Annotated in this window: 52 protein-coding genes and 3 tRNA genes (1 of these 55 only partly in view); 41 read left to right on the top strand and 14 right to left on the bottom strand. The window is 71.7% G+C overall.

Annotated elements, in window-relative coordinates; translation table 11 throughout:
* The 6 genes from ETD83_RS02175 to ETD83_RS02150 form a co-directional block, all read left to right on the top strand.
* Positions 1-800, top strand: the 3' portion of a protein-coding gene (locus ETD83_RS02175; RefSeq protein WP_138643337.1) for an acyl-ACP desaturase. It extends 151 nt beyond the left edge of the window; the window shows 800 of its 951 coding nt (coding positions 152-951); the start codon falls outside the window, past its left edge; its stop codon occupies positions 798-800.
* A 77-nt stretch (positions 801-877) separates the two neighbouring features.
* Entirely contained in the window at positions 878-1,753 is an 876-nt protein-coding gene (locus ETD83_RS02170) for a serine/threonine-protein kinase (RefSeq protein WP_138643336.1), read from the top strand.
* A 41-nt stretch (positions 1,754-1,794) separates the two neighbouring features.
* Positions 1,795-3,753, top strand: coding sequence for a serine/threonine-protein kinase (locus ETD83_RS02165; RefSeq protein ID WP_171063977.1), 1,959 nt, complete (start codon positions 1,795-1,797; stop codon positions 3,751-3,753).
* A gap of 95 nt (positions 3,754-3,848) precedes the next feature.
* Positions 3,849-5,171, top strand: a complete 1,323-nt coding sequence (locus tag ETD83_RS02160; RefSeq protein WP_138643334.1) for a protein kinase domain-containing protein — start codon at positions 3,849-3,851, stop codon at positions 5,169-5,171.
* Between the two features lie 159 nt (positions 5,172-5,330).
* Positions 5,331-6,110: an electron transfer flavoprotein subunit beta/FixA family protein gene (locus ETD83_RS02155; RefSeq protein ID WP_138643333.1), complete on the top strand. Its 780-nt coding sequence runs from the start codon at positions 5,331-5,333 to the stop codon at positions 6,108-6,110.
* 23 nt (positions 6,111-6,133) lie between these two features.
* On the top strand, positions 6,134-7,084 hold the full coding sequence (locus ETD83_RS02150; protein WP_138643332.1) for an electron transfer flavoprotein subunit alpha/FixB family protein: 951 nt from the start codon (positions 6,134-6,136) through the stop codon (positions 7,082-7,084).
* 49 nt (positions 7,085-7,133) lie between these two features.
* Here ETD83_RS02150 and ETD83_RS43465 read toward each other — a convergent pair whose 3' ends face one another.
* From ETD83_RS43465 to ETD83_RS02130, 3 genes are all read right to left on the bottom strand, one after another.
* Positions 7,134-8,948: a serine/threonine-protein kinase gene (locus ETD83_RS43465; RefSeq protein WP_205717446.1), complete on the bottom strand. Its 1,815-nt coding sequence runs from the start codon at positions 8,946-8,948 to the stop codon at positions 7,134-7,136.
* 68 nt (positions 8,949-9,016) lie between these two features.
* Positions 9,017-10,234 (bottom strand): MFS transporter, encoded by a 1,218-nt coding sequence (locus ETD83_RS02135; protein WP_138643331.1) that lies wholly within the window; start codon positions 10,232-10,234, stop codon positions 9,017-9,019.
* Positions 10,235-10,328: 94 nt separating this feature from the next.
* Positions 10,329-10,862: a TetR/AcrR family transcriptional regulator gene (locus tag ETD83_RS02130; protein WP_138643330.1), complete on the bottom strand. Its 534-nt coding sequence runs from the start codon at positions 10,860-10,862 to the stop codon at positions 10,329-10,331.
* 136 nt (positions 10,863-10,998) lie between these two features.
* On the opposite strand from ETD83_RS02130, the gene ETD83_RS02125 reads away from it, so the two are divergent.
* Positions 10,999-12,174 carry a cysteine desulfurase family protein gene (locus ETD83_RS02125; protein ID WP_138643350.1) on the top strand — a complete coding sequence of 392 codons (1,176 nt, stop codon included), beginning with the start codon at positions 10,999-11,001 and terminating at the stop codon, positions 12,172-12,174.
* Positions 12,175-12,379: 205 nt separating this feature from the next.
* Here ETD83_RS02125 and ETD83_RS02120 read toward each other — a convergent pair whose 3' ends face one another.
* Positions 12,380-13,459 (bottom strand): DUF695 domain-containing protein, encoded by a 1,080-nt coding sequence (locus tag ETD83_RS02120; protein ID WP_230420626.1) that lies wholly within the window; start codon positions 13,457-13,459, stop codon positions 12,380-12,382.
* Between the two features lie 229 nt (positions 13,460-13,688).
* Here ETD83_RS02120 and mnmA point away from each other — a divergent pair, with 229 nt between their 5' ends.
* The 4 genes from mnmA (at position 13,689) to ETD83_RS44165 (ending at position 20,543) form a co-directional block, all read left to right on the top strand.
* Positions 13,689-14,765: a tRNA 2-thiouridine(34) synthase MnmA gene (gene mnmA / locus ETD83_RS02115; RefSeq protein WP_138643328.1), complete on the top strand. Its 1,077-nt coding sequence runs from the start codon at positions 13,689-13,691 to the stop codon at positions 14,763-14,765.
* A gap of 45 nt (positions 14,766-14,810) precedes the next feature.
* Positions 14,811-15,827 carry a methionine synthase gene (locus tag ETD83_RS02110; protein ID WP_138643327.1) on the top strand — a complete coding sequence of 339 codons (1,017 nt, stop codon included), beginning with the start codon at positions 14,811-14,813 and terminating at the stop codon, positions 15,825-15,827.
* Positions 15,828-15,879: 52 nt separating this feature from the next.
* Positions 15,880-18,048 carry an NAD-dependent DNA ligase LigA gene (ligA, locus tag ETD83_RS02105; RefSeq protein WP_138643326.1) on the top strand — a complete coding sequence of 723 codons (2,169 nt, stop codon included), beginning with the start codon at positions 15,880-15,882 and terminating at the stop codon, positions 18,046-18,048.
* A gap of 257 nt (positions 18,049-18,305) precedes the next feature.
* On the top strand, positions 18,306-20,543 hold the full coding sequence (locus ETD83_RS44165) for a putative bifunctional diguanylate cyclase/phosphodiesterase (RefSeq protein WP_230420625.1): 2,238 nt from the start codon (positions 18,306-18,308) through the stop codon (positions 20,541-20,543).
* A 5-nt stretch (positions 20,544-20,548) separates the two neighbouring features.
* On the opposite strand, the gene ETD83_RS02090 is transcribed toward ETD83_RS44165, so the two are convergent.
* Complete coding sequence (locus ETD83_RS02090; RefSeq protein WP_138643325.1) at positions 20,549-20,797, bottom strand: DUF6458 family protein; 249 nt, start codon at positions 20,795-20,797, stop codon at positions 20,549-20,551.
* Positions 20,798-20,961: 164 nt separating this feature from the next.
* Between ETD83_RS02090 and gatC the strand changes: the two genes are divergently transcribed.
* The 3 genes from gatC to gatB are packed head-to-tail and all read left to right on the top strand — an operon-like array spanning position 20,962 to position 24,257.
* Positions 20,962-21,261, top strand: a complete 300-nt coding sequence (gatC, locus tag ETD83_RS02085) for an Asp-tRNA(Asn)/Glu-tRNA(Gln) amidotransferase subunit GatC (RefSeq protein WP_138643324.1) — start codon at positions 20,962-20,964, stop codon at positions 21,259-21,261.
* A gap of 3 nt (positions 21,262-21,264) precedes the next feature.
* Complete coding sequence (gene gatA, locus ETD83_RS02080; RefSeq protein WP_138643323.1) at positions 21,265-22,758, top strand: Asp-tRNA(Asn)/Glu-tRNA(Gln) amidotransferase subunit GatA; 1,494 nt, start codon at positions 21,265-21,267, stop codon at positions 22,756-22,758.
* Between the two features lie 14 nt (positions 22,759-22,772).
* Complete coding sequence (gatB, locus tag ETD83_RS02075) at positions 22,773-24,257, top strand: Asp-tRNA(Asn)/Glu-tRNA(Gln) amidotransferase subunit GatB (protein WP_138643349.1); 1,485 nt, start codon at positions 22,773-22,775, stop codon at positions 24,255-24,257.
* A gap of 24 nt (positions 24,258-24,281) precedes the next feature.
* Here gatB and ETD83_RS02070 read toward each other — a convergent pair whose 3' ends face one another.
* Positions 24,282-25,370 (bottom strand): PQQ-dependent sugar dehydrogenase, encoded by a 1,089-nt coding sequence (locus ETD83_RS02070; protein ID WP_138643322.1) that lies wholly within the window; start codon positions 25,368-25,370, stop codon positions 24,282-24,284.
* A 436-nt stretch (positions 25,371-25,806) separates the two neighbouring features.
* On the opposite strand from ETD83_RS02070, the gene ETD83_RS02065 reads away from it, so the two are divergent.
* From ETD83_RS02065 to ilvC, 4 genes are all read left to right on the top strand, one after another.
* On the top strand, positions 25,807-28,647 hold the full coding sequence (locus tag ETD83_RS02065; RefSeq protein WP_138643321.1) for a putative bifunctional diguanylate cyclase/phosphodiesterase: 2,841 nt from the start codon (positions 25,807-25,809) through the stop codon (positions 28,645-28,647).
* A gap of 231 nt (positions 28,648-28,878) precedes the next feature.
* On the top strand, positions 28,879-30,645 hold the full coding sequence (locus tag ETD83_RS02060) for an acetolactate synthase large subunit (RefSeq protein WP_268920399.1): 1,767 nt from the start codon (positions 28,879-28,881) through the stop codon (positions 30,643-30,645).
* A 5-nt stretch (positions 30,646-30,650) separates the two neighbouring features.
* Positions 30,651-31,175, top strand: coding sequence for an acetolactate synthase small subunit (ilvN, locus tag ETD83_RS02055; RefSeq protein WP_131964292.1), 525 nt, complete (start codon positions 30,651-30,653; stop codon positions 31,173-31,175).
* A gap of 73 nt (positions 31,176-31,248) precedes the next feature.
* The gene (gene ilvC, locus ETD83_RS02050) at positions 31,249-32,232 is read left to right on the top strand and encodes a ketol-acid reductoisomerase (protein ID WP_138643348.1); all 984 of its coding nucleotides are present in this window, start codon (positions 31,249-31,251) and stop codon (positions 32,230-32,232) included.
* Positions 32,233-32,340: 108 nt separating this feature from the next.
* Here the strand turns inward: ilvC and ETD83_RS02045 are convergent, their stop codons facing one another.
* Complete coding sequence (locus ETD83_RS02045) at positions 32,341-33,135, bottom strand: hypothetical protein (protein WP_138643319.1); 795 nt, start codon at positions 33,133-33,135, stop codon at positions 32,341-32,343.
* A 154-nt stretch (positions 33,136-33,289) separates the two neighbouring features.
* Between ETD83_RS02045 and ETD83_RS02040 the strand changes: the two genes are divergently transcribed.
* The 11 genes from ETD83_RS02040 to ETD83_RS01990 all read left to right on the top strand — a co-directional run bounded on the left by ETD83_RS02040 (position 33,290) and on the right by ETD83_RS01990 (position 45,905).
* Complete coding sequence (locus ETD83_RS02040; protein ID WP_138643318.1) at positions 33,290-33,916, top strand: PadR family transcriptional regulator; 627 nt, start codon at positions 33,290-33,292, stop codon at positions 33,914-33,916.
* The gene (locus ETD83_RS02035) at positions 33,913-34,593 is read left to right on the top strand and encodes an ABC transporter ATP-binding protein (RefSeq protein WP_138643317.1); all 681 of its coding nucleotides are present in this window, start codon (positions 33,913-33,915) and stop codon (positions 34,591-34,593) included. Before ETD83_RS02040 ends, ETD83_RS02035 begins: the two co-directional genes overlap by 4 nt.
* 62 nt (positions 34,594-34,655) lie before the next feature.
* Positions 34,656-35,600, top strand: coding sequence for an ABC transporter permease family protein (locus ETD83_RS02030; protein WP_138643316.1), 945 nt, complete (start codon positions 34,656-34,658; stop codon positions 35,598-35,600).
* Between the two features lie 67 nt (positions 35,601-35,667).
* Complete coding sequence (locus ETD83_RS02025) at positions 35,668-37,200, top strand: DUF2079 domain-containing protein (RefSeq protein ID WP_138643315.1); 1,533 nt, start codon at positions 35,668-35,670, stop codon at positions 37,198-37,200.
* Positions 37,201-37,554: 354 nt separating this feature from the next.
* The gene (locus ETD83_RS02020; protein ID WP_230420624.1) at positions 37,555-38,193 is read left to right on the top strand and encodes a thymidylate synthase family protein; all 639 of its coding nucleotides are present in this window, start codon (positions 37,555-37,557) and stop codon (positions 38,191-38,193) included.
* A 241-nt stretch (positions 38,194-38,434) separates the two neighbouring features.
* Positions 38,435-40,024, top strand: coding sequence for a phosphoglycerate dehydrogenase (gene serA / locus ETD83_RS02015; RefSeq protein ID WP_138643313.1), 1,590 nt, complete (start codon positions 38,435-38,437; stop codon positions 40,022-40,024).
* A 592-nt stretch (positions 40,025-40,616) separates the two neighbouring features.
* Positions 40,617-41,315, top strand: a complete 699-nt coding sequence (locus tag ETD83_RS02010; protein WP_138643312.1) for a (2Fe-2S)-binding protein — start codon at positions 40,617-40,619, stop codon at positions 41,313-41,315.
* A 38-nt stretch (positions 41,316-41,353) separates the two neighbouring features.
* Complete coding sequence (locus ETD83_RS02005) at positions 41,354-42,409, top strand: 3-isopropylmalate dehydrogenase (protein WP_138643311.1); 1,056 nt, start codon at positions 41,354-41,356, stop codon at positions 42,407-42,409.
* Between the two features lie 228 nt (positions 42,410-42,637).
* Positions 42,638-43,741: a branched-chain amino acid aminotransferase gene (locus ETD83_RS02000; RefSeq protein ID WP_138643310.1), complete on the top strand. Its 1,104-nt coding sequence runs from the start codon at positions 42,638-42,640 to the stop codon at positions 43,739-43,741.
* Between the two features lie 260 nt (positions 43,742-44,001).
* Entirely contained in the window at positions 44,002-45,579 is a 1,578-nt protein-coding gene (cimA, locus tag ETD83_RS01995; RefSeq protein ID WP_138643309.1) for a citramalate synthase, read from the top strand.
* Between the two features lie 38 nt (positions 45,580-45,617).
* Positions 45,618-45,905, top strand: a complete 288-nt coding sequence (locus ETD83_RS01990; RefSeq protein ID WP_138643308.1) for a GNAT family N-acetyltransferase — start codon at positions 45,618-45,620, stop codon at positions 45,903-45,905.
* Between the two features lie 75 nt (positions 45,906-45,980).
* Here ETD83_RS01990 and ETD83_RS01985 read toward each other — a convergent pair whose 3' ends face one another.
* Positions 45,981-46,280 carry a hypothetical protein gene (locus tag ETD83_RS01985; RefSeq protein WP_138643307.1) on the bottom strand — a complete coding sequence of 100 codons (300 nt, stop codon included), beginning with the start codon at positions 46,278-46,280 and terminating at the stop codon, positions 45,981-45,983.
* Positions 46,281-46,375: 95 nt separating this feature from the next.
* On the opposite strand from ETD83_RS01985, the gene ETD83_RS42215 reads away from it, so the two are divergent.
* The 5 genes from ETD83_RS42215 to ETD83_RS01965 all read left to right on the top strand — a co-directional run bounded on the left by ETD83_RS42215 (position 46,376) and on the right by ETD83_RS01965 (position 50,024).
* Positions 46,376-46,543: a hypothetical protein gene (locus ETD83_RS42215; protein WP_171063976.1), complete on the top strand. Its 168-nt coding sequence runs from the start codon at positions 46,376-46,378 to the stop codon at positions 46,541-46,543.
* Between the two features lie 163 nt (positions 46,544-46,706).
* A complete protein-coding gene (locus tag ETD83_RS01980; protein WP_138643306.1) occupies positions 46,707-47,078 on the top strand; it encodes a tetratricopeptide repeat protein in 372 nt (123 codons plus the stop codon).
* An 83-nt stretch (positions 47,079-47,161) separates the two neighbouring features.
* Positions 47,162-48,523 (top strand): cellulose binding domain-containing protein, encoded by a 1,362-nt coding sequence (locus ETD83_RS01975; RefSeq protein WP_138643305.1) that lies wholly within the window; start codon positions 47,162-47,164, stop codon positions 48,521-48,523.
* A gap of 68 nt (positions 48,524-48,591) precedes the next feature.
* Positions 48,592-49,359 carry a fumarylacetoacetate hydrolase family protein gene (locus tag ETD83_RS01970; protein ID WP_138643304.1) on the top strand — a complete coding sequence of 256 codons (768 nt, stop codon included), beginning with the start codon at positions 48,592-48,594 and terminating at the stop codon, positions 49,357-49,359.
* Between the two features lie 11 nt (positions 49,360-49,370).
* On the top strand, positions 49,371-50,024 hold the full coding sequence (locus ETD83_RS01965) for a DUF2461 domain-containing protein (RefSeq protein ID WP_138643303.1): 654 nt from the start codon (positions 49,371-49,373) through the stop codon (positions 50,022-50,024).
* 75 nt (positions 50,025-50,099) lie between these two features.
* Here ETD83_RS01965 and ETD83_RS01960 read toward each other — a convergent pair whose 3' ends face one another.
* On the bottom strand, positions 50,100-50,699 hold the full coding sequence (locus ETD83_RS01960) for a PadR family transcriptional regulator (protein WP_171063975.1): 600 nt from the start codon (positions 50,697-50,699) through the stop codon (positions 50,100-50,102).
* 64 nt (positions 50,700-50,763) lie between these two features.
* Here ETD83_RS01960 and ETD83_RS01955 point away from each other — a divergent pair, with 64 nt between their 5' ends.
* The 4 genes from ETD83_RS01955 (at position 50,764) to ETD83_RS01940 (ending at position 51,869) form a co-directional block, all read left to right on the top strand.
* Positions 50,764-51,198, top strand: coding sequence for a VOC family protein (locus ETD83_RS01955; RefSeq protein WP_138643301.1), 435 nt, complete (start codon positions 50,764-50,766; stop codon positions 51,196-51,198).
* Between the two features lie 141 nt (positions 51,199-51,339).
* A tRNA-Gln gene (locus ETD83_RS01950) sits at positions 51,340-51,411 on the top strand.
* Between the two features lie 25 nt (positions 51,412-51,436).
* Positions 51,437-51,509, top strand: a tRNA-Glu gene (locus ETD83_RS01945).
* Between the two features lie 287 nt (positions 51,510-51,796).
* Positions 51,797-51,869, top strand: a tRNA-Glu gene (locus ETD83_RS01940).
* Between the two features lie 236 nt (positions 51,870-52,105).
* On the opposite strand, the gene ETD83_RS01935 is transcribed toward ETD83_RS01940, so the two are convergent.
* Together ETD83_RS01935 and ETD83_RS01930 are read right to left on the bottom strand one after the other, a co-directional pair.
* Positions 52,106-52,672, bottom strand: a complete 567-nt coding sequence (locus ETD83_RS01935) for a hypothetical protein (protein WP_205717444.1) — start codon at positions 52,670-52,672, stop codon at positions 52,106-52,108.
* A 73-nt stretch (positions 52,673-52,745) separates the two neighbouring features.
* Positions 52,746-53,156 (bottom strand): VOC family protein, encoded by a 411-nt coding sequence (locus ETD83_RS01930; RefSeq protein ID WP_138643300.1) that lies wholly within the window; start codon positions 53,154-53,156, stop codon positions 52,746-52,748.
* Between the two features lie 98 nt (positions 53,157-53,254).
* On the opposite strand from ETD83_RS01930, the gene ETD83_RS01925 reads away from it, so the two are divergent.
* Entirely contained in the window at positions 53,255-53,629 is a 375-nt protein-coding gene (locus ETD83_RS01925) for a VOC family protein (RefSeq protein ID WP_138643299.1), read from the top strand.
* A 15-nt stretch (positions 53,630-53,644) separates the two neighbouring features.
* Here ETD83_RS01925 and ETD83_RS01920 read toward each other — a convergent pair whose 3' ends face one another.
* Together ETD83_RS01920 and ETD83_RS01915 are read right to left on the bottom strand one after the other, a co-directional pair.
* Complete coding sequence (locus tag ETD83_RS01920) at positions 53,645-53,836, bottom strand: DUF397 domain-containing protein (protein ID WP_138643298.1); 192 nt, start codon at positions 53,834-53,836, stop codon at positions 53,645-53,647.
* Positions 53,837-53,943: 107 nt separating this feature from the next.
* Positions 53,944-54,132 (bottom strand): DUF397 domain-containing protein, encoded by a 189-nt coding sequence (locus ETD83_RS01915; protein WP_138643297.1) that lies wholly within the window; start codon positions 54,130-54,132, stop codon positions 53,944-53,946.
* Positions 54,133-54,239: 107 nt separating this feature from the next.
* Here ETD83_RS01915 and ETD83_RS01910 point away from each other — a divergent pair, with 107 nt between their 5' ends.
* Positions 54,240-54,560: an ATP-binding protein gene (locus ETD83_RS01910; protein ID WP_138643296.1), complete on the top strand. Its 321-nt coding sequence runs from the start codon at positions 54,240-54,242 to the stop codon at positions 54,558-54,560.
* Between the two features lie 78 nt (positions 54,561-54,638).
* Positions 54,639-55,439, top strand: a complete 801-nt coding sequence (locus tag ETD83_RS01905; RefSeq protein WP_171063974.1) for a DUF4062 domain-containing protein — start codon at positions 54,639-54,641, stop codon at positions 55,437-55,439.
* A 124-nt stretch (positions 55,440-55,563) separates the two neighbouring features.
* Here ETD83_RS01905 and ETD83_RS01900 read toward each other — a convergent pair whose 3' ends face one another.
* Positions 55,564-56,430 (bottom strand): macro domain-containing protein, encoded by an 867-nt coding sequence (locus ETD83_RS01900; RefSeq protein ID WP_138643294.1) that lies wholly within the window; start codon positions 56,428-56,430, stop codon positions 55,564-55,566.
* Positions 56,431-56,595: the final 165 nt, after the last annotated feature.

Here is a 56,595-nt window from a genome sequence, read left to right as displayed (position 1 = left end):
GCCCCCTGGGCGGCGAGCCGTGGTCGCTCGAACAGTCGAAGCTGAGCGCCGAGGCGCGCGAGTCGCTCATCGTCAACCTGCTCACCGAGGACAACCTGCCCGGCTACCACAACGCCATCTCCACCGCGTTCGGCCGCGACGGCGCCTGGGGCACGTGGGTCAACCGGTGGACGGCCGAGGAGAACCGGCACGGCATCGTCATCCGCGACTACCTGACCGCCACCCGCGCGGTCGACCCGGTCGCCCTGGAACGCGCCCGCATGCACCACATGGAGGCCGGCTACGACGCCGACCACGGCGACTCGTTCCTGCACGGCGCGGCGTACGTGTCGTTCCAGGAGCTCGCCACCCGCGTCTCGCACCGCAACACGGGCCGGGCGTCCGGCGACCCGCTGTGCGAGCAGATGCTGACCCGCGTCGCCGCGGACGAGAACCTCCACATGATCTTCTACCGGAACCTGATGGACGCCGCGCTGGAGGCGGCGCCGAACGAGACGATGCGGGCGATCACCGACGTCGTCAAGGGGTTCCAGATGCCCGGCCACAGCATCGACGGATTCCTGCGCAAGTCGGTCCTGATCGCCAACGCGGGCATCTACGACCTGCGCCTGCACCACGACGACGTCCTCATCCCGGTGCTGCGCAAGTGGAACATCTTCGACCGCACCGACCTGACCGGCGAGGGCGAGAAGGCCCGCGAGGAACTGGGCGAGTTCCTGGAGCAGCTCGACGCGGCGGCGACCAAGTTCGAGACCCGCCGCGAGGAGCGCCGCGCCCGCCAGGCCGCCCGCCGCTCCTGACCCCTTCCGGACCACCGGCTGGATCGTTGGTCCGATTTGTCCGGAACGTCGTGACGGTTCGCGGCGTCAAAGGGGGCATGGGGAAGCATCGACGGCTGGGCGGCTATCGGTTGCTGGACGAGATCGGCCGGGGGAGTACGGCGGTGGTCCACCTCGCCATGGACCCCCGCGGCCGCGAGGTCGCGGTGAAGGAGCTGAGCCCGGAGGTGGCGGGGGAGCCGGAGGCGATCAGCCGGCTGGCCCGCGAGATGTCCGCGCAGGCGCGGGTGCGCAGCGAGTACGTCGCGCGGCTGCTGGACGGGGAGATCACGGCGGAGCGGCCGTACGTGGTCATGCAGTACGTGCCCGGCTGCCCGCTGAACGACCTGATCTCCGCGTACGGGCCGCTGCGCCGCGACCGGCTCGCCCGGTTCGCGCGGCGGCTGGCGCTCGCGCTCGGGGACGTCCACGACGCGGGCGTCCTGCACCGGGACGTGGCGCCCGGCAACGTGATCGTGATGGGCGACCGGCCGACGCTGATCGACTTCGGCATCGCGCACGAGTCGGGCGCCGAGCAGATCACCAGGCGCGGGATGGTCGTGGGGACGCCCGCCTACCTGGCGCCGGAGCTCATCGAGGGGGAGCGCGCCACCACCGCGTCCGACGTGTTCTCGTGGGCGGCGACGGTCGCGTGCGCGGCGACGGGGCGCCCGCCGTTCGGGCGCGGCTCGCTACACGGCGTCTGCTTCCGGATCCTGCGCGGCCAGGCCGACCTCGACGGCGTGCCGGACGAGCTGGCCGGGCTGCTGCGGATGGCGTTCCAGCGCGACCCGTCCAAGCGCCCGTCGGCGCGCTGGCTCGCGGGCGCGCTCGCGGAGCGCGACGGCCTCGCCCGGCCGGCCCAAAGCCCGGCGGGAGGGCGTCCTACCGCCGGTAACAGGCGTCACGGCGTGTCCGCGGCCACCAGCGGATGAGAACTTCGGGCACGATCGACGGGGGTAGGGTTTCGGAAACGATGAAGGGAGCAGTCACGTCCGGGGACCGAATCGGCCACTACAGCGTTCTCCAGACCCTCGGGGAAGGGGGGATGGGCGTCGTCTACCTCGGCGCCGACCCCGAGGGGCGGAATGTGGCCATCAAGGTGCTGCGGCCCGCGGTCGCGGGGGACGCCACGGCGCGTCGCCGGCTCGCCCGCGAGGTCGACTCGATGCGCCGGGTGCACAGCCCCCACGTCGCGGAGATCCTCGACGCCGACGTGACCGCCGACCAGCCCTACATCGTCACCCAGTACGTGCCTGGGCGGACGCTCGAAGAGATCGTCGAGGAGTCCGGGCCGATCTACGGGCCCGCGCTGCAGCGGCTCGCCGTGGGGCTGGGGGCGGCGCTGTCGGCGATCCACGGCGCCGGGATCGTCCACCGGGACATGAAGCCCGGCAACGTGATGCTCGTGGACAGCGAGCCCGTCGTGATCGACTTCGGGATCGCGCAGGGCGCCGACGCGACCCGGCTGACCGCGACCGGGATGGTCATCGGCACGCCCGGCTACCTGGCGCCGGAGATCATCGAGGGTGAGGACGCGGGCCCGCCGTCGGACGTGCACGCCTGGGCCGGGACGGTCGCCTACGCCGCGACCGGCCGCCCGCCCTTCGGCTCGGGCACCTTCGAGTCGATCTTCTACAAGATCATGCAGGGCACGCCCGACCTCGACGGCGTGCCGGACGCGATGCTGCCCGTGCTCCGCTCGGCCATGGCGCGGCACCCCGCCGAACGTCCCACCGCGGTCAACCTGGTGCAGCTCACCCGGCGGATCCACCTCGAAGCCACCATCACCGACCAGACCCGCGTCGACCGGCACTACCCGTCGCCGAGCGCGTCGCAGGGGCCCGGCACGTCGCAAGGGCCCGGCACGTCGCAGCCGACGCCGAGCGCGTCGCAGCCGGCGGAGGAGACCGCGGCCGACCACTCCCGGCAGTTCTCCATGCCGGTGTCGGCTCCGCCGCCGCACGAGGTGCGGCCGGCGCGTCCGACCACGCCCGGCTCGACCGCGATCCCGGTCCCCGGGCCCCCACCGACGCCCGCTCCCGCCCCGGCGCAGCCGAGGGACTTCGTCGGGCAGCTGCCGCCCGCCGCGCCGCCGCCCGTCCCGCCGCCGGGGCCCGCGCCCTACAAGGCGGGCGAGCAGTTCCAGCAGCGCGGCTACGCCCCGCCCGGCCCGTACGACCAGGGCGGATACCCGCCGCAGTACCCGCCGCCGAACCAGCCGCCGCCGGGTGCGCTGCAGCGCCGCCCCGGCCCGCACGACCCGCAGACGCAGGACGCGCAGCGCCGTGTCGACGAGCGGGCCCGCGCCGAGCGCGACCGCCGCAAACCCTACGGCTGGTACCGGTTCCTCAGCTTCCTCGTCCTGGTGGCGCTGCTCGGCTTCGCCGACATCGCGCCGCTGCTCGCCGTCGGCGCCACCGTCGCGGGCGCGCTCGTCCTGCGGATGGCCGACAAGGCCGCCAAGGGCATGGAGGGACGGCAGACGCGGCGCGGGCCGCGCTCCGGCGACGCGGTCGCCGCGGCGTTCAGGACGCCGCTGCACCTGCCCGGCGCGCTGATGTCCACGGTGCTGTGGACGTCCCTCAGCCTTTTCGCCGGGCTGATCATCCTCGGCGTGCTGATCTTCGCCAAGTCCGACATGACCGCCTCGAACGCCATCGCGTACTCCGCCATGGCGGTGATCGGGCTGCTCTGCCTCGCGCCGGGCAGCGGCGCGCCCCGGCGCCAGCTGGCCCGGGTCTGGGGCGCGGTGTTCCCGCGCACCGAGGCCGCCCTGGCCGGTGCGCTGATCATCGGGATCTTCGCGGTGGTGCTGGTCGTCCTGTCCCAGGAGCAGCCGCCCGACACCACCCCGCTGGACGGCATGGGCCAAGACCTGGAGGGCCTGCGCGCCGACGTCCGCGACCTCGTGTATGGCCTCCCCGGGATGTGACAAGGCTGTTCCGTGGGTGTGGGGGGACCCGTCCCCCCACGGGAGATCGAACGCGTCTTGGCGGGACGCCTCCGGTCGGTAGGGTGGCGTCCCATATGAGCGGCGAGATCGGCCACCAGGAGCACATCGGTCCGTACCGGCTGCTGTCCCGGCTGGGCGGCGGCGCCGGAACGGGCGCCGGCGGCGCCGCCCACCGCGCGGCGGGGGCCGACGGCCGGGACGTGGCGATCAGGCTGCTCCCGCCGGGCGCCGCACCCGACATCACCCGTATGCGCGAGGTGCTCAGCCCCTACGTCGTGGACGTCCTGGACGGCGATCCCACCGCGTCCCAGCCGTACGTGGTGTCCCGGTTCGTCCCCGGACGGCCGCTGGCGGAGACGGTCGCCGAGCAGGGCCCGATGTCCGGCGACGCGCTGCACCGCATGGCGTTCGGGCTGGCCAAGGCGCTCGCCGCCATCCACCGGACCGGTCTCGCGCACGGCGACCTCGGCCCCGAGACCGTCCTCGTCGTGGACGGCGCACCGGTCGTCGTCGACTTCGCGCTGACGGAGAGCACGAGCGCCGGAGGAGACGTCCGGGCTTGGGCCGCGACCGTGACGTTCGCGGCCACCGGAACCCCGGAGGCGCCCGCCGACGACCTGCCCCCCGGCCTGCGCCCGCTGGTCATCGCGGCAGCCGACCCCGACCCGGGCGCGCGTCCGTCGGCGGCCGAGCTGGCGGCGGCGACGTCCCGGCTGACCATGCCCACGGCGCCCGCACCGAGGCGTCCCGAACCACCGGCACCGGCCTCCACGCCGCCGCCCGCACCCGCGCCCGCATCACCGGTGGCATCGCGGGCGGTCCCGGCCGCCTCCGCGACGGCGGCGGACGCGCACGAGCTGGCCGTGGCGCGGGGATGGGCGCGGCTGCTCGCGGCCATGGTCGTGGTGATCGCGGTCGGCATCGTGATCATGGCGCCGATCGCGGGGCTCGTCCTGTCGCTGGGCGCGGTGACGCTGCTGCGGGTCGCGGGGACGACGGCGCGCGGCTGGGCGCGGGCCCTCGGGCGGACGCTGCTGACCGTCCCGTACGCGGCGGCGTTCACGGTCGCCGTGCCGCTCGGCCTCGTCGCGGTGTCGGCGGTCGGCGGGGAGATCGACTCGCTCAGCGCCTGCGCGTTCGGGGCCGGGACGGGAGCGGCGGTGCTGTGGACGGCGCCGGGCGTCAGCGGCCCCCGGCGCCAGCTGGAGCGGCTGTTCCTGTCCGTCGCGCGGCGGCCGAGGCGCATCGCGGCCGCCGGGATCGTGCTCGGCGTGCTGGCGCTGGCGGCGGTGTTCGGCGCGCTGACGCTGACGCCCAGCTTCTCGCCGATGTACGGGCTGCAGAGCTCGCTGGAGGGGACGATGGACCGGCTGCAGACCGCCGTCAACCGCTTCTGAGTGAATTGTGCCCACGGGCTACCCACGAGTAACATTAGGGGCGCATGGCCGAATCCGGGACCCGGGTCCGAAGCTCGTTCGGGTGTTTGGCAGGCTGTGACATCGAGTCCGCCGCTGAGTTCAGCGGCCTACTGAGTGCAGGGAGGTCGGCCACCGGCCATGAACATCGTCGTCCTGGTGAAGCAGGTTCCCGATACGGAGAGCCCGCGCAAGCTGAAGTCCGATGACAGCACGCTGGACCGCGCCGCGGCGGACGGCGTGATCAACGAACTCGACGAGTACGCGATCGAGGAGGCGCTGCGCGTCAAGGAGGCCCAGGGCGGCGAGGTGACCGTTCTGTCCATGGGCCCCGACAAGGCGTCGGAGTCCATCCGCAAGTCCCTGGCGATGGGCGCCGACAAGGCCGTGCACCTGCTCGACGACGGCCTCGCCGGCTCCGACGCGCTGCAGACGTCCTACGCGATCGAGCAGGCGCTCGGCCGCACCGGGTTCGACCTGGTGATCCTCGGGTCGGAGTCCACCGACGCGCGGACCGGGCTGCTCGCCGCGATGCTCGCCGAGCGGCTCGGCGTCCCGCAGCTGTCGCTCGCGAACAAGGTCGAGATCGACGGGACGTCCATCAAGGTGCAGCGGCAGACCGACTACGGCTTCGACCGGGTCGAGGCCACCCTGCCCGCGGTCGTCAGCGTCGTCGAGAAGATCAACGAGCCGCGCTACCCGTCGTTCAAGGGGATCATGGCGGCCAAGAAGAAGCCGGTGGAGACGCTCGGCCTGGCCGACGCCGGCATCGACGCAGGCCGGGTCGGCCTGGCGAACGCGGCCACCGAGGTGGTCGACTTCGCCGAGGCGCCGCCGCGCGCGAAGGGTCAGATCGTCACCGACGAGGGCGACGGCGGCGCGAAGATCGCCGAGTTCCTCGCGTCGAAGAAGTTCGTCTGACCGGGGAAGGGGATTAGCGAACAATGGCGGAGATTCTCGTCCTCGTCGACCATGTCGACGGTGAGGTCAAGAAGGTCACGCTCGAACTGCTGACGCTGGCGAACAGGCTCGGCGAGGCCGCCGCGGTGTGGGTCGGCCCCGGCTACGAGAGCGCGAAGGACAAGCTCGGCGAGTACGGCGCAGGCAAGGTCTACGTGGCCGCCGACGAGGAGCTGACCTCCTACGTCGTCGCGCCGAAGGCGACGCTGCTGGCCCAGCTCGTGAGCGAGAGGTCCCCGGCGGCGGTGTTCGTCGCCGCGACCGCCGAGGGCAAGGAGATCGCCGGCCGCCTCGCGGTGAAGACCGGCTCCGGCGTGCTCACCGACGTCGTGGACGTCACCGACGGCTTCGTCGCCGAGCACTCCATCTTCGGCGGCGGCATCATCTCGCACGCCCGGGTGAAGACCGGCACGCCGATCATCGCCGTCCGGCCGAACTCGGTCGCGCCCGAGGCCGGCGCGGCCACCCCGGCCGAGGAGCAGGTCACGGTCGCGCTGTCGGACGCCGACAAGGCCGCGAAGGTCGTGGAGAAGGTCGTCCAGGAGAAGGGCGAGCGCCCGGACCTGACCGAGGCCGCGATCGTCGTGTCCGGCGGGCGCGGCGTCGGCGGCGCCGAGAACTTCTCGATCATCGAGGGCCTGGCCGACTCGCTCGGCGGCGCCGTCGGCGCGTCCCGCGCCGCGACCGACGCCGGCTGGTACCCGCACTCGTTCCAGGTCGGCCAGACCGGCAAGACCGTGTCGCCGCAGCTCTACATCGCGGTCGGCATCTCCGGCGCCATCCAGCACCGGGCCGGCATGCAGACCTCGAAGACCATCGTCGCCATCAACAAGGACCCCGAGGCGCCGATCTTCGAGCTGGTCGACTTCGGGATCGTGGGCGACCTGTTCCAGGTCGCGCCGCAGCTCACCGAGGAGATCACGAAGCGGAAGTGATCGCGCGCGAACGCCCCGGCGACAGACCCGTCGCCGGGGCGTCCCGCGTCTAGGAACGTTTCGGCGACGGCACGCGGACGGCCGCCAGCAGCGCGGGTTTCAGCAGTCCGTCGACCTCGCCGTACGGGACGACCGTGTCCTGCGTCCCGCACGCCATGGTGTAGCCCAGCAGCCCGGCGTGGAACGCGACCCGGACGCCCTTCGGGGTGAGCGCCATCGCGACGTCGCCGGTGTTCACGAACTTGGACGGGGTGTCGGCCCCGCCCGGCGGAGCGGCCTGGTCCGCGCCGCCGCCGCAGTAGTCGCCGCCGGGCATGTGCGCCTCGATCCTCGCGTCGAACGGCGCGAGCGCCTGCGGGGTCGCGGCGCGGAACAGGCCGGGCGGCCGGTAGAGCGTGCCGGTCCGCAGGTCGACGACCGCCGCGGACGGGGTGTCCCAGCCCGACCCGCGCTGGCCCTGCAGCGTGACGGTGTACCAGACCGACAGCAGCCGGTCGGTGCGCATCAGGATCTGCGGCCTCACCACGTCGGTGTAGGCGCCGCTGCCGACGTCCTTCAGGCCGTTCCTGGTCTTGGTCCAGCGCTGTTCGAGCGGCGCCCGCAGCGCCTGGTTGATCTTCTGGTTGAGCGCGGCGGCGCCGCCCGTGACCCGGACGATCTGCCCCTGCGCCTGGAACGTCATCCCGCCGCCCATGTCCTGGCGGGGCTCGCTGAGCGCGGCGAGCCGCGCCACGATCGGCTTCGGCGCCTCGTCCGCGGTCGCGACGTAGACCGCCGCGCCGCCGCCCGCGGCGACGGCGGCGGCCCCGCCCGCGACGGCGGCCGTCCCCTTGGCGCCGAGCGCGCCGAGCACGCCCTTGCCCGTCGCCGCGCCCGCCGTCCCGGCGCCTCCCGCGCCCGCACCTCCCGCGCCCGCTCCGGCGGCCCCGGCCCCGGCTCCGGCGGCGCCCGCGGTGCCCGCCGCGCCCGAGGCCGCGCCGCCGGACGCGATGCCGAGCGCGGTGAGCGGGAACAGCATGGACAGCGCGGCCGCCGCCCCCGCGAGCGTGCGGACGCCCCGCGCCTCCCAGCGCGCCCCGTACGCGCCCGACGCGACCGACTCCAGCTCCGCGACGAACCCGGTGGCGCCGAGCGGACGGTCCCACGGGTTCTTCGCCAGGCCGCGCTCGATCAGCGGGCGGAGCGGCTCGGGGACGTCCTCGACCGGGATCGGCGCCGTCAGGTGGCGGCCCATCAGCCCCGCCCGGTCCTCGGCCGTGTACGGCCGGCGGCCCGTCACGCACTCGAAGAACACGCACGCCGCCGCGTACACGTCGGTGGCGGGGGAGGCGGGCTCGTCCCGCCACTGTTCCGGCGCCATGTAGACGGGGGTGCCCGACCGTCCGGACTCGCCCGCGTCCACGGCGATGCCGAAGTCGATGAGCTTGCTCAGCCCGTCGCCGCGCACGATGACGTTCGCGGGCTTGTAGTCGCGGTGGACGATCCCGACGTCATGCGCCGCCGCCAGCCCCAGCAGCGAGCCCTTCAGCACGGTCAGCGCGGCCTCGGGCTCCAGCGGCCCCCGCTCGGCGAGCACCGCCTTGAGGGACGCGCCGTCCACCGCCTCCATGACGATGGCGGCACCGTCCGGCGCCTCGACCAGCCCGAACAGCTGGGTGACGAACGGGTTGCGCAGCCGCCGCAGCAGCCCGGCCTCGGCGCGGAACCGCGTGCGGAACCCCTCGTCCCCGGCGAGGGACTCCGCGAGGTACTTGATCGCCGCCGGGAGGCCGGTCGCGTCGTGCCGCGCGAGCACGACGCGACCCTGCCCGCCCTCGCCGAGCACCCGCAGCTCCGTGTATCCCGGCACCCGCCACCCGCTCATCCGCCGCCCCCATCACCAGGAAAGAACACCGATGGGGTTATATCGGATCACGTAGCGGAGCAGAAGGCTCAGGCCGCGACGGGCTCCGGCCGCGCGGCACCGGGCTGGCCCGCGTCCGGCGGGACATCGACCTGCGCGGCGACGTCGCCACCGGTACGAAGCGGGACGAACCTGGCACCGGCGGCGATGAGCAGCGCCAGCACGACCACCGTGCCGACGCCCACGCGCAGGGACGTGGCGTCCGACAGGAACCCGACCACGACCGGGCCGAGCAGCAGCCCGCCGTAGCCCATCGCCCCGACCTGCGCGACGGCCGCCGCCGGACGGTCCGGAGCCGCGCTCCCGGCCAGCGAGATCGTCGTCGGGACGACCGTGCAGACCACCAGCCCCGTCACGAAGAACCCGGCGATGGCCACCGAAGGCACGGGCGCGAGCACCACGACGGTCATGCCGACAGCGGTGCCGAGACCCGCGCCGACCAGCAGCCGGCGGGTGCCGAGCCGCATCCGGACGCGGTCGCCGACGAGCCGTCCGAGCAGCATCGCCAGCTCGAACATCGGGTACCCGGCCGCGGCCACGGCCTCGGTGGCGCCCATCTCGTCGTGCAGGAGCAGCCCGCTCCAGTCGGCGATCGAGCCCTCCGTCATGAACGCGATGAACGCGAGGACGCCGATCAGGTACACGGCGGGCGGCATGCGGCGCGCCCTGCGTCCCGTCCCGGACGCGGCCTGGACCGGCGGGTCGGGCAGGTACGTGCGGCCGAGCGCGAGCCCGGCGGGCAGCGCCAGCAGCGCGATGGCCAGGACGGTCGCGGTGAACCCGAACCCGGCCGCCGCGGTGACGACGCCGAACAGCCCGCCGCTCATCGCGCCGACGCACCACCCGGCGTGCATGCCGCTCATGACGGACCGCCCGTACGCCCGCTCGACCACGCTGCCCTGCGCGTTCATCGCGATGTCGGTGATCCCGAACGTCATGCCGAACAGCACCACGGCGGCGAGCAGCACGCCGTACGTGGGCGCGAGCGCGACGGCCGCGTACGACAGCGCCGTCAGCGGCAGCGCGACCCGCAGGGCGGCGCGGCTCCCGGCGCGGGCCATCACGCCGCGCAGCGCCTGCATCGCCGCGATCGCGCCGAGCCCCCAGACGAGGACGACGATGCCGATCTCGGCCTCGTTCGCCCCGAACTCGGCGGCCAGCGCGGGCATGCGCGCCACCCACACCCCGGTCAGCAGGCCGGCCAGCGCGAAGGTCAGGAACGTTCCCGAACGGGCACGAAACAGCATGGTTCACCTCTTTCTGGCGATCGTGGAACGCTCCAGGCCCGATTCGGGCGCGTTCAGTCAGTTCGGTCGGGTGGACGGGCGGCGCCGTCCGGCGTCATCGCTCCAGCAGGCCCAGGAGCCGCCGCCGCAGCGCTTCGAGCTGCTCCGGGCCGTACAGCCCGGGATCGCGGCTCACCACTTCCCAGAGGCCCTCGGCCGCCAGCCGGACGACCATCGCGATGCCCGGATCGGGGTCGTCCGCGGGGGCGCGGCCGTGCCAGCGCCGCATCGCCTCGTTCAGCGGCTCGGCCTGCTCCGGGTCGGCCGCGGCGGCCGTGATGGCCGACCAGCGCCGGTACGCGCGGGCCTCCCCGGTCAGGATCTCGAACGTCGCCTCGACGTAGGCCCGGGTGTAGGCGCCCGGCACGCCGTCCCCGTAGGAGTCGAGATAGGAGGCGATCAGGTCGTCGAACTCGTCGATGACCCGCGCCACCATCGCCCGGACGAGGGCCTCCTTGGTGGGGAAGTGGTAGAGCAGCCCTCCCTTGCTGACGCCGGCGCGGTCCGCGACCGCGGTGAGCGTCAGCGCCTGCGTCCCCTGCTCGGAGAGGACGGCTTCGGCGGCGTCGAGGAGGGCTTCCTTCATCATGGCGATCTCACTGTACCGGCTGGACGGTACAGACCGATAACCCGGCCGTCCCAGCCCGTATTCCCGGTTACGGCCACCCGTGTCACCAGGGCTCCCGGAGGGGAACATCCCCGGCGCGGATACTGTTGTCCGCGTGGTGACCTACCTCGACCATGCGGCGACCACCCCGATGCTGCCCGAGGCCATCGAGGCGATGACGGCGGAGCTGCGCGAGATCGGAAACCCGTCCTCGCTGCACGCGGCCGGCCGGCGCGCCCGCCGGGTCGTCGAGGAGTCCCGCGAGATCATCGCGGAGGCGTTCGACGCCCGTCCGAGCGAGGTCGTGTTCACCTCCGGCGGCACCGAGGCCGACAACCTCGCCGTCAAGGGCCTCTACTGGGCGCGCCGCGCCGCCGACCCGGCCCGCACCCGCGTGCTGGCGAGCGCCGTCGAGCACCACGCCGTCCTGGACGCGGTGCAGTGGCTCGCCGACCACGAGGGCGCCCGCGTCGACTGGATCCCCGTGGACGCCGCCGGACGCGTCCGTCCGGAGGCCCTCCACGAGGCGCTGGGCGCCGGCGACGACGTGGTGCTCGCGAGCGTGATGTGGGCCAACAACGAGGTCGGCACCGTCCAGCCGGTCGCCGAGCTGGCCGCCGCCGCCCGCGAGCAGGGCGTCCCCCTGCACACCGACGCCGTCCAGGCCGCCGGGACGCTGCCCGTCTCGTTCGCGGCGAGCGGCGCCCAGGCGCTCACGGTCACCGGGCACAAGCTCGGCGGCCCCATCGGCGTCGGCGCGCTGCTGCTCGCCAAGCCGAAGCCGCCCGTCCTCGTCGACCCCGTCCCGCTGCTGCACGGCGGCGGCCAGGAGCGCGACGTCCGGTCCGGGACGCTCGACACGCCCGCCATCGCCGGGTTCGCCGCCGCCGTCCAGGTCGCGGTGGCGCGCCGGGACGCCGAGGCCCGCCGGCTCACCGAGCTGCGCGACCAGCTGATCGACGCCGTCCGCGCCGTCGTGCCGGACGCGGTCCTGAACGGCGACCCCGCCGCCCGCCTCCCCGGCAACGCGCACTTCTCCTTCCCCGGCTGCGAGGGCGACGCGCTGCTCATGCTGCTGGACGCGCGCGGCATCGCCTGCTCCACCGGCTCCGCCTGCTCCGCCGGCGTCTCCCAGCCCAGCCACGTCCTCACCGCGATGGGCTCCGCCGCCGAGCACGCCCGCGGCTCGCTGCGCTTCACCCTCGGCCACACCTCCACTGAGGCCGACGTCAAGGCCCTCGCCGACGCCATAGGCCCAGCCACAGCCCGCGCCCGCCAAGCCGGCCTCAGCTAGACCCGCCCTCAGCCCCGGCAGTTTGAACCTGAGCCGGGGTCACGGGTCGTGTGGCCGGAGGCGCCCAGCGCCGGAGGTCGCACGACCCGACGACGCAGGCGACCGCAGCGACGCCACACGCATCCGTAACGGGCACGACAGACCGTAACGGTGGCGTGAGGATCGCCTGCGTCGTTGACGGGGGTTCTAGGGGTCGCCCCCTGGGCTAACGGGGCTGGTACGGCGTCAGGGCCTTCCAGCCCGGGTCGCTGGTGGAGGCGACCTTCGCCTTGCCCTCGGACCATCCGGCGGCGAGCTGGTCGAGCTCGGAGATGACGCCGGAGTCGGGGTCGGCGTAGAGGTGGAAGACACGGAGGCCGTCGCCGGTCTCGCGGACGGCGAGGACGGCGCGGTCGCCGAGCTTGGCGAGCTTCTTCTCGAACGCGCGCAGCGCGCCTGAGGACGGCTCGACGGGCAGCCGGTCGGGGTTGCTGTTGGCGTACGGGACGGAGATCGCCACGTGCAGGTCGCAGAGCGGGTAGTCCTGCCGGTGCAGCGGGAACCGGGCGCCGAGGCGGGCGGGATGGCCGCGCGGGGTGCGGCCCTCGCCGGTGAGCCAGGCGGGCTCGGCGAACGGCTCGGAGATCTGCTCGATGACCGAGGGCAGCATCGACGGCGGCAGCGCGTCGATCGGCGCCTCCGTCGCGATGGAGATCTCGCCGACCCAGCGGGCGACGTCGTCCTCGCCGAGCGCCCAGTGCAGGACGTTCGTCGCCACCTGGATCTGCTGCTCCGCCGCGACGAACAGGAAGTCGGGGTGGTAGGCGGTGAGGTGCACGCGGGCGCGGCCGGAGTCGGCGCGCATGCCGAGCCGGACGTACTCCAGGTCGAACTCGTGGTCACCGAGGACGAGGTCCTGGCCGAGCATCTCCGGGTCGGGCTGCCGCGCCGGGTGGAAGGTCCAGCCGCCCGCCGCCGCGCCGGCCGGCGCGGACCGCGCCCACCGCTCGGTGACGCCGCGCAGCTCCGGGTTCCCGCCGCCGGTGACGGTGAGGGACGGGGCCCGGTCCTCCGCGCCGCCGATCTCCCACAGCAGCCCTGGGTGGATCTTGTGGATGCGCCGGGACAGCTCCTCGATCGCGTCCGCCGACAGCCCCTCGCCGGGCGTCTCGGCCTCGGGCTGGTCGGGCCCGGCGGCCAGGGACGCCTCGATCGTCGGGCGGGCCTGCGCCCACCACTCCCAGAACTCGCTGATCGCGGGCGGCGTCACGGCGGACGCGTCGCGCGGACGACGGAAGATTCCCAACTGTCGTCTCTTCCTTGTCGTGGTCAAGTGGCCGAACCGCCTCATGACCTGGGCCCGATGAGGTCGCTGGAGGATGTGTCCCCGGGATGGCGCGGGGCTCGGCCGGTGTTCCGCCGAGGCCATGCCCGTCCCGTAAACCCTACGTGAGCCGCCGCGCTTCCCGTCGGCGGCCGCCGGGTCCGAAATCGATGACGGTGGAGGGGCCCGCGGCGCGTACCCTCGAAGGGTTATGGCTCTTCGCGTACTGGCCGCCATGTCCGGCGGCGTCGACTCCGCCGTGGCCGCCGCCCGCGCCGCCGAGGCCGGGCACGACGTCACCGGCGTGCACATGGCCCTGTCCAGCAACCCGCAGTCGTACCGGTCGGGCGCCCGCGGCTGCTGCACCCTTGAGGACTCCAGGGACGCCCGCCGCGCCGCCGACGTGATCGGCATCCCCTTCTACGTGTGGGACCTCGCCGAGCGCTTCCACCGCGACGTCGTGGAGGACTTCGTCAGCGAGTACGCGGCGGGGCGCACCCCGAACCCCTGCCTGCGCTGCAACGAGAAGATCAAGTTCGCGGCGCTGCTGGATCGTGCCATGGCGCTGGGCTTCGACGCCGTCTGCACCGGCCACTACGCCCGGCTTGACGACGGCGTCCTGCGCCGCGGCGTCGACGCCGGCAAGGACCAGTCGTACGTCCTGGCCGTGTGCACGCCCGAGCAGCTCGCGCACGCGCTGTTCCCCCTGGGTGACACGGCCAAGGCCGACATCCGGCTGGAGGCGGAGCGGCGCGGCCTCCAGGTGGCCGACAAGCCCGACAGCCACGACATCTGCTTCATCGCCGACGGGGACACGCGCGGCTTCCTGGCCGAGCGGCTCGGCGCGGCGCCCGGCCCGATCGTCGACGCCGACGGCAACGAGGTCGGACGGCACGACGGCGCCTACGCGTACACGATCGGGCAGCGCAAGGGGCTGCGGATCGGCACGCCCGCGCCCGACGGGCGCCCGCGCTACGTCCTGGACATCTCCCCGGTGACGAACACGGTCACCGTGGGGCCGCGCGACTCGCTGGACGTCCACGAGATCACCGGCGAGCGCCCGGTGTGGCTGAGCGAGGCGCCGGACGGGCCGTTCGGCTGCCACGTCCAGCTCCGCGCGCACGGCGAGGTCTACGGCTGCACGGCCGAGCGGGACGGCGACACCCTGCGCATCCGCCTGTCCAGCCCGGCCCGCGGCGTCGCGTCGGGGCAGGCCGCCGTCCTGTACGACGGCGACCGCGTGCTCGCGTCCGCGACGATCGCCGACACCGCCCGCGTCCCCGCCTAGGCGCGGGCGGACGGACGTGATCGCCGCGCCGATAGGGTCTCACCTGTGACGACGAGCTATCCGTGGCAGGCGGGGACGGCGACAGGGATCGGGTCGTACCCGGGCGACGATCCGGCGGAGGCGCTGCGGGTCGTGCTCGGTGAGCTGCCCGAGCTGCCGCATCTGCCGGAGCTGCCCGCGCGCGGTCCGGGCGCCGACCTGACGGGACGGACGGCGGGGCTGCTGGTCGACATGCCGATCCACCTGGAGCCGTCCGGCTGGCGGTTCTCCGACCGTCCGGGCCGCGACACCTCCAGGTCCCGCGACCATCTGGCCCGTGACCTGGACGTCCTGGAGGAGGTCGCGGGCGGGCACGACGGCCCGTTCAAGATCCAGGTGTGCGGGCCGTGGACGCTGGCCGCGACGATCGAGCTGAGGCACGGCGACCGGGCGCTCAAGGACGCGGGCGCCGTCCGCGACCTGGCCGCCTCGCTCGCCGAGGGTGTCGCCGCGCATGTCGCGGACGTCCGGCGCCGCCTGCCCGCCGCGGAGATCGTCCTCCAGCTGGACGAGCCGGGCCTGCCCGCCGCGCTCGCCGGGACGGTCCCGACCGCCAGCGGCTTCTCGCGCCTCCGGGCGATCGAGGAGCCCGTCGCGCAGGACACGCTCCGCACGGTGATCGACGCGGCGTCCGAAGACGGGGCGGCGTTCACGGTCGTCCACTGCTGCGCGCGGAACGTCCCGTACGCGCTGCTCCGCGGCGCGGGCGCGAAGGCGATCGCGGTCGATCTGAGCCTCGTCCCGGGAAGCGACGACGATGCCGTGGGCGAGACGATCGACGCGGGGACGGGCCTTCTCCTCGGCGCGGTGCGCGCGACCGACACCGTACTGCCGTCCCTCCAGGCGACCGCCGAGCCGGTGAAGGGGCTGTGGCGGCGGCTCGGCTTCCCGCCCGCGCACCTGGCGCGGCAGGTCGTGATCACCCCGGCGTGCGGGATGGCGGGCGCCTCGCCGCGCTACGTCCGCGAGGCGCTCAGGCGCTGCCGCGACACCGCCCGGATGATCTACGAAGCCGCTGACTGACCAGGGGCGCGGCGGGGCTCGTATTGTCGGTGGCGTTGGCGACAATAGGGGCATGACCATGAGCGATACGGTTCCGAGCGAGGCACGGCAGCGGCATCTGGAGCTGAGCCAGGAGATCGACGAGGCCAACTACCGCTACTACGTCCTCGACCAGCCGACGCTCACCGACGCCGAGTACGACGCCCGGATGCGCGAGATCCGCGCCCTGGAGGAGCGTCATCCGGAACTGGTCACGCCCGCCTCGCCGACGCAGCGGGTCGGCGCGCCGATCGTCACCGACTTCGCGACCGTCCGGCATCTGGAGCGGATGCAGAGCCTCGACAACGCGATGAACGACGAGGAACTGCAGGCGTGGGACGAGCGCGTCGTGCGCGAGGTCGGCGACGTCGCCGGCTACCTGTGCGAGCTGAAGATCGACGGGCTGGCCATCGCGCTGACCTACGAGAAGGGGCGGCTCGTCCGCGGCGTCACGCGCGGCGACGGGCGCACCGGCGAGGACGTCACCAACAACGTCCGCACCATCGCCGACATCCCGTCCCGGCTGGCGGGCGACGGCTGGCCGGACGTCCTGGAGGTCCGCGGCGAGGTCTTCCTCCCGGTCGACGGCTTCGAGCAGGTGAACGCCGCCCAGGTGGAGGCCGGCAAGGACCCGTTCGCCAACCCGCGCAACGCGGCCGCCGGGTCGCTGCGGCAGAAGGACCCGCGGGTCACGGCGCACCGGCCGCTCGGCATGCTCGTGCACGGGTTCGGCGCCTGGCGGGGCGGCGCGCAGCCGGAGAGCCAGTCCGGCGCGTACGAGCTGATGCGCGGCTGGGGGCTGCCGGTCAGCGACCGGTACCGGGTCCTCGGCGGGATGGACGCCGTCCGCGAGTACATCGCCGGGTACGGCGAGAACCGGCACGGCACCGCCTACGAGATCGACGGGGTCGTCGTCAAGGTCGACCAGTTCTCCCTGCAGCGGCGGCTCGGGTCGACGAGCCGCGCGCCGCGCTGGGCGATCGCGTGGAAGTACCCCCCGGAGGAGGTCAACACCAGGCTGCTCGACATCAAGGTCGGCGTCGGGCGGACGGGCCGCGTCACCCCGTACGGCGTGATGGAGCCGGTGAAGGTCGCCGGGTCGACCGTCGAGCGCGCCACGCTGCACAACGCGAGCGAGGTGCGGCGCAAGGGCGTGCTGATCGGCGACACCGTCGTGCTGCGCAAGGCCGGCGAGGTGATCCCCGAGATCCTCGCGCCGGTGACCGCGCTGCGGGACGGGTCGGAGCGCGAGTTCCAGATGCCCGCGCACTGCCCCGAGTGCGGAACCGAGCTGGCCTACGAGAAGGAGGGCGACGCCGACATCCGCTGCCCGAACGCCCGGTACTGCCCCGCGCAGCTGCGCGAGCGGCTGTTCTTCGTGGCGAGCCGCAACGCGCTCGACATCGAGGCGCTCGGCTATGTCGGGGCGACGGCGCTGACGCAGCCGCTGGAGCCCGCCGAGCCCCCGGTCAAGAACGAGGGCGACCTGTTCCACCTGACCGTGGAGCAGCTGCTGCCGATCAGGAGCCTCGTCCTCGACCAGCGGACGGGCACGTCCAAGATCGACCCGAAGACCGGCGAGCCGAAGGTCGTGTCGTTCTTCGCGAACAAGGAGGGCGAGCCGAAGAAGACGGTCGAGATCCTCTTCGACGAGCTGGCGAAGGCGAAGCGGCAGCCGCTGTGGCGGGTGCTGGTGGCGCTGTCGATCCGGCACGTGGGGCCGGCGGCGGCGCAGGACCTCGCCCGCGAGATGCGCTCGATGGACGCCATCGCGAACGCGTCCGAGGAGGAGCTCGCGGCGGTGGACGGCGTCGGGCCGACGATCGCCGCGGCGATCAGGGCGTGGTTCGAGGTCGACTGGCACCGCGAGATCGTCGAGAAGTGGCGGGACGCGGGCGTCCGGATGGAGGACGAGGGCGCGGCGGGCCCGCGTCCGCTGGCCGGCGTGACCGTGGTGATCACCGGGTCGCTGGAGGGGTTCAGCCGGGACTCGGCCACCGAGGCGGTGCAGCGGCTCGGCGGCAAGGTGTCCGGGTCGGTGTCCAAGAAAACAGACTTCGTCGTCGCAGGTGACAGTCCGGGGTCGAAATACGACAAAGCCGTCAAGTTGGGCGTATCGGTCTTGGGGGAAGAAGGGTTCCGTGTTCTCCTCGCCGATGGGCCGGATGCGGCCAAGACCGTAACCGTCAGCGCCGACGGATAACGCCGCGTGGTCAAGACCTCGCCACCAGCTTTGCGTTACTCAGGGGTACACTTCAACTACCCAACGGTGAGCGGCGGGCAGGGATCAGGCATAACGGAACGTACCCAAACGGTTTCGCGAAGTTGAGCAAAGGCCGTACCCTCCCTCTCATCACGACCTACACCTGAATCTCCGGACGTAACACCCGGGGGGCGTCCCCCGAGGTCGGGGACGTCCGGTGCCGGGGGCCGACCCCCCGACCTCCCCCCGAGGATGTGATGAAGGACCCGAACAACACGCGGAACACGGCGCCACGCCGTGGCTCCCCGTTGTGGATCTACTTCGTCGTCGTCATCCTGCTCGGCGTCGCCGCGGGCGCCGCCGCGTTCTCCGGGCTGACCGGCGACGACCTGGACGCGCTCGCCGGCACGCCCGTGTTCTGGATCCTCGGCTGCTTCATCATCTTCGGCGAGCTCCGGCCGATCATCACGCCCGGCTCCACCGAGAACAACGGCGCGACGACGTCCACCACCTTCTCGTTCGCGGCGCTGCTGTACGCCGGGCTGCCGATCGCCGCCGCGCTGCAGGCCGCCGCCGTCATCACCTGCGGGATCTTCCGCGGCCGCACCCCGCACCGCATCGCCTTCAACGTCTCCCAGTACACCCTCAGCCTCGCCGCCGCCCAGCTCGTCCTCGCCCTGTTCGGCGACCTCGCCACCCCCACGGACCTGTGGGTCCCGGGCGGCGCCGACCTGCCCGCGATCGCGCTCGCCGGCGCCGTCTACTTCATCTGCAACGACACGCTCGTCGGTTCCGCCGTCGCGCTGCACGAGCGGGTCTCCCTGGTCAAGGCGCTCCGCTGGGACCTCGGCTACCAGGTCCTCGTCCACCTGGCGTTGCTCGGCCTGGCTCCGCTCATGGTCATCGCCATGGACCGGTCCGCCGCCTTCGTGCCGCTGATCGTCCTGCCGTTCATCGCCGTGTACATGAACGCGTCGGTGTCCGTGCGGCGCGAGCACCAGGCCCTGCACGACGGGCTGACCGGGCTCCCGAACCGCAAGCTGCTGATCGTCCGGACGGAGGAGGCCCTTGCCGAAGCGCGGGGCGCGGAGAAACGCAGCGCGGACAGAACGGCCGCGGAGAAAGCGGCCGCGGCGAAACGGGACAGCGCGGAGCAACGGGACAGCAAGGAGAAACGGGACGGCGCGGAGAGAGCCGACGCGGAAGCCCGCGCCGCCGGGATGCTCGGCCCGCGCGCCGCCGCCCTCGGCCCGCGCCGCCGCAAGGCCGCCGACCCGCCGCGGCACCGCGCCGGGCTGTTCCTCCTCGACCTCGACCGGTTCAAGGAGGTCAACGACACCCTCGGGCACCCCACCGGCGACCGCCTCCTGCAGCTCGTCGCGCACCGCCTCACGCACAGCGTCCGCCCCGGCGACCTCGTGGCGCGGCTCGGCGGCGACGAGTTCGCGGTGCTGCTGCCGTCCGTCCGGGACGAGGCCGCCGCCCGCGAGGTCGCCGCCCGGCTCCGCGCCGCGCTCAGCGAGCCCGTCCGGCTGGACGGCATGTCGTTCGACCTGGAGGGCAGCGTCGGCATCGCGCTGTTCCCCGACCACGCGCCCGACTTCGAGCTGCTCCTGCAGCGCGCCGACGTCGCCATGTACAACGCCAAGGAGGCCCGCTCCGGCGTCGAGATCTACTCCCCCCGCAAGGACCGCAACTCCCCGGCCCGGCTCAGCATGCTCGGCGACCTGCGCCGCGCCATCGACCGCTCCGAGCTGGAGCTGTTCTACCAGCCCAAGGTGTCCCTGCGGGACGGCCAGCTCGTCGGCATGGAGGCGCTGCTGCGCTGGCGCCACCCCGACAAGGGCATCCTCGAACCCGTGGCGTTCCTGTCGGTCGCCGAGCAGACGTACCTGATGCGCTCGATCACCCACCACGTCGTCGGGGCGGCGCTCGCGCAGGCCGCCGCCTGGTGGCGCGAGGACCTCACCGTCCAGGTCGCCGTGAACGCCTCAGGACGCGACCTGTTCGACACCGGCCTCACCGAGACGATCGAGGAGGGCCTCCTCGCCCGCGGCCTGCCCGCCGCCGCACTCCAGCTGGAGATCACCGAGCGGATCCTGATGAACGAGCCCGCCTACGCGTCCGACACCGTCGGCGCGCTCGCCGAGCTCGGCATCCCGCTCAGCCTGGACGACTTCGGCACCGGCTACTCCTCGCTCGTCCGGCTCAACCGGCTCCCCGTCGAGGAGATCAAGATCGACTCGTCGTTCGTGGGGCGGCTCACCGAGTCCACCGAGGACGCCGTCATCGTCCGCTCCATCGTCGACCTCGCCCGCACCCTCGGCCTGCGCTCCGTCGCCGAGGGCGTCGAGGACCCGGCCACCGCGCGGATGCTCCGCGAGATGGGCTGCGACGCCGCCCAGGGCTGGCACTTCGGCCGCCCGATGGACGCCGACACGGCCACCGACTGGCTGCGCCGCCACATGCAACGAGCCCCCGAACCCGCCGCGTAGATCACTCAGTAGGGGCGGCGGCGGGTCTCGTAGTCGTAGTCGTAGTACTCCTCGCGCACGTGCGGCGGGGGGCGGCGCTCGATCGCGCGGCGGGCGGAGACGATCCTGATGACGCCGATGACGAGCCCGATCAGGCCGCCGATCATCAGGATCACCCCGACCAGCCGGATGTCGACGCCGCTGAACTCGTAGTCCACCGCGTAGGCCAGAATCGCGCCGATGATGAGCAGGGCGATGCTGCCGCCGATGGTCACGGCGTCCTCCTCTCGTCGTCCGGGGCGGTCGTCACCATGGTTCCCCCCACCGGGATCTGAAACGGCGTGCCGGAGCCGCGGCCGTTTAAACCGGTCGGGCGGAGGCGGGCCCGGCCCATAGGATGGCCGGTGAACCCAACCCATCGCAGGAACGGTTGTTTCTCATGTCCGCCATCACCCGTGACGAGGTGTCGCATCTCGCCCGGCTGTCCCGGCTGGCGCTCGGCGACTCCGAGCTCGACCATCTCGCCGCCCAGCTCGACCAGATCATCTCCGCGGTCGCGCGGGTGCAGGAGGTCGCCGCGGAGGACATCCCGCCCACCTCGCACGCGCTCCCGCTGACCAACGTCTACCGGACGGACGAGATCCGCCCGTGCCTGCCGCCCGAGCAGGCCCTCTCCGGCGCGCCCGCCGCCGAGGAGCAGCGCTTCCGCGTCCCGCGGATCCTGGACGAGGAGGCGTGACGGATGCTGGTCAACAAGAGCGCGGCGGAACTCGGCGCACTGCTCGCCGCGGGTGAGGTGTCGGCGGTCGAGGTGGCCGAGGCCCACCTGGACCGCATCGCCGCCGTCGACGGCCAGGTCAGCGCGTTCCTGCACGTCGACCGCGACACGACGCTGGCGCAGGCCCGCCGGGTGGACGAGCGTCGCGCCGCGGGCGAGGACCTCGGCCCGCTGGCGGGCGTCCCCGTCGCGCACAAGGACGTGTTCACCACCAAGGACATGCCCACCACCGCCGGATCCAAGATCCTTGAGGGGTGGCGGCCGCCGTACGACGCGACCGTGACGGCCCGGCTCCGCGAGGCGGGCCTGGTCATCCTCGGCAAGACGAACATGGACGAGTTCGCGATGGGCTCGTCCACCGAGAACAGCGCCTACTTCCCCTCGCGCAACCCGTGGGACCTGGAGCGCGTGCCGGGCGGGTCGTCCGGCGGGTCGTCCGCCGCCGTCGCCGCGTACGAGGCGCCGCTGTCCACCGGCACCGACACCGGCGGGTCGATCCGGCAGCCCGCCGCCGTCACCGGGATCGTCGGCATGAAGCCCACCTACGGCGGCTCGTCGCGCTACGGCGTGATCGCGTTCGCGTCGTCGCTCGACACGCCGGGCCCGTTCGCCCGCAACGTCCTGGACGCGGCCCTCCTGCACGAGGCGTTCAGCGGCCACGACCCGATGGACTCCACCTCCGTCGGCGAGGCCGTCCCGCCGGTCGTGGAGGCGGCCCGCCGCGCCGACGTCAACGGGCTGCGCGTCGGCGTCGTCAAGGAGTTCGCCGGCGACGGCTACCAGCCGGGCGTGACGGCCCGCTTCAACGAGGCGGTCGAGCTGCTGGAGTCCCTCGGCGCGAAGGTCGTCGAGGTGTCCTGCCCGCACTTCACCTACGCGCTGCCCGCCTACTACCTGATCGCGCCGTCGGAGTGCTCGTCCAACCTGGCCCGCTTCGACGCGATGCGGTACGGCCTGCGCGTCGGCGACGACGGCACCCGCAGCGCCGAGGAGGTCATGGCGCTCACCCGCGCCGAGGGCTTCGGACCCGAGGTGAAGCGCCGCATCATGCTCGGCACGTACGCGCTGTCGTCCGGCTACTACGACGCCTACTACGGCAAGGCGCAGCAGGTCCGCACACTGATCAAGCGCGACTTCGAGGCGGCGTTCGAGCAGGTGGACGTGCTCGTCTCGCCGACCACGCCGACCACCGCGTTCCCGATCGGCGAGCGCGCCGACGACCCGGTCGCGATGTACCTGGCCGACCTGTGCACGATCCCGGCCAACCTCACCGGCAACGCCGCGATCTCCGTCCCGTGCGGGCTGTCCGACGGCCTCCCGGTCGGCCTGCAGATCATGGCCCCCGTCCTCGGCGACGACCGCGTCTACCGCGTCGGCGCCGCCGTCGAGCGGGCCCTCGAAGACCGCTGGAACGGCCCTCTCCTGGCCCAGGCCCCGGAACTCGCGGAGGCGAAATGAGCACCCCGACCTTGATGGACTACGACGAGGCGCTGGCGCGGTTCGAGCCCGTCCTCGGGATCGAGACGCACATCGAGCTGGGTACCGCGTCGAAGATGTTCTGCGGGTGCCCGACCGGGTTCGGGGCCGAGCCGAACACGCAGGTGTGCCCGGTGTGCCTGGGGCTGCCCGGGTCGCTGCCCGTCACCAACCACGCCGCGATCGAGGGCATCATCAAGATCGGTCTCGCGCTGAACTGCGACATCGTGGAGTGGTGCCGGTTCGCCCGGAAGAACTACTTCTATCCGGACATGCCGAAGAACTTCCAGATCTCGCAGTACGACGAGCCGCTGTGCGTGGACGGCCACCTCGAGGTGGACGTCGACGGCGACACCTACCGCATCGAGATCGAGCGCGTCCACATGGAGGAGGACACCGGCAAGTCGCTGCACGTCGGCGGCTCGACCGGGCGCATCCACGGCGCGGAGTACTCGCTGGTCGACTACAACCGGGCGGGCATCCCGCTGGTCGAGATCGTGACCAAGCCGATCGTCGCGACCGGCGACAAGGCGCCGCTCGTGGCCCGCGCCTACGCGACGGAACTGCGCGAGCTGGTGCGGTCGCTGGGCGTGTCGGACGTGCGCATGGAGCAGGGCTCGATGCGCTGCGACGTGAACGTCTCGCTCATGCCCCGCGGCGCGACCGAATGGGGCACGCGGACCGAGACGAAGAACGTGAACTCGCTGCGTTCGGTGGAGCGGGCCGTCCGGTCGGAGATCGAGCGGCAGGGCGGCGTGCTGGCGGACGGCGGCCGCGTCGTCCAGGAGACCCGGCACTTCCACGAGGACACCGGCCGCACCACCAGCGGGCGCAGCAAGGAAGAGGCGCAGGACTACCGCTACTTCCCCGAGCCGGACCTGGTGCCGATGGCGCCGTCCCGCGCGTGGGTGGAGGAGGTGCGCGCCTCGCTGCCCGAGCTTCCGGCCGCGCGGCGCCGCCGCATCCAGCAGGAGTGGGACCTGTCCGACCTGGAGCTGCGGGACGTCGTCAACGCCGGCGCCGTCGACCTGATCGAGGCGACGATCGCGCACGGCAGCGACGCGACGTCCGCGCGGAAGTGGTGGATGAACCAGCTGTCCCGGCAGGCCACCGAGCAGGGCGTCGAGCTGGCCGAGCTGCCCGTCACGCCCGAGCAGGTCGCCCGCGTCCAGGCGATGATCATCGCGGGGGAGCTGAACGACAAGCTGGCCCGCAAGGTCTTCGAGGGCGTCCTCGCCGGTGAGGGCACGCCGGACGAGGTCGTCGCCGCGCGCGGTCTCAAGGTCGTCAGCGACGAGGGGGAGCTCGCGTCCGTCGTCGACCAGGTGATCGCCGACAACGCCGGGGTGGCCGACAAGGTCCGCGCGGGCAAGGTCGCCGCGGCGGGCGCCCTGGTCGGCGCCGTCATGAAGGCGACCCGCGGCCAGGCCGACGCCGGACGGGCGCGCGAGCTGATCCTGGAGAGGCTCGGCGCGTCCTGACCCGCAGGCGGCCGGGCGGACGCGTCAGCGGACGGGGATGCTGAGGATCCTGTCGTCGTCGCGGCCCGGCTCGCCCCGGCCGTCGTGGTTGCTGGTGGCGATCCAGACCGAGCCGTCCGGGGCCCGGACGGCGGCGCGGACGCGGCCGTACTCGGAGTTGTACCGGGCGGCCGGACGGCCCGTCCTGCCGTCGTCGAGCGGGACCTGCCAGACGCGCTCGCCGCGCAGCGCGGCGACCCACAGCGACCCGCCCGCGTAGGCGAGGCCGGACGGGGACGCCTCGCCGGTCGACCAGGTGAGGAGGGGGTCGGTGAACCCGTCGCGGCCGCCGACCCCTTCGACGTCGGGCCAGCCGTAGTTCTTGCCCTTCTCGATCAGGTTGATCTCGTCGAAGCGGTTCTGGCCGAACTCGGTGGCGAACAGGCGGCCCCTGTCGTCCCAGGCGAGGCCCTGGACGTTGCGGTGCCCGTACGTCCAGACGCGGTTGCCGAACGGGTTGCCGGGCGCGGGCTTCCCGTCGGGGGTGACGCGGAGGATCTTGCCGCCGAGGGAGTCCTTGTCCTGGGAGAGCCCCTCGTCGCCGACCTCGCCGGTGGTGATGTAGAGCATCTTGTCGGGGCCGAACTCCAGGCGTCCTCCGTTGTGGTTGAAGCCCTTCGGGATGCCGGTGACGATGGGCTGCGGCGTGCCGAGGCGCCCGTCGAAGGTGGCGCGGACGACACGGTTGTCGGACGCGGCCGTGTAGTACAGGTAGATGAGGCGGTCGGTGGCGTAGGCGGGGGAGACGGCGACGCCCATGAGACCGCCCTCGCCGCCCGGTTCCACACCGGGCACCTTGCCGACCTGCTCCCACTCGCCAGACGGGGTGACCCGCACGAGGTTCGCGCTGTCGCGTTCGGTCACGAGCGCGTCGCCGCCGGGCAGGAACGCGATCGCCCACGGCACCTTCAGCCCGGCGGCGATCCTCCGCGGCTCGCCGGGGCTCCCCGTCCCGGGCGTCGCGGTGGTGGACAGGGGCGGCGGGGTGCGCGCGCCGCCCTTCTCGGACGAGTCCGACGAGCAGGCCGCCAGGAGCACCGCGGCGGTGGCCAGGACGATCGTGTGCAGTCGCATGAGCGCCTCCCGTAGGTAGTACGGATCCGAGCGACCCGCCGTTCCCGCTCGCCTCCGGCGCCCGGCCGGATGCGGTCACTCAGCGTAATGCCGACCGCAGGGGACCATCAGGGACGTTCACCTTTCGGGTGTCCAAAACCGTGATCCGACGAGGTTGTTTGTCGCCGGGAGGACGCTCAGCCTCAATCGCTCCGTGACCTACCGAACGTACATTGAGCGACACGGTGATCCCGTAGTGCAGCAATGTCGCTGATCTTCCGGCGGGCGAGCCGGCGTGGTCCGCCACCGGCCCGCGCCGAATCCCGCGCGGGGCACGATTCAGGGCCTTCCGACCGTTATCCGTGCGGTGAGGGTCGTGAACCCGGCATCTCCCCTGGCGCGTTCGGCGCACGCAGGGACTGGACGCTCCACCGGGGGCAGGAAGGGACACGGCGCGATGAGCGGCGATTACGCCAGGCGGTTGCCGCCGCGTGCGCTGCCGGTCGCCATGGCCGCGGTCGTCGGCGTGCTGTACGCCATCGGATCGTTGCTGGGCTGGGGCGGCCGTGCCTTCATCGCGTGGGCGGAGGTGGGCGCCGCGGGCGCCGCCGCCGTCTCCCTGCTGCTGTCGGCCCGGCGGCCGGACGGCGCCCCCGCGGACGGCGGGCCCGGCGGCCTCTGGCGCGCGGCCTGGCGGTGGTACGGCCTCGCCGCCGCGTCCTGGTTCCTCGGCGCGCTGGGCAGCGCCCTGTGGGACGGCCACACCCGTAGCGCGCTTTCGCTGTCAATACCCGATCTCTTCTACCTGTTCGCCCTGGTGGCGCTGGTCGTCGGCCTCGTCGCGCCGATCAGGCTGCCGCGCGACGCGGGCGCGTGGCTGCGCTACGCCGCCGACACCTATGTCTGCGCCTGCGCCCTGTTCGTCCTCGGCTGGGTCGCCGTTTTCGGAACGCTCTACCACCGGTCGGGGGAGTCGCCCTCCGAGTTCCTGCTCGAGCTGCTCTACCCGCTGATCGACATCGTGTTCATCTGCGGCGCGCTGCCGTTCGTCCTCGGCGCGGCGCGCGGGCACCGCCGGCTCGCCTGGATGGGGTACGGCGCGCTGACGGCCATCGCGGTCGCCGACATCGTGACGACGTTCGCCCGGCTGGACGGCGGCGACCCGTCCGGCGACCCGTCCGACATCCTGCGGCTCGCCGGGCTGCTGCTCCTGCTGCTGGTCCCGTGGACGGGCCCGGCCGCCGAGCCCGACCTGCCGGTCGACGACGTCCCCGAGGGCGAGGCCGCCCCCGCGGAGCGCAGCGGCCGCATGATCGGCCCCGGGCTCGCGCCCGCCGCGGTCGCCGCGGCGGCCGGGCTGTTCATCGCGGGCCACTCGGTCACGGGGGAGAACGGCCTCGAACCCGGCGTCTCGATCACCGCGGGCTCGGCCGCCCTGGTGCTGCTCGCGCGGCTGGCGGGCCTGCTGCGGGAGAACGACGCGCTGCGCCGCGCCGTGGTGACCGGCGAGGAACACTTCCGTGCCCTGTCGGAGAGCATCAACGACGCGGTGCTCATCTGCGACATGGACGCCACCGTCCAGTACGCCAGCGCCGGAGCGCTCCGCACGTACCGCTACACGCCCGACGAGCTGCTCGGCCGTCCGCTGAGCGAGCTCATCCACCCGGAGGACCTGCCGCGCGTCCAGGACGTGTTCACCGAGTTCCTCGACGACGACCCCGCGGCCGGGGACGGCTTCCACGGCGGCTTCCAGGACGCGCTGCGCGTGTCGTTCCGGGTCCGCGCGGCGGACGGCACCTGGCTGCCGACCGAGTCCACGATCTCCCGCTACAGCGGCTCTGACGGCGCGCCCGCGCGGCTGCTGGTCACGACGCGCGACCTCAGCGAGCAGGCGGCGCTGCAGCGGCAGGTCGCGCACCTGACGTTCCACGACGGCCTGACGGGCCTGCCGAACCGGTCCTACTTCGAGGAACGCGTCAGGGAGGTGCTGTCGCGGCACCCGTCCGGCGGCGGGGTCGCGGTCGTGTTCGTCGACCTGGACGGCTTCACGGCGGTGAACGACTCCGACGGGCACGCGGCCGGTGACCAGGTGCTGGCGCAGGCGGCGCGGCGGCTGCGCGCGAACGTCCAGGCGGACGACACGGTGGCGCGCTGGGGCGGCGACGAGTTCGCCGTCCTCGTCCAGCTCCCGCCGGACGACCGTGAGACACGCGCCACAGTCGAGCTGGCCGGGCGCCTGCTGCGGGTTCTTTCGGCCGACCCTTATCAGGTCGGTGACAAGCAGATCGTGCTGACGGCGAGTGTCGGCATCGCGTTCGCGGGCGACGAGGAGGAGCCGGCGGCCGTCGCCTCGGAGGCCGCGGGGCGCAGGCTCCGCCGCACCGCCGCCGACCTGATGCGCAACGGCGACCTGGCGATGGCCCGCGCGAAGGAGCTCGGCGGCGGGCGCGTCGAGGTGTACGCGCCGCACATGCACGCCGACGTCGTCCGGCGCCTTGAGCTCGGCAGCGACCTGCAGCGGGCGCTGGCGGAGGAGCAGTTCGCGGTCGAGTTCCAGCCGGTGGTGGACCTCGCGACGTCCCGGGTGACGGGCGTGGAGGCGCTGCTGCGCTGGTGGCGGGGGAGCGAGTCGGTGCCGCCTGAGGAGTTCATCGGCCCGGCGGAGGAGTCCGGCCTGATGGTCCCGCTCGGCGGCTGGGTGCTGCGGGAGGCGTGCCGCGAGGTCGCCCGGTGGCGCCGGGACTCGTGGGCCGTGGGCCTGTCGGTGAACTTCACCGCCCGGCAGATCGCGGCGCCGCGGTTCGTGGAGTCGGTCGCGGCGGTGCTGGAGGAGACCGGGCTGCCGCCGCACGCGCTGACGCTGGAGGTGCGGGAGGAGGTCCTCGTCGAGGACGCGGGCCAGAACGTGGAACGGCTGGTGGAGCTGCGCGACCTCGGCGTCCGGCTCGCGATCGACGACTTCGGCACCGGATACGCCTCGCTGGCCTACCTCGGCCAGCTGCCCGTCGACATCATCAAGATCGACCCGTCGTTCGTGGCGGGCCTCGGCTCGGACGAGACCCTGACGCTGCTCACCCGGACGATCGTGCGGCTCGGCAGCGACCTGGGCCTGACCGTGGTGGCGGAGGGCATCGAGCGTCCGGAGCAGCTGGAACTGCTGCGCGAGATGGGCTGCCCGCGCGGCCAGGGCTTCCTCGTGGCGCGTCCGATGGCGGCGGAGCGGGTCGAGTCGCTGGTGCGGACGAACCTGGAGGGACGGGCCCTTTCCGGCGACGTCCCGCTGCCCCTTCCGGGCTGACCGCCTTCTCTGGATGTCTCAATATGTGAGACAAAGTGTCCAAGGATTTGACCGGTGGCCCGACATCGGCGAAAGTGGGGCCCGTGCAGAGCAACCTCGCCATTCTCGTAGTACTTGGTCGGCGCGCAGGCTGACCGAGCACCCTGACCTGCGCGCCTCCCCTCGACCGCCCTCGGCGGCGAGGGTTTTTTGTTGCCCGGAGCCCGAACTTTCTCCCCAAGGAAACGCAGAATCATGACGACCGAACAGATGACGGGAGCCCAGGCGCTGGTCCGCGCCCTGGAGAACGTCGGCGTCGACACCGTGTTCGGTATTCCGGGCGGCGCGATCCTCCCGGCGTACGACCCGCTGTTCGACTCCGCGAAACTGCGCCACATCCTCGTCCGGCACGAGCAGGGCGCCGGCCACGCGGCCCAGGGCTACGCGATGGTGACCGGCAAGGTGGGCGTGTGCATGGCCACCAGCGGGCCCGGCGCGACCAACCTCGTGACCGCGATCTCCGACGCCTACATGGACTCGGTGCCGATCGTGGCGATCACCGGCCAGGTGGCGTCGTCGCTGATCGGGACGGACGGCTTCCAGGAGGCCGACATCGCCGGCATCACGATGCCCATCACCAAGCACAACTTCCTGGTGACGCAGGCCGGCGACATCGCCCGGACGATCGCGGAGGCGTTCCACATCGCGGGCACCGGACGCCCTGGACCGGTCCTCGTCGACATCGCGAAGGACGCGCTCCAGGCGACGGTCGACTTCGAGTGGCCGGTCGCGCTGCAGCTTCCCGGGTACCGGCCGGTCACCCGTCCGCACTCCAAGCAGGTCCGCGAGGCGGCGCGGCTGATCGTCCAGGCGCGGCGCCCAGTGCTGTACGTCGGCGGCGGCGTGCTGAAGGCCGGCGCGTCCGCCGAGCTGAAGGTGCTCGCCGAGCTGACCGGCGCGCCCGTCGTCACCACGCTGATGGCCAAGGGCGCGCTGCCCGACAGCCACCCGCTGCACATGGGCATGCCCGGCATGCACGGCGCGGTCGGCGCGGTCGGCGCGCTGCAGCGGTCCGACCTGCTGGTCGCGCTCGGCGCCCGGTTCGACGACCGCGTCACCGGCAAGCTGGACGGGTTCGCGACCGGCGCCAAGATCGTGCACGCCGACATCGACCCGGCGGAGATCTCCAAGAACCGGCACGCCGACGTCCCGATCGTCGGGGACGCCCGCGAGGTCATCGCCGACCTGATCGTCGCCGTGCAGAACGAGCACGAGGCCGGGCGCAAGGGCGACTACGGCGACTGGTGGCGGCAGCTCGACGCGTGGCGCGCGACGTACCCGCTCGGCTACGACACCCCGGACGACGGCTCGCTGTCCCCGCAGTACGTCATCGAGCGCATCGGCCGGATCGCCGGGCCCGACGCCTACTACGTCGCGGGCGTCGGCCAGCACCAGATGTGGGCCGCGCAGTTCATCAAGTACGAGCGGCCCGGCGCGTTCCTGAACTCCGGCGGGGCCGGGACGATGGGCTACGCCGTTCCGGCCGCGATGGGCGCCAAGGTCGGCGCGCCCGGCGCGACGGTGTGGGCGATCGACGGCGACGGCTGCTTCCAGATGACCAACCAGGAGCTGGCGACCTGCGCGATCGAGGGCGTCCCCGTCAAGATCGCCGTGATCAACAACGGGAACCTCGGGATGGTCCGGCAGTGGCAGACGCTCTTCTACGACGGGCGCTACTCCAACACGACCCTGCAGTCCGAGACCGGGCACGCCGCGAAGCGCATCCCCGACTTCGTGAAGCTCGCCGAGGCGTACGGTTGTGTCGGCCTGCGCTGCGAGAAGGCCGAGGACGTGGACGAGGTCATCGCCAAGGCGATGGAGATCAACGACGCGCCCGTCGTGATCGACTTCGTGGTGCACAAGGACGCCATGGTCTGGCCGATGGTCGCGGCCGGCACCACCAACGACGACATCAAGATCGCGCGGGACATGGCGCCCGAGTGGGAGAACGGAGACTGACCCCGATGAGCCTGCACACACTGTCGGTGCTCGTGGAGAACAAGCCCGGCATCCTGGCCCGGGTCGCGGCGCTGTTCTCCCGGCGCGGCTTCAACATCGAGTCGCTCGCGGTCGGCACCACCGAGCATCCGGAGATCTCCCGGATGACGATCGTGGTGAACGTCGAGGACCTGCCGCTCGAGCAGGTCACCAAGCAGCTCAACAAGCTGATCAACGTGCTGAAGATCGTCGAGCTGGACTCGTCGGCGTCCGTCCAGCGCGAGCTGGTGCTGGTGAAGGTGCGCGCCGACGCCGAGACACGCTCGCAGGTGCTGGAGACCGTCCAGCTGTTCCGCGCCAAGGTGGTGGACGTCGCGCCGGACGCCGTCACCATCGAGGCCACCGGCAACCGCGACAAGCTGGACGCGTTCATCAGGGTCCTGGAGCCGTTCGGCATCAAGGAACTGGTGCAGTCGGGCATGGTGGCCATCGGCCGCGGCGCCCGGTCCATCACCGACCGGTCGCTGCGGGCCATCGAGCGCAGCGCGTGACCCGCGCGGGGGCGCACCCCCGCACCTGGGCGAATTCACGAAACCAACGAAAGGCGATAGCACTGTGGCTGAGATGTTCTACGACGACGCCGCCGACCTGAGCGTGATCCAGGGGCGGCACGTGGCGGTCATCGGTTACGGCAGCCAGGGGCACGCGCACGCGCTCTCCCTGCGCGACTCCGGCGTCGACGTGCGGGTCGGGCTCCGGGAGGGGTCGGCCAGCCGGGAGCTGGCGGAGACCGAGGGGCTGCGCGTCGTCACCCCGGCGGAGGCGGCCGAGGAGGCCGACCTGATCATGCTGCTGGCCCCGGACCACCACCACCGGGAGATCTTCGAGAAGGACATCCGCCCGGCGCTCGTCGAGGGCGACGCGCTGTTCTTCGGCCACGGGTTCAGCATCCGGTACGACCTCGTCCAGCCGCCGGAGGGCGTGGACGTGGCGATGGTCGCGCCGAAGGGCCCGGGGCACCTCGTCCGCCGCCAGTTCGTCGCCGGGCGCGGCGTGCCGGTGATCGTGGCCGTGGAGCGGGACCCGTCCGGCAACGCCTGGCCGCTGGCCCTCTCCTACGCCAAGGCGATCGGCGGGCTGCGCGCGGGCGGCATCAAGACGACGTTCACCGAGGAGACCGAGACCGACCTGTTCGGCGAGCAGACGGTGCTGTGCGGCGGCGTCTCCGAGCTGATCAAGACGGGGTTCGAGGTGCTGACCGAGGCCGGCTACCAGCCGGAGGTCGCCTACTTCGAGGTCCTGCACGAGATGAAGCTGATCGTCGACCTGATGTACGAGGGCGGCGTGTCGAAGATGTACTGGTCGGTGTCCGACAACGCCGAGTACGGCGGCTACAGCCGCGGCCCGCGCGTGATCACGCCGGAGACCAAGGCCGCGATGAAGAAGATCCTCGGCGAGATCCAGTCCGGCCAGTACGCCAAGGAGCTGGTGGACGAGTTCGAGGGCGGCCAGAAGCAGTTCGGCAGGTACCGCGAGGAGCTCGCCGGGCACCCGATCGAGAAGACGGGCGCCGAGCTCCGCCCGATGATGAGCTGGCTCAACGACTAACCGTCCTCCAGCCCCCACCCACCACCAATCAACGGACGAGCTGCGCTCGGCTGATCGATGACCGGCGTGTTGCCCTCACGCGAGCCGTGCCAGGGCAACACGCCGCGTTCAGCCGCCGCGGCGCAGGCGGCCGAGCCTGGCGCGGAGCGACGACGGCCGGCCTTCGGTGCCGGTGACGACCAGCGCCAGGTGGCCGCCCTTGGTGAAGTAGACCGTGACGTCCTTGGCGTCGGCGGTGCGGCGCTGCTCGACGGTCTTCACGTCCTCGCCGCGGACCGAGCCGAAGCGGGCCTCGCGCGTCACGCCGAGGCTCGTCGCGGTGACGTGGACGTCCCAGCGCCCCGGCTCGACGACGGCCGGGTCGGCGACGGCCTCGAACGCCCCGGGCCGCTCCTGGCGGGGCTCGGCGAGGAAGCCGTGCTCCCGTCCGGACGTCCGTTCCCGCAGGATGACGTCCACGGCGGTCCGGTTCGTCTCGACGCGCTGCAGGGCCGCGAAGCCGCGGATGCGGATCTTCCTGCTCTGCCAGGTGACGGCGTCCAGGCGGTGGTCGACGCCGACCTCGGTGGTGATGTCGGCGTCCTGCCGGGAGACGCCGCGCAGGTACGGGTACATGGCGTAGATCCGCCCGCCGACCACGACGGCGCCCGCCGGGCCGCCCTCGATCTCGTCGCGGATCAGCCGCTCCAGCTCGTCGCTCAGGCCGTGCTGGACGCAGAACGCCCTGAGCCGGATGGACGCGGGCAGCGCGGCGCGGGCGGCGTCGCTGAGGCCCTCCTCGCCGATGACCCGGCGGGTGCCCTCGACGAGGCGCTCGCGCTGGACGTGGTCGAGGCTCAGGTAGCGGTGGTCGTACACGCGCAGCACGTCGCGCAGGACGCTGATGGTGCAGTCCGAGGTCACGGTCTCTCCTGATGGCCGGGATCACCGGATGGCCGGGATCAATGGTCACGTTAAGCCTCCGAGCCGTTGCGTACAGTGAAATCCCGGTGGTGTGTCGCCCTGGATGCATACTCGGTATTGCCGTAGGGATACGCGGTATGCATACTTGGTAGGTATGTCGATCCGTCATGGCCTGCTGGCACTGCTGTCCCAGGGGCCCCGCTACGGTTACCAACTCCGCGCCGAGTTCGAGTCGTCCACCGGCGCCACCTGGCCGCTCAACATCGGCCAGGTCTACTCCACCCTGTCCCGCCTCGAACGCGACGAGCTCGTCACCCGTGTCGGCGCCGACGACGAGGGCCGCTTCGTCTACCGGATCACCCCGGCGGGCGAGGCGGACGTGCGGCGGTGGTTCGCCACCCCGATCGTCCGCGCCGACCGGCCCCGCGACGAACTGGCGATCAAGCTGGCGATGGCCGTCACCACGCCCGGCGTGGACGTCACGGAGGTCGTCCAGACCCAGCGGGGCGCCACGCTGCGCGCCCTGCAGGACCTCACCCGCCTGAAGGCCGACGCACCCGCCGTCCCCGCCGAGCAGGGCGACCGCGCGTGGCGGCTCGTCCTCGAATCCATGATCTTCCAGGCGGAGGCCGAGGTGCGCTGGCTCGACCACTGCGAGACCTACGTGGCCCGCGCCACGCCACCCGCGCACCTCCCGGTGAAGACCGACGAGCCGGTGAAGACCGACGAGCCGGTGAAGACCGACGAGCCGGTGGAGACCGATGAGGAGGCGCGCCGATGAGCCTGCTCGCCATGCGGGACGTCTCCCGCGACCACGGGACCGGGCCCGGCCTCGTCCACGCCCTCCGGGAGGTGACGCTCGACGTCGCGGCGGGGGAGTTCGTCGCCGTGATGGGGCCGTCCGGGTCCGGCAAGTCCACGCTGCTGACGCTCGCCGGCGGCCTCGACACGCCCACGTCCGGGCAGGTCCTCCTCGACGGCGCCGACCTCGGCGCGCTCGGACGGTCCGGGCGGTCGGCCCTGCGCCGTCGCGGCGTCGGGTACGTGTTCCAGGACCTCAACCTCATCCCGAGCCTGACCGCCGCCGAGAACGTCATGCTTCCCCGCGAGCTCGACGGCGTCCGCGCCCGCCGGGCCCGCCGGGAGGCCGGGGAGGCGCTCGCGGAGGTCGGGGTCGAGGAGCTGGCCGGACGCTTCCCGGACGAGATGTCCCGCGGCCAGCAGCAGCGCGTCGCGATCGCCCGCGCGCTGGTCGGCGACCGCCGCCTCGTCCTCGCCGACGAGCCGACCGGCGCGCTCGACAGCCACACCGGCGAGGACGTCATGCGCGTCCTGCGCGGCCGGTGCGACGCCGGCGCGTCCTGCTTAATGGTCACGCACGAGTCGAGGCACGCCGCCTGGGCCGACCGGGTCGTGTTCCTGCGTACCAGGCGACGCTTCCCCTGGGGAGCACACTGATCCGCGCCCCGCAGAACAGCGCGGACGAGGCGGAGCGGGAGATCCGGCGCGACCTGCCCGGTGTGCCCGTCCTCCCGCTGAGGACCCTGCCGGGCGTCACCGGGACGTGCGTGCACGCCGACGCGGCGCAATGCCCGGCCCTCAGCTTCGTCGCCCGCGAGGACCCGGCGGGCATGACCGTCCTCCTGGACAACGTCGTCGGGGGCGCCCGGGAGGCGCGCATGCTGCTGGGCCGCGACGACCCCGCCGTCACGTCCGCCCTGGCGGCGGGCAAGGTCGTCCTGTTCGGCGCGAAGCCCACCGGGGGCGGGACGACGGCCGCCAGGGTGTTCGTGTGGGACAACGACGTGGAGCGCACGCTCAGGCAGGTCGACGGCCTGCCGGCCGTCGCGGGGGGCGGTCATCCGGGCGTGCGCGCCATCGTCCCGCCGAAGATCGCCGAGCGGATCGGCATGCCCGTCCAGACGGAGGCGTTCGGCGTCGACCGCGCCGACCACCGCGTCACGAAGGCCGAGGAGGCGCGGCTGAAGAAGGCCGTGAGTCCCTTCAACCCGTACACGGACGCCGTGTACGTCGAGCGGGGCTTCACCGAGTCCTTCGGCACGATCACGCTGCTGCTGGCGTCGGTGGCGGGCGTGCTGGCGCTCGGCGGCGCGCTGATCGCCACGAGCCTGGCGGCGGCCGACGCCAGGCCCGACCTCGCGACCCTCGCCGCGGTCGGCGCCCGCCCGCTGACCTGGCGGGTGCTGACGATGGGGCAGGCCGCGTTCGTCGCCGGGCTCGGCTGCTGGCTCGGCATCGCGGGCGGGCTCGTCCCCGGCCTCGCGGTGGCGCGCCCGCTCACCGGCCAGCCCGAGCAGGCGGGCGCCGCGAGCCACGGCACGATCATCGACATCCCGTGGACGTTGCTGCTGGCCATCGGCGTGCTCATCCCGCTCGCCGCGGCCCTCGTCGCCGGGACGTTCACCCGGGACCGCCTCCCCATGACGCGCCGCGTCCTCTCCTAGGGCTTCCCTGGAGCTGCGTTCTTGGGGGTCCGGCCGCGCGCCGGGCGCTGCTGATAGCGTCCGGCGCGTGGCTGAGGCGGTTGCGGTGGAGGGGCCTGCCGGGCAGGTCCCGGCGGGCCGCTGGGGACGGGCCGGGCGCCGGCGGACGGCGCTCACGGCGATGATCAGCGCGAGCGCCGTGCTGTACGCGGCGTACTCGCTGATGCGGCTGCGGGCGTTCCGGTCGGGCAGCTACGACCTGGTCATCTTCGACCAGGCGATCCGCTCCTACAGCCGCTTCGAGCTGCCGGTCGCCATGGTGAAGGGCGTCCACAACGGGTTCGGGCCCGGCTTCTCCGTCCTCGGCGACCATTTCTCGCCGATCCTCGTCCTGCTGGCGCCGCTGTACTGGATCCACGACGGGCCGGTGACGCTGCTGCTCGCGCAGGCCGTCCTGCTCGCGCTCGCGATCGTGCCGATCTGGCGGTTCACCGAGCGCAGGCTCGGCGCCCGCGCCGCGTACTGCGCCGCCGGCGCCTACGCCCTGTCGTGGCCGATCGCCGAGGCGCTCGCGTTCGACTTCCACGAGGTCGCGTTCGTCCCGCTGCTGTCGGCGCTGATGGTGGAGCGGCACGACGCCGGACGGCGGGGCCAGGCGGCGGTGGCGGCGTTCGCGCTGCTGCTGGTCAAGGAGGACATGGGGCTGCTCCTCACGGGCTTCGGCCTGTACCTGCTCACCCGGTTCGAAGCGAGGCCGAGGCGGCTGCGCGACCTGCTGCCGAGGGGCGACCGGCGGGCGGGGCTCGCCTACGCCGTCGTCGGGCTGGCCGCCACGTGGGTGTGCTCCCGCGTGATCATCGCGGCGTTCGGCGGGGACAACGACTACTACTGGGCGTACGGGTCACTCGGCCCTGACCTGCCCCATGCGGCCGTCCACGCCCTGACCCATCCGTGGGACGTCGTGGCCGTTCTCGGCACCCCGCCGCAGAAGGTTCTGACGATGGCGCTGGTCGTCCTTCCGCTGCTTCTGCTTCCGCTGGCGTCGCCGCTGACCCTGACCGCGTTGCCCTTGCTGGCCGAACGGATGCTCAACAGCCGCTTCAGCAACTGGTGGGAGCCGCACTACCACTACAACGCGTTCATCATCGCCGTGCTCGTCCTGGCGGCGGTGGACGGGGCGGCACGGCTGCGCGGCAGGATCCCGGCTCTGCGACGGGCCCCGTCCGCGCTGCCGACGGCCGCCGTCCTGGCCGCGATGGTCGTCTGCGTGCCGTTCTTCGCGTACCGCCATCTCGCCGATCCCGCGCTGTGGGCGCGGAACGACCGGGCCCGCGCCGCGTCGGCCGCGGCCTCGAAGATCCCGGACGGCGCGCTGGTCGAGGCGGCCAACGGCGTCGGCCCCGCGCTGACGTCCCGGGCCCGCGTCCTGCTGTGGGACGAGCACTCGCGCGGCGCGCCCTGGGTCGTCGCCTACGTCGGGCGCCTGGAGTTCCCGTTCCCGAGCGTGGCCGACCAGCGGCGCCGGGTCGAGGAACTGGCGGCCGAGGGGTACCGCGAGGTGTTCCGGCAGGACGGCTACATCGTGCTGCACCGCACGTCCGGGACCCGCGACGCATCATAATCACGACATTTTGGACAGATTGTCCAGCTGACCGATCATCGAAGCACGGGTCAGAATGACGGTGAAGGCACCTTGTGGCTAAATTGCTCTGTCGTTTTAGCGCTTCTTGCCTGATACTTGAGGAAAGCCGTGACGGCCGCGGCCGGCGCGGGGACCCCGCGCAACACTCGTGCGACCGCCGCCGTAGCGGCATTGGGGCGGAGAGCATGAGTGGTGTGATGCTGTTCAAGAACGACGAAGAGACACGAGCCGGAGACGACACGGAAATCGCCCCCCGCGCGGCAATGCCGCGGGCGGATTATTCCCCGATCCGCAATGCGGGCCATCGGATGAATTGCAGCGGGGAGTCGTGACGTGCCGGCGGACGAGGACAAGGACGTCCGGCGCTGGGATACCTGCGGACAGGCGTGGATCGGCGTCCTGCGGCACGTCTGGAGCGCCGGCGAGGCCGGTCTGGAGGAGGGCGGCCCCATCATCGAGGGACCGCCGCTGCTGTTCGAGGTCAGCTCACTGAGCTGGGAGGACCCGATCCTCCACGAGCACGGCGACCGCGCGCGGATCGTCCGGCGGGCCCAGGAGCGCACGCGCCGCGTCGTCCGCGGGCGGTACTGGCCGAGGCTGCACGATCTCGAGGGCAACGACCAGATCCGCTGGGTCGTCGACCTGCTGCGGGCCAGGCCCTGGACGACCAGCGCGTGGATCTCGCTGACGATCCCCGGCGAGCCGGCGGAGGGGCTGCCCAGCCTGACGGCGCTGTCCTTCCGCATCCGCGGCTACCGGCTGATCATGACGGCGATGTTCCGGTCGCAGAACGTCTACCGGGGCTACCTGACCTACATCCCGCTCCGCGAGGTGCAGGTGCAGGTCGCCGACGAGCTGGGGCTCCCCGCCGGGCCGCTGCGCGTGTACGTGGACGTCCCGCACGTCCACGTCGCCGACGCGGAGCAGGTCGCGTCCGTCCTGGTCGCGATGCCCGAGCCCAACGCGGCCTGAGCGGCCCGGCCGGCACCGGCCCAGACCGGACCGGACCGCCGGCCCCGAAAGCCGCCGACGGGGCCTCACCCTGCGCACCTTCCGGCAAAGCAGGACTTACCGGCAGGAGTCTCCCCGCCGCGATCCGCGGCCGCCCCCGGGAGATAGACTCGGCGCCTGGGGGCGAGGGCACGACGAGGTGACCCGAGACGTCACCTGCACACACTCACACGGCCATCCACTTTCCGAAGGACTGTCTTCCTTGAGTAAGCCCGTCGTCCTCGTCGCAGAAGAACTCTCGCCCGCCGGCATCGCCGTGCTGGAAGCCGACTACGAGGTCCGCCACGTCGACGGCGCCGACCGCGCGCTGCTGCTGCCCGCCGTCGCCGATGTCGACGCGCTGATCGTCCGCAGCGCCACCAAGGTCACCGCCGAGGTGTTCCAGCACGCCGCCAGGCTGCGGGTCGTCGCCCGCGCCGGCGTCGGCCTCGACAACGTCGACGTGGAGGCCGCGACCAAGGCCGGCGTCATGGTCGTCAACGCGCCCACGTCCAACATCGTCACCGCCGCCGAGCACGCGATCGCGCTGCTGCTCGCCACCGCCCGGAACGTGCCGCAGGGCCACAGCGCCCTCAAGCAGGGCGAATGGAAGCGGTCCAAGTACACCGGCGTCGAGCTGCAGGGCAAGACCGTCGGCGTGCTCGGCCTCGGGCGCATCGGCGTCCTCGTCGCGCAGCGCCTCGCCGCCTTCGACATGAACGTGATCGCGTTCGACCCCTACGTGCAGGCCGCCCGCGCCGCCCAGCTCGGCGTGAAACTCGTCACACTGGACGAGCTGCTCCGCGAGTCCGACTTCATCACCGTCCACCTGCCGAAGACGCCCGAGACGCTCGGCCTCATCGGCGACCGCGAGCTGCGGCTGGTCAAGCCCACCGCGCGGATCGTGAACGCCGCCCGCGGCGGGATCGTGGACGAGGAGGCGCTCGACCTCGCGCTGAAGGACGGCCGCGTCGCCGGCGCCGGCATCGACGTGTTCAGCACCGAGCCGATGACCGACAGCCCGCTGTTCCACCACGACAGCGTCGTTGTCACCCCGCACCTCGGCGCCAGCACCCACGAGGCGCAGGAGAAGGCGGGCACGCAGGTCGCCCGCTCGGTGAAGCTCGCGCTGTCCGGCGAGTTCGTCCCGGACGCGGTCAACGTCCAGGGCGGCGCCGTCGCCGAGGACGTCAAGCCCGGCCTGCCGCTCGCCGAGAAGCTCGGCCGCATCTTCACCTCCCTCGCCGGCGGCGTCCCCCTCCGGCTGGACGTCGTCGTCCGCGGCGAGATCGCCGAGCACGACGTCAAGGTGCTGGAGCTGGCCGCGCTCAAGGGCGTGTTCCTCGACGTGATCGAGGAGACGGTGACGTTCGTCAACGCGCCGCTGCTGGCCCGCGACCGCGGCGTCGAGGTCACCCTCACCACCAGCGAGGACAGCCCCGACTGGCGCAACGTCGTGCAGGTGCGCGGCACGATGGCCGACGGCGGCGTCGTGTCGGTCTCCGGCACGCTCACCGGCCCGAAGCACGCCGAGCGGATCATCGAGATCAACGGCTACAACATGGAGCTCGTCCCGACCGAGCACATGGCGTTCTTCTCCTACGTCGACCGTCCCGGCATCGTCGGCGCGGTCGGCAAGATCCTCGGCGACGAGCAGGTCAACATCGCCGGCATGCAGGTCGGCCGGGCGGCCAAGGGCGGCAAGGCGCTGATCGCGCTGACCGTCGACTCGGCCATCCCGCCGCAGCTCGTCGACGCCATCACCGCCGAGGTCGGCGCCGACATGGGCCGCCGGGTCGACCTCGAAGGCTAGATCCCACGGCGACTTGTCCCATCCCGTGGCGGTTCTCACGCGCTCCACGTCTCAGATCGTGAGATTTTCCGCCACGGGTCGGGACAGTCCGCTGGTCCGGGGGTAATCTCGCAGGTAGTCATGCGGCGCTTCGTAGTAATCCTTCGCTGCCGCAGCGGGGCCTGATCATCGGCAGGCCGGCACCCGCTGCGGAGGCTCTGCCTGGCCGTGAGTCCGATGCCGACGCCGGACCGTGCGAACCACGGCGCTCCGGCGGCCCCACTGGTCTCAACACAGCGACACGGAGCGAACCACCATGGACAACAACACCCTGAACAACGCCCCCACCGACGACGCCGAAGAAGAAGCCGCCCGCGCCTTGCAGGCAGCCCTGGACCGGCGTGCCGACTAGCCTTTCTCTCCTCCTTCGGCCCTAGAGGGCCTCCATCGTCGAACGCTGCGCGCGATCGCTGCATCGCTTCGTCTCGCCTGGCGGCTCGCTGCGCGATCAGGTTTCTCGCAGGCTCGAAACCTGCCTTCGGACGCGATCGCAAGCGTTGAGGTCGTCGCATGGTCGCGGCGGTTGAGGTCGGTGTGGTGGGACACTGGGGGCATGGCGCTCGACGCGGGTTCCGCCGAGGTGGGCCGGGTGCTTCGGGAGGTGGCCCGGCTCGGGCCGTACTTCGAGATCGGCATCGGGGACGGCGGCCCCGCTTGCGGGCCGTTCCCTGGTGAGCCCGCCCGGCTCGGCGCGCTGACCGCTGACTACGCCGAGCGGCTCGGGACGGGGGAGCGGCGAGTGGCGGCGTCGCTACTCTTCCAGGGCCTCGCGGCGCGGTTGTGGTCGCCGGTCGTCGCGGCGGCGGCGCGCGGGATCGTGCCCGAACTGGCCGGGCTGCGCTGGTGCTGGGCGCCGGGCGAGGCGATCGCTCTTCGGGTCGGGGCGCCGTCCGGGTGGCGGGTGGACGAAGCCGCCGAAGCCGCCGCCCTCATCTGGCCCATGGTCATGGACGGCCTGCTCAAGCCGCTTCGTGACGCGATGTCGACCTTCGTCGGGCTCGCGGACGGCCTGGTCTGGGGCAACGCCGCCTCCGCTCTCGTCGGGGGCCTGAATGTGGGGCCGCCCGATACCGCGCGGCGCGCCGTGGTCCTGGAGTTGCTCGCGCGGGAGCCGCTGACCGGGGCGGGGGAGTTCGGGCCGGGCGGGTACGTCCGGCGGAGCTGCTGCCTGTACTACCGCGTGCCGGGCGGCGGGATGTGCGGTGACTGCTCCCTCCTGAAACGGGACCAATCGTCCCGGGATGTGAGATGAAAGCCCACGCACTGAGACGTTTGCAGTAGAGTGCGCGCATGGTTTCCCGCAGTGTTCGTCTGGCCGTCATCCCCGGGGACGGGATCGGTCCAGAGGTCGTCGCCGAAGGGCTGAAGGTCCTCGACGCCGTGTCGCCGTCCAGCGGTCTGGCGTTCGAGCGGACGTCCTACGACCTCGGTGCCGCCCGCTGGCACCGGACCGGCGAGACGCTGCCCGACTCGGTCCTGGACGAGCTGCGCGAGCAGGAGGTCATCCTGCTGGGCGCCGTCGGCGACCCGAGCGTGCCGAGCGGGACGCTGGAGCGCGGGCTGCTGCTGCGGGCCCGGTTCGCGCTGGACCACTACGTCAACCTGCGCCCGGTGAAGCTGTTCCCGGGCGTCGCGACCCCGCTGGCGGGCGTGACGGCGGAGGACGTCGACATGGTCGTCGTCCGGGAGGGCACCGAGGGCCCCTACACCGGCGTCGGCGGAGTCCTGCGCAAGGGCACCCCGCACGAGGTCGCCACGCAGGAGAGCGTCAACACCGCCTACGGCGTCGAGCGGGTCGTCCGGTACGCGTTCGAGGTCGCCGCCGCGCGGCCCCGCCAGCGCCTCACGCTCGTCCACAAGGACAACGTCCTCACCTTCGCGGGAGAGCTGTACCAGCGCGTCCTCAAGCAGGTCGCGCGGGAGTACCCGCAGGTCACGACCGACTACCTGCATGTCGACGCGGCCACGATGTTCTTCGTGTCGCAGCCGCGCCGGTTCGACGTGATCGTCACCGACAACCTGTTCGGCGACATCATCACCGACCTCGGCGCCGCGATCGCCGGGGGCATCGGGCTCGCCGCGTCCGGCAACGTCAACCCCGCCCGCACCGCGCCGTCGATGTTCGAGCCGGTGCACGGCAGCGCCCCCGACATCGCCGGGCAGGGCAAGGCCGACCCGACCGCCACGATCCTCTCCGTCGCCATGCTGCTCGACCACATCGGCGCGGGCGACGCCGCCCGCCGCGTCGAGCAGGCCGTCTCCGACGACCTCGCCGAGCGCGCCGCCTTGGGCGAGCGGCCCACGGCCCAGATCGGCGACGCGATCGCCAAGCGAGTATCCGGCTGAGGGCGCGCCTCTCTGCCGGTCCACGGGAAAGAGAACTCCGGGCGTGCCCTCGCGGCGCGCCCGGTTTAGTGTGCGCCGTGACGAACACTCTCCCGCCCCGGGTGGCCCCGCGCAGGAGGAAGAGTGGTCGGTGAAGGAGTGAGTCTGGACGAAGTACGACAATAGGGATTAGGAAGCCGCAACGGCGATGGGGCCGTGCCGGCGATCCGCGAGAGGACGAGAACCGCGATGAGCGACACCCTGGACTTCGAGATCACGCGCACGGAACGGCCCGCGACCGCCGCGGAGCGCGAGCGCGTCATGGCCGATCCCGGCTTCGGCCGCTACTTCACCGACCACATGGTCACGATCCGGTACTCCGCGGACCGGGGCTGGCACGACGCGAGACTCGAACCGTACGGGCCGATCCCGATGGACCCGGCCAGCCAGGTGTTCCACTACGCCCAGGAGCTGTTCGAGGGCCTCAAGGCGTACAAGCAGCCGGACGGCTCCATCGTGACCTTCAGGCCGTACATGAACGCGGCCCGGATGAACCGGTCCGCCCGCCGGATGGCGATGCCGGAGATCCCCGAGCAGCTGTTCGTGGACGCGATCGAGCTGCTCGTCCGCACCGACAAGGACTGGGTGCCCGACGCCGAGGGGCACAGCCTCTACCTGCGCCCGTTCATGTTCGCGACCACACGCGCGCTCGGCGTCAACAGCCCGGCGAACGAGTTCCTCTTCATGGTCATCGCGTCCCCGTCCGGCTTGTACTACCCGCGGGGCATCAAGCCGGTCTCGGTGTGGCTGTCGCAGGACTACACGCGCGCCGCGCCGGGCGGCACCGGCGAGGCCAAGACCGGCGGGAACTACGCGGCTTCTTTCGCCGGGCAGGCGCAGGCCGTCGCGGAGGGCTGCGACCAGGTCGTCTGGCTGGACGCGGTCGAGCACCGCTGGGTCGAGGAAGTCGGCTCGATGAACCTGCTGTTCGTCTACGGCTCCGGCACCCAGGCCCGGCTCCTCACGCCCGCGCTCACCGGGACGCTCCTCTCCGGCGTCACCCGCGACTCCATGCTCAAGCTGGCGCCCGACCTCGGCATCCCCGCTGAGGAAGGCAAGATCAGCATCGAGGAGTGGCAGTCCGGCTGCGAGTCCGGCGCGATCACCGAGGTGTTCGGCTGCGGCACCGCCGCGATCATCAGCCCGGTCGGCCGGGTCAAGGGCGCCGACCGCGAGTGGACGATCGGCGACGGCGAGCCGGGCGAGGTGTCGATGCGGCTGCGCGAGGCGCTGGTCGGCATCCAGTACGGCACCCGTCCCGACCCCTACGGCTGGGTCCACAAGATCGTCTGATTCCCGGCGTGACCACGGCTCCGGCACGGTGCGTGCCGGAGCCGCGCCCTTCTTACGCCACCCCTGTGTCTCATTATCTGAGACGGATGTCCCACAAACGGGAACCATGTGGCAGACTGGCGCTCATCATGCGCGACAGCCTCGTGATTATCGGCTGGCGCGCCGGCAGCAGCTAACGGGACAGCGCCGGCGCGCAGACCTCTCACGTCCGTGAGGGGTCTTTTTTGTGTCCTGGCGCAGCCCCCTGGGGGTACCACGCTATGCAAGACGACGCATTCCACGTCTACGACACCACCCTGCGCGACGGCTCGCAGCAGGAGGGGCTGAACCTCTCCGTGCCCGACAAGCTCGCCATCGCGCGGCACCTGGACGACCTTGGCGTGGGCTTCATCGAGGGCGGCTGGCCCGGAGCCAACCCCAAGGACACCGAGTTCTTCAGGCGCGCTCGAACAGAGCTCGACCTGACGCACGCGCAGCTCACCGCGTTCGGCGCGACCCGCCGGGCCGGTGTGCGGGCCGCCGACGACCCTCAGGTTGCCGCGCTGCGCGACTCCGGCGCGTCCGTCGTGACCCTTGTCGCCAAGAGTCACGACCGGCATGTCGAGCTGGCCCTCCGCACCACCCTGGAGGAGAACCTCGCGATGATCCGCGACACGGTCTCCCACCTGCGTGCGGAGGGCCAACGAGTCTTCCTGGACGCCGAGCACTTCTTCGACGGCTACAAGGCGAACCGCGCGTACGCGCTGGAGGCCGTCCGCACCGCCGCCGAGGCGGGCGCGGACGTCGTCGCGCTGTGCGACACCAACGGCGGGATGCTGCCGGACGAGCTGGCCGACGTCGTCCACGACGTCGTGTCGCTCGGCGTCCGCGTCGGCATCCACTGCCACGACGACTCCGGCTGCGCGGTCGCGAACTCGCTCGCCGCCGTGAAGGCCGGGGCGACCCACGTCCAGGGGTGCGCGAACGGGTACGGCGAGCGCAGCGGCAACGCCAACCTGTTCACCGTCGTCGGGAACCTGCAGCTCAAGCGCGGGATGCCGCTGGTCTCGGACGGGCAGCTCGCCGAGATGACGCGGATCGCGCACGCCGTCTCCGAGGTCACCAACATCGCGCCCAGCTCCCAGCAGCCCTACGTGGGCCTGTCGGCGTTCGCGCACAAGGCGGGGCTGCACGCGTCCGCCGTCAAGGTCGACCCGGACCTGTACCAGCACATCGACCCGGCCGCCGTCGGCAACGACATGCGGATGCTGGTGTCCAGCATGGCCGGGCGCGCGTCCGTGGAGCTGAAGGGACGCGAGCTGGGCTACGACCTGTCCGGCGAGAAGGCCAAGGCCGTCGTGGACAAGGTCAAGGCGCTGGAGTCCAAGGGCTACACCTTCGAGGCGGCGGACGCCTCGTTCGAGCTGCTGCTGCGCGAGGAGCTGACCGGCGTCCGGCAGCGGCATTTCGAGGTGGAGTCGTGGCGGTCGATCGTCGAGCGCCGCCCGGACGGGTCCATGGTCAGCGAGGCCACCGTCAAGCTGCACGCCAAGGGCGAGCGGATCATCGCCACCGGCGAGGGCAACGGCCCCGTCAACGCCCTCGACAACGCGCTGCGCATCGCGCTCGGCCGCCTCTACCCGGAGCTGGCGCGGCTGGAGCTCGTCGACTACAAGGTCCGCATCCTGGAGGGCGCGCACGGCACCGACGCCCGCACGCGGGTGCTCATCGAGTCCGGGGACGGCGAGCGCGAATGGGGCACGGTCGGCGTCGAGGACAACGTCATCGCCGCGTCCTGGCAGGCCCTGGAGGAGGCCGTCACCTACTGCCTCCTCCGCGCGGGCCACGAGGCGGGCTGACAGGGAATTCTCGCGGCTCAGTGGGCATTATCGGGGGCATGAGCACCGAGATCACCGACAACGCCGGGCAGGACCGCTACGAGATCAGGCTGGACGGCGAGCTCGCCGGGTTCGTCGAGTACGAGAAGGGGGAGGGCTCCGTCGCGCTCGTCCACACCGAGGTCGGGTCCGCGTTCGAGGGGAAGGGCGTCGGCGGCGCGCTCGCCCGGGGCGTTCTGGACGACGTCCGCGCGCGGGGCCTGTCGGTCGCGCCGGCGCCGATCTGCCCGTTCATCAAGAGGTGGATCGAGAAGCACCCCGACTACCAGGACCTGGTCGCCGCCTGACCCGTGGGGTTCAGACGGCGCGGAGCCGCGGCTCGCCGCCTTCGAGGGTGAGCCACGCCGACAGCGACGCCTCCTTCAGCCGCACCCGGACGCGCGCGTAGCGGCGCCCGTGTCGGCGACCCGCCGCTGCACCGCGGGCGCGTCCACCGTCCGCCGCGCCGTGATGATCGAGATGCCGGACACGCCCTTCGGCCCGCGCCGCACCGGACCCACGTGCAGTGCTGCCCGCAGCTGCATCCGGGCGGCGCCGGCGGCGCGGCGGTTGTGGCGGCGCAGCGCCACGGCCAGGTGCGCGACCATGGGGTCGACGACCGCCTCGGTAGGCGTCGCCGCGGTCCTCCTCGTAGAAGTCTCGCGGGCCCTGCGATCGTCCAACCCATAGGCGCTCGGCCCTGGGCGTCCTGTCCGGGAGTGTCGAATCCGCACGGACCGTCCCGCAGCGGCCGCAAGCCTGACGAGGAGTGATCGCCATGGAGAGCAGTGGGCGAGGCCAGGCCCGGCGCGGCGCGGGTCCGGAGACGCGAGCGGTGATGGTGTGGCCCGAGGCTCCGACCATGGGCGCTCAGCCGCGCCTGGGACGGTTCCGCTCCTCATGGCCCGTCCGCGACGGCTGGGACCAGACGGACGCGTACCCGTAGACGGCGTGTTTCCGCCATTATCGGGGTGGCTGCGCAGAAATTTCGCCGAAAGATACGAAACCGGTGGCGGATTTCGGGTGGAGCGTCCACCATGGGACCGGTACGGCACGTGTGACGGTTCCACGTGCCGTCTCTCAGTTGACCGACCTGCCGGAGTGATCTTATGCCCGTCCGACCCTGGAGCCCCGAGGACCTTGGGCGTCCGACGGATGGGACGTGGGCGGACGTGGCGTTCGGCCTCGGTGAGACCTATGAGCGCGAGGGCGACCTGGAGCAGGCCGCGGGCTGGTACCGGCGGGCCGCCGAGTCGGGCCGCGCGGACGCGGCGCTGCGGCTCGGCGCCGTGCTGGGCCGCCTGGCCGACGCGGACACCGCCGCCGACTCGGCCGAGGACCTGCTGGCCGAGGCCACGCGCTGGCTCAGCGGCGCGCAGGACGCCACCACCCCCGACGCCATCGAGCTGATCACCGACATGCTCAACCGGCAGCTGCGGCAGGCGGCGCGGCGCGGGCTGGAACCCTCCCCGACCGGCTGACGCCTTTCGGATACCTCCCGGTTCGTCATGAACCGAACCCCCATGCCCGTCGTCGGACTTCATGAGATCGACGACAGTGGAGGGTGGACGAGTTGAGCGGCGAGGAGCCCGGGTACGTGCCCCCGGACCACAAGACCACCGCCGAGTTCCGCGTCCCCGGAAGGCCCGCGGATCCCCGGGCCGCCGCTGGGCCGGGGCCCGAGGCGACCATCGTCGACGAACCCGTGGACGATCTCATCGACCCCGGCGTGACCTCCCAGGACGCGGCATCCGAGGACAGCCCACCGGTCACGTTCACCGATATGCCGGTAGACGACCTCGTCGCGGACGCCGATGTCGAGGGCCCGGCAGAGCCCGCGAACGTGACGCTCCAAGACGTCCCGGCGGACGACCTGGAGGACGACGCGGTAGACGATCCGGAGGACGATCCAGAAGATCACGCCTCCGTGACCGTCTCCGACATTCGCGTGCCACCGAAGGTGATGGCATTCGAGATGCCCGGCCAGGACGCGCCTCAGGCAGAGCCGGTCACGGTGCCCGAGGAAGAGCAGGCGCCGCCTCCGGCCGCCGGACCACAGGCGGCGCGGCCCGTGGTCGGGGAAGCGCCCTGGACGGAGCAGTTCGGCGCGGAGTCGGAGTCGACGAACCCCGGCAGTGAAACTCCCGCGCAGGGGCAGGCGCAGGCGCCAGCGCAGGCGCAGGGGCAGGCACACGCGTACGCGCCGCCGCCTCCCGCCGAAGCGACAGTGCCGCCGTCGTACGAAGCGACCGCCCCGGCGGTACCGCCCGTCGCATCGCCGTCCGGGGGAGTGCCGCCGGTCGGGCCGTCCGGGCAGCCTGGGCAGTCCCGCTCGGGACGTCCGCTGCTGCTGCTCGTGCTGATCGGCATCGTGCTGCTCGTCGCCATCGCCGCGGTCGCGGTGCTGCTGTACAACCGGGGCTCCGAGACGACGGGGAAGGCCGCGCCGGCACCGTCGTCGGCGTCCGCCGCCCCGACGTCGCCCGGCGATCCCGGCGGGCCGCCGCCGGGTGAGGCGCCCGCGACGCCTCCGCAGACCGCCGGGCCCTCGGGCGGGGCGCCCGGCCAGCCGACCCAGGCCCCGGCCGCGCCGAGCGCGCCGATCGGCCCCGTGCTGGACGGCGAGGGCATCACGTACCAGCTCGTCCAGCAGAGCCAGGGGTACTTCGAGGGCAAGATGGTGATCACCAACCGCACCGGCAAGCCGATGCGGACGTGGCGTCTCACGTTCCAGGTCCCCGGCGCGGTGGTGAAGAACATCTGGGGCGCGCGGCTCGTCAGCGGCGGCTCGAGCGTCGAGATCAGGAACCTGGACGGCGCGCCCGCGATTCCGCCGGGCGGGACATGGGACGTCCAGTTCGGCGCGTCGGGACCGACGTCCACCCCGAAGGGCTGCGAGCTCAACACCCGGCCCTGCGGCTTCTGACGGCCCGATCCGAAGGCGGGTTCAGGGGTGCCGGAGGTGTGTCCCTGGCAGGGGCTAGGCTCTCGACCATGCGTATCGCCAGGTTCTCCACCGATGAAGGCATGTCCTTCGGGGTGGTGGAGGAGAACACCGTCGCCGCCATCGCGGCCCACCCGTTCGGTGATCTGACGTTCACCGGGCAGCGTCTCCCGCTCGCCGACGTCCGGCTGCTCGCGCCGATCCTGCCCAGCAAGGTCATCGCGATCGGCAAGAACTACGCCGACCACGTCCGCGAGATGGGCGGTGCCGCGCCACCCGCCGAGCCGGTGGTGTTCTCCAAGCCGTCCACCGCCGTGATCGGCCCGGGCGAGGCGGTCGCCTACCCGCAGAAGCTGTCGGAGCGGGTCGACTTCGAGGGCGAGCTGGCCGTCGTCATCGGCCGGATGTGCCGCGAGGTCCCGGCGTCCCGCGCCGCCGACGTCATCCTCGGCTACACGTGCGCGAACGACGTCACGGCCCGCGACCTGCAGGAGAAGGACGGGCAGTGGACGCGGGCCAAGGGCTTCGACACGTTCTGCCCGATCGGCCCGTGGATCGAGACGGAGGTCGACCCCGCCGACCTGGCCATCACCACGACCGTCAACGGGGAGGTCCGGCAGGACGCCCGCACGTCCCTGCTGCTGCACGACATCCCGGCCCTGGTCGAGTACGTCAGCCAGGTCATGACGCTGCTGCCCGGAGACCTCATCCTCACCGGCACGCCCGCCGGGGTGGGGCCGCTGGAGATCGGTGACGAGGTGACCGTCACCGTGGAGAACATCGGCAGCCTCACCAACCGCGTCGTCGCCCGCGACTGAAGGGGAAGGTCATGGCTGCCGGCGAGGTGAGCGGCTTCAGCGGCTTCACCGATGAGGCGTTCTCGTTCTATGAGGGCTTGCAGGTCGACAACAGCAAGGCGTACTGGACGGCCCACAAGGAAACGTACGAACGCCATGTGCGCGAACCCTTGACGGAGCTGTGCGCCGAGCTTGAGGAAGAGTTCGGCGCGGTCAAGCTCTTCCGTCCGTACCGCGACGTCCGGTTCAGCAAGGACAAGACGCCGTACAAGACGCATCAGGGCGGTCATACGAGCGAGGGGTTCTACGTCCAGGTCGACGCCGACGGGCTGATGGTCGCGGGCGGCATGTACGCGCCCTCGCCCGACCAGCTCCGCCAATACCGTGAAGCGGTCGGTTCGGACGTCTACGGCCCGGAGCTCCAGGGCATCGTGGACGACCTGCGCTCCGCCGGGATGGAGATCGCGGGGGACCGGCTCAAGACCCGTCCGCGCGGCACGCCCGACGACCATCCACGGCTGGAACTGCTGCGCCACCGCTCCCTGTACGCCCACCAGGGCTGGCCCGCCGACCCGTGGATGGAGACTCCAGAGGTGGTGACGCGCGTCCGAGACTCGTGGCGCCGCCTACGCCCCCTCGTCGACTGGGGACGACGCCACATAGGCCCACCCGACTTCACCCGCTGACGGGCCGCTCCCGTGACGGGCCGCTCCCGCTGACCGGCTCGCTGATCGATCGGCCCGCTGGGCGGCGGTGCGGCGTCACCCGCTGAACGCGTCCGGCGGGACGCGGGCCCCGGTCTGGGGGGTCACACCGTCCCAGTGCTCCACCTCGTCCAGCGCCCACTCGGCCCAGCGCAGCAGCAACGCGTTCTGCTCCCGCAGGAGCTTCGCGGGGAGCGCGATCACGGGGAGCCGCTCGGGATACGGGCCGCCCTCCTCGTACTCGGCCATCCTGGCCTCGGTGATGGCGACGCGCCGCTCGGCGTCGTCCCGTATGCGCCGCAGCGTCGTGCGCAACTGCTCCAGGTCGCCGTGGTCGGCGAAGGCCACCTTGAGCAGGGCCTCGAACTCCAGCACGGGACCGGCGCCGGGCTCGTCCAGCCACTGCCGCAGACTGGCCCGTCCCTCTTCGGTGATCTCGTAGACCGTGCTCCTGCGCCGCCCCGTGTACTCGGTGCGCGACCGGGCCAGCCCGTGCTCGACCAGCTTCTTCGGCTCCTCGTAGAGGACGCTCTCCGCGCGCGGCCACACCGGCTGCATGGCCCGCTTCATCTGCTCCTTGAGCTCGTACGTCGTCCAGGGCCGGACGGCCAGCAACGACAGGATCGCGAAGGACGTCGTCGTCAGTTCCCGTGCCATGGGCCTTGACGATACTCCGATCCGGAGTATCGTCGATACTCCGGATCGGAGTAAAGGAGTGCGCATGCCGCCGCCGGTCACCGGCTTTTCCCACCTCGCCCTCACCGTCACGGACCGTGACAAGAGCGTCCAGTGGTACGGGGACGTCCTCGGCTTCACCCCGTTCTACGTGCAGGACGACGACCGCCGGCTGGAGACGATCTGCATCCTCCCCGACGGCCTGACCGTCCTCGGCCTCCTCCAGCACCGGGACGCCGCCGGCCCCTTCGACCACCGCCACGCCGGCCTCGACCATCTCTCCTTCGCCGTCACAGACCGCGCGGCCCTCGAAGACTGGTACACCCGCCTCGTCGGACTCGGCGTCACCTGCTCGCCGGTCGCCGAGACGCCGTTCGGGCCCGTCCTGTGCTTCCGCGACCCCGACGACATCCAGCTCGAACTCTTCGCCATGGAACCCGCGGGCCGTCCCGCGGACCCCTCCACAGACTCGCCTGGATGACGCCCGGCCGGGCCGGGTCGACGGGGGCTCCGGCCCGGCGGGCCGGCTGCGTCAATCGTTTTGGTCGCAGTCCCAAGGTCCTGTATTCTCATCGAGGCGCGAGCGACCCAGCCCCCAACGGCACGGGCGCCCGTACCTCACTGGGGTATGGTGTAATCGGCAGCACGAGTGATTCTGGTTCACTTAGTCTAGGTTCGAGTCCTGGTACCCCAGCTGCGTCCGCGTTCAACGGACACACGCCCCCGTCGTCTAGTGGCCTAGGACGCCGCCCTCTCAAGGCGGTAACGGCGGTTCGAATCCGCTCGGGGGTACCCCTAATCGACGGCCTCTGGCCGTCTTCGCCGGACTTCGTGTCTATCTGGGGGGCGACCCCCAGACCCCCGATGTGGTGGCTCCGCCCCCACGCCCCCTTGTGGTTGCGGTCGCTGTCGAACGCACGGCTACCTTAGGCGCGGCTCCTGCAGGGCTTGTATCTGCATCATCCAAGAACCCTGGGTTCGTGCTCGGGCGTGGTGTGCGGAAACCCGGTCGAGGCGGTGAGCGGCGTCCGGTAAGGTGGGTGGGGCCCGAGCGGGAGATCGCGCGGGCGCACTGGCAGGCCCCCGTCGTCTAGTGGCCTAGGACGCCGCCCTCTCAAGGCGGTAACGGCGGTTCGAATCCGCTCGGGGGTACGCGAGGACGCAGCCGCAGATCGTCAGATCTGCGGCTTTTTGCTTTGTGACGGTCAACGCTGGTCAGCCCCGCGCGGCTTCGTTGCCGGCGTTCACCGGGGCGAAGGCGGCGCGGGTGACATCACGTTCCAGAGTGGCCGCCTGGAAGCCGTACGTTTCTATCGCGTCCACCCGGATGATCAGGCAGAACTGTTCGACATTCTCCAGGGACTCGGCCAGATCGCGGTGCTGGCGCTTCAGGAAGTGGACGGCGGCGCGGTTGGAGATGGCGGTCTGCCCGCAAATGAGGAAGACGGGCCGAGAACCGGGATCGGGACGGAATTTGGCCACCAGAACACGTTCTCGCTGACCGGGCTCATACCGAAAAGCTCACCATCGATCAGGAACGCCATCGAGTCGTCGTCCCGGCTGAAGGGGAGGACGGTGACGCCGGGCAGGTGCGCGGCCAGATGCCCCCCGGTCCGCGGATTGGACCCGCCGCTCGGACCGCCGATGCAGAACTCGGTACTGGAGCCGTTACGCTCCCGGAACTCCCGCGCCCGGCGGATGGTGACGGGACTGCCCAGTTCCCGTCCTAGCATGGCGATCTCGACGAGCGCGTAGACGTCGTCCTGGGCCATGCTCCCGGGCTTGCTGTACTTGTCGTTCATCACCACGACACAGGGCGCACCACCTTCGAGACCGAAGAAATCGGCCCTCCGGTTCAGCATCCGCGCCTGCTTCGTGCGGTTCAGCGCCCATACGCCGCCGCTCAAGACACTGGTCACCAGGCCGATCAGGACGTTGAGCAGCGCTGCCGACATAGGTCCTTCCCCAGGCTCGCACGCCGACCCCCGGAGATTGGCGGCAACTGGACGGTTCCAGGCAAAGGCAAGCCTATTGCACGGCCCTGCCGAGAGGGGGCCCTAGGAGGTCCCACCGATTGCCCGCTATGTCGACGAACACGGCGACCTGCCCATAGGGCTCAGTACGTGGTGCGGTCACGAAGTCCACGCCTGCGGACTTCATACGCTGGTGGGCCTCGTCGAAGTCATCTACACGGAGGAAGAACCCGACGCGACCCGCGACCTGCTCTCCGACGACGGCGGACTGGCGGTCGCCGTCCGCGCGGGCCAGCAGGATTCCGGTCTCGGCGCCCGGCGGCCGGACGACGACCCATCGTTTCGGGCGGCCGTCGTTGGTGCGCGATGGCGAGTCCTCGACCAGATCGAAGCCAAGGGCATCGGTGAAGAATTCGATGGCGCGGTCGTAGTCGTCCACAACGATCGCGATCAAGTCGAGCCGCACCCCACCAGACTAGAAGGCGCCCCTCTCCGGTCGTCCAGCACGGATGTCAGTGGGCGGCGGTAGCGTCGCGGGGCATGGAGTTTCGTTCAGCGTTTCCCATGCTGGCCTGCGATGATCTGCAGCGCTCTCTTGAGTTCTACCGTGATGCACTCGGCTTCCAGGAGACCTACCGGTTCGAGGACGACGGGAAGCCAACCTTCGTCGCACTCCGACTGGGCGACGGCTCGTCCATCGGCCTGGGCGTGGTCCCGGACGGCGGAGCAGGCATTCACGGGCTGCCACAACGACCGATCTCCGGCCGCTTCTTCGAGCTGTGCGTGTACTGCGACGACGTCGATTCCTCGATCGAAGAGCTGGCCGCCCTCGGACATCCGGTCCTCATGCCGCCCGCCGACACCCCTTGGGGCGAGCGCATCGCCTACGTCGCCGACCCCGACGGCCACCCGGTAATGGTGACAGCCACCAAGACATGAAGGGGCAGGTTGGCGTCAGGCCGTCGCGGGAGCGGCCGCCTGGATAGCCGCGCGAAGGCTGGCGGCTGCCACCAGCAGAACGGCCCCGTCCGGGTCCTTACTGTCCCGCACCGCCACCGCACCCACCAGCCGGGCCAACTCGACGCAGTCACCACTGTTGGAGCCGCTGTGGCTGCTCTTGCGCCACTTGACGTTGCTCAGGTCCATGCTTCTTGGCTGCCCGCCACGTCCCTGACATATGTGGCGTGGACGTTGGTGCCCTCGCCCGTGACGTCTGTGCAAGGCGAGTCTGGACGAGGGCCGATTGGGGGCGTCTAGCGGATTGTGGACGCCGACTTAATGGCCGCGCGAAGGTTGGCGGGTGCCAGCAGCAGGACGGCCCCATCCGGGTCCTTGCCGTCCCGGACAGCCACCGCGCCGGGAAGCATGGCCAACTCGACGCAGTTACCGCCATTGGATGCGCTGTGGCTGCTCTTATGCCAATTGGCGTTTCTCAGGTCCATTTCTCCTGGGCCACCTTTCTGATCAACTCGCGTGACATCTGTTCCGTGAGTGCCTGTGAGCGGAGGGCAACCAGAGTTTTCGTCAGGACGGACAGGTCTGCGGGGTCGTGGTCAAGCGGGTGCTGCGGGCTGTGGCGGGGGTGCGGACGTTCGTGCGGCTTGTGGTGGGCGGGTGGGGTGTGGACGACTTCGTCCCCTGCCTGATCGCGGGCGAGCTGGTCACCAACGCTATCCGGTACGCGATCGGGCCCGAGGACGAGGCGATCTTCCGCATCGGGCGGACGCCCGAGGGCGTGGTGTGGGTCGAGGTTCAGGATGCTGGGGAGCCCGGCCGCTGGCGGGTGACGCGGGCAAGGTCGTCTTCGCGGTTCTCAACGCTTGAAGGCGAAGCGGAGGGACGGCTCGTTTCCGTCCCTCCGCGTCCTTGAGGCACGTAAAGTCTTAGCCGTTCATTCGCGTGCCGAGAGGGGCGGGCCGTGGCCAGTGACCCACGCCACCAGGTCTTCGTGAGTTCGACTTTCACCGATCTTGTGGAGGAGCGCAGGCACGTCATGCAGGCGCTCCTGGAACTCGATTGCATACCTGCGGGGATGGAGCTCTTCCCCGCCTCCGATGACGATTCCTGGACGCTCATCAAGCAGGTCATCGACGAGTCGGACTACTACATCGTCATCGTGGGCGGCCGCTACGGATCCGTGCACGACACCACCGGCATCTCCTACACCCGGATGGAATACGAGTACGCGCGGGACTCCGGGAAGCCGATAATGGGATTTCTCCATGGTGATCCTGGAAGCATCCCGATGGAGCGCAGTGAGGTATCCGAAACCGGGCAGAAGGCACTCGCCTCGTTCCGCGAACTCGTCGGCCAGAAGCTGTGCAAATTCTGGAAGACTCCGGAAGACCTGGGCGGGGCGGTGAGTCGGGGCATGGTCCGGCTGCGGCGATCGCATCCGATGCCCGGCTGGGTGCGCGCCGACACCCATGGCGACGTCGCGCTCCGCGAGCGCATCATGGAACTCGAAACCGAACTCACCTCGTTGCGGTCCAGCATCGGTCGACGGTCGATATCACGGAACTCGATCCTGGAGGGAGGTGATGAATCGATAACAGTTGTATTTGAACCGAAATACTCGGCTCGGATGACGTGGAACGAAATATTCCTCGCGATGACCCCGATTGCCCTGCGCTTAATTGACCCGCAATCTCTTCAGTATCAAATCGGTCAATTATTGAGCGCACAATGGGGGTTTGAAAACGTCATATATCCGACCGACAAAAGCACCACAAAATTCTCATCTTCATGATCGCTTCCGGCATCTTGGAACGGCACGAGCATGACTATCGTTTTACCGAACGTGCCATCGGGCTAGCGGCGGCTCTGCAACTTCAGCAAGAGCGGGAGAGTGACGCGCCGGCGTCCGATCCTTCTCACTGAGCTGAGAGGAAGTCTTCTATTTCCTTGATGTTCAGGTTGGCGGCCAGGGTCGGGTGGATGACGAGGCGGAGCTGGTCGGCTATGACCGCTTCGCGGCTGGCGGCCATGTAGGAGATGAGGATCAGGCGGATCAGGTCGCCGGGTGGCAGGTTGCTGATCCGGGCGAGGCCCGTCCCGAGGACGGAGACGGAGACGGTTCTCCGTTCGCCGTGGCGGCGGACGGCCTCCCAGATTTCGGAGAGGCTTTGCCACAGGTGGTCGAGGGTCGAGTGGACGACGTTGCCGTTGTCCGAGGTGGCATAGGCGGCGCAGAAGAACCTCCTGTCCCTTTCGCCTATCACGGCGACGGTCCCGACCGGGTATCTCGCCAGCTTTCCCTGTGGACGGTCGGCGCGTGATTCCAGCCGGGCCGGTTGGACGTCCCGGAGAGCCTTCTCAAGGTCCTCGTCCAGGCGCGGGAGGTCGCCGCTGTACTCGCGGTGGAGCATCTGGCCCTGGATGCTGTGCGGGGCTATCACGGAGGTGGTGTCGGTGTCGAAGGTGTCGTTCACACCGACGATGAGGTGTCCGTCCTGGTCGAAGAGGTCTCCGATGACGATCGTGATCGTCGTCCCGGGGATGGGGAAGTAGCGGGAGAAGGATTTGCGCGGCCACACCCGGACCGTGGCGATCGTGCAGCAGCCGAGGAGGGCGGCGCCGAGGTAATAGGCGCCGAACGGCTTGAAGGGGTCATTGAACAATGCCTCGATCAGCCCGGCCGCGGCCGAGGCGATTCCGAAGCACGTCAAGAACGTGACGGCCCACAACTGGAGCGTTCTTCCCGAGAGGAGGGTCTCATGCGCGACACCGGGAGTCAGCATTGTTCCTGCCTCCCGGTGATCGCCGCATGGCCCGAGCTACTGACGTTTTCTCAGCGAAATGATCTGCGCGAAGTAGCCACGAAGCGCGCTCAGGGGACGGGCCCGGTGTCGAGCCGTAGATGCACACAGACGTGAAGCCTCTGGTAGGACAGGTCTCACCACAAG

Origin of the sequence: Actinomadura soli (genome assembly GCF_005889715.1) — a bacterium.
In the GTDB taxonomy this organism is placed as follows: domain Bacteria; phylum Actinomycetota; class Actinomycetes; order Streptosporangiales; family Streptosporangiaceae; genus Spirillospora; species Spirillospora soli.
This window is presented reverse-complemented; position numbering and strand designations above follow the sequence as displayed.

What these genes read in the sequence shown, in the direction of transcription:
- cimA (WP_138643309.1), top strand. Translation starts at nt 44,002, where the DNA reads ATGCAAGACGACGCATTCCACGTCTACGACACCACCCTGCGCGACGGC.
- ETD83_RS01920 (WP_138643298.1), bottom strand. Translation starts at nt 53,836, where the DNA reads ATGGACCTGAGCAACGTCAAGTGGCGCAAGAGCAGCCACAGCGGCTCC.
- ETD83_RS01965 (WP_138643303.1), top strand. Translation starts at nt 49,371, where the DNA reads ATGGCTGCCGGCGAGGTGAGCGGCTTCAGCGGCTTCACCGATGAGGCG.
- ETD83_RS02065 (WP_138643321.1), top strand. Translation starts at nt 25,807, where the DNA reads ATGAGCGGCGATTACGCCAGGCGGTTGCCGCCGCGTGCGCTGCCGGTC.
- ETD83_RS02170 (WP_138643336.1), top strand. Translation starts at nt 878, where the DNA reads ATGGGGAAGCATCGACGGCTGGGCGGCTATCGGTTGCTGGACGAGATC.
- ETD83_RS02070 (WP_138643322.1), bottom strand. Translation starts at nt 25,370, where the DNA reads ATGCGACTGCACACGATCGTCCTGGCCACCGCCGCGGTGCTCCTGGCG.
- ETD83_RS01935 (WP_205717444.1), bottom strand. Translation starts at nt 52,672, where the DNA reads ATGTCGGCAGCGCTGCTCAACGTCCTGATCGGCCTGGTGACCAGTGTC.
- ilvN (WP_131964292.1), top strand. Translation starts at nt 30,651, where the DNA reads ATGAGCCTGCACACACTGTCGGTGCTCGTGGAGAACAAGCCCGGCATC.
- ETD83_RS01980 (WP_138643306.1), top strand. Translation starts at nt 46,707, where the DNA reads ATGCCCGTCCGACCCTGGAGCCCCGAGGACCTTGGGCGTCCGACGGAT.
- ETD83_RS01915 (WP_138643297.1), bottom strand. Translation starts at nt 54,132, where the DNA reads ATGGACCTGAGAAACGCCAATTGGCATAAGAGCAGCCACAGCGCATCC.
- gatC (WP_138643324.1), top strand. Translation starts at nt 20,962, where the DNA reads ATGTCCGCCATCACCCGTGACGAGGTGTCGCATCTCGCCCGGCTGTCC.
- ETD83_RS02135 (WP_138643331.1), bottom strand. Translation starts at nt 10,234, where the DNA reads ATGCTGTTTCGTGCCCGTTCGGGAACGTTCCTGACCTTCGCGCTGGCC.
- ligA (WP_138643326.1), top strand. Translation starts at nt 15,880, where the DNA reads ATGACCATGAGCGATACGGTTCCGAGCGAGGCACGGCAGCGGCATCTG.
- ETD83_RS02130 (WP_138643330.1), bottom strand. Translation starts at nt 10,862, where the DNA reads ATGATGAAGGAAGCCCTCCTCGACGCCGCCGAAGCCGTCCTCTCCGAG.
- gatB (WP_138643349.1), top strand. Translation starts at nt 22,773, where the DNA reads ATGGACTACGACGAGGCGCTGGCGCGGTTCGAGCCCGTCCTCGGGATC.
- ETD83_RS01900 (WP_138643294.1), bottom strand. Translation starts at nt 56,430, where the DNA reads ATGCTGACTCCCGGTGTCGCGCATGAGACCCTCCTCTCGGGAAGAACG.
- mnmA (WP_138643328.1), top strand. Translation starts at nt 13,689, where the DNA reads ATGGCTCTTCGCGTACTGGCCGCCATGTCCGGCGGCGTCGACTCCGCC.
- ETD83_RS43465 (WP_205717446.1), bottom strand. Translation starts at nt 8,948, where the DNA reads ATGAGCGGGTGGCGGGTGCCGGGATACACGGAGCTGCGGGTGCTCGGC.
- ETD83_RS02010 (WP_138643312.1), top strand. Translation starts at nt 40,617, where the DNA reads ATGGCGCTCGACGCGGGTTCCGCCGAGGTGGGCCGGGTGCTTCGGGAG.
- ETD83_RS02005 (WP_138643311.1), top strand. Translation starts at nt 41,354, where the DNA reads ATGGTTTCCCGCAGTGTTCGTCTGGCCGTCATCCCCGGGGACGGGATC.
- ilvC (WP_138643348.1), top strand. Translation starts at nt 31,249, where the DNA reads ATGTTCTACGACGACGCCGCCGACCTGAGCGTGATCCAGGGGCGGCAC.
- ETD83_RS02155 (WP_138643333.1), top strand. Translation starts at nt 5,331, where the DNA reads ATGAACATCGTCGTCCTGGTGAAGCAGGTTCCCGATACGGAGAGCCCG.
- ETD83_RS02150 (WP_138643332.1), top strand. Translation starts at nt 6,134, where the DNA reads ATGGCGGAGATTCTCGTCCTCGTCGACCATGTCGACGGTGAGGTCAAG.
- ETD83_RS44165 (WP_230420625.1), top strand. Translation starts at nt 18,306, where the DNA reads ATGAAGGACCCGAACAACACGCGGAACACGGCGCCACGCCGTGGCTCC.
- ETD83_RS01955 (WP_138643301.1), top strand. Translation starts at nt 50,764, where the DNA reads ATGCCGCCGCCGGTCACCGGCTTTTCCCACCTCGCCCTCACCGTCACG.
- ETD83_RS01960 (WP_171063975.1), bottom strand. Translation starts at nt 50,699, where the DNA reads ATGGCACGGGAACTGACGACGACGTCCTTCGCGATCCTGTCGTTGCTG.
- ETD83_RS02165 (WP_171063977.1), top strand. Translation starts at nt 1,795, where the DNA reads ATGAAGGGAGCAGTCACGTCCGGGGACCGAATCGGCCACTACAGCGTT.
- gatA (WP_138643323.1), top strand. Translation starts at nt 21,265, where the DNA reads ATGCTGGTCAACAAGAGCGCGGCGGAACTCGGCGCACTGCTCGCCGCG.
- ETD83_RS02160 (WP_138643334.1), top strand. Translation starts at nt 3,849, where the DNA reads ATGAGCGGCGAGATCGGCCACCAGGAGCACATCGGTCCGTACCGGCTG.
- ETD83_RS01990 (WP_138643308.1), top strand. Translation starts at nt 45,618, where the DNA reads ATGAGCACCGAGATCACCGACAACGCCGGGCAGGACCGCTACGAGATC.
- ETD83_RS02000 (WP_138643310.1), top strand. Translation starts at nt 42,638, where the DNA reads ATGAGCGACACCCTGGACTTCGAGATCACGCGCACGGAACGGCCCGCG.
- ETD83_RS42215 (WP_171063976.1), top strand. Translation starts at nt 46,376, where the DNA reads ATGGAGAGCAGTGGGCGAGGCCAGGCCCGGCGCGGCGCGGGTCCGGAG.
- ETD83_RS02035 (WP_138643317.1), top strand. Translation starts at nt 33,913, where the DNA reads ATGAGCCTGCTCGCCATGCGGGACGTCTCCCGCGACCACGGGACCGGG.
- ETD83_RS01970 (WP_138643304.1), top strand. Translation starts at nt 48,592, where the DNA reads ATGCGTATCGCCAGGTTCTCCACCGATGAAGGCATGTCCTTCGGGGTG.
- ETD83_RS01925 (WP_138643299.1), top strand. Translation starts at nt 53,255, where the DNA reads ATGCTGGCCTGCGATGATCTGCAGCGCTCTCTTGAGTTCTACCGTGAT.
- ETD83_RS02040 (WP_138643318.1), top strand. Translation starts at nt 33,290, where the DNA reads ATGTCGATCCGTCATGGCCTGCTGGCACTGCTGTCCCAGGGGCCCCGC.